The following is a 51,195-nucleotide window of genomic DNA, read 5'->3' as shown; positions in this document are numbered from 1 at the left end:
TATGGCATCGGCCAGTTGGCGCATGAGCGGCAGGATCACCTGGTCGCGGCCTTCGCGCAGCATCAGGGCGTGGGACAGGTTGTTGATGTCCTCGCTGGTGCAGGCGAAGTGGATGAACTCGCTGACCTTGGCCAGTTCCGGCAGCGTGGCGGCCTGCTCCTTGAGCAGGTATTCCACGGCCTTCACGTCGTGGTTGGTGGTGCGTTCGATTTCCTTGATGCGCTCGGCATGCTCGAACTGGAAGTCTTCGGCGAGCTTGTCCAGCAGGGCGTTGGCTTCGGCGGAGAAGGGCGCCACTTCCGGAACGCCGGCGTGGGCGGCGAGGCGCTGCAGCCAGCGCACTTCGACCTGGACGCGGAAGCGGATCAGGCCGTATTCACTGAAGATCGGACGCAGGGCGCTGGTTTTGCCGGCGTAGCGGCCATCGACGGGGGAAACCGCAGTGAGCGAAGAGAGCTGCATGGAGGGGGTCTCGGGCAGGTCGGTCAACGAAAAGGGCGCACATGATACATGAAAACCGACTCGGTCGCCGCGCTCGACCGGTCGCCTTCCGGCGACCGGTTGTTGGGGTCACCCTCGCAGCAGGGGGTAGAGCTCGGCGAGCAGCTTGCGACGGCTGAACAGCAATTGCCAGCGGTGGCCGCCAAGCTGGCGCCAGAGGCGGGCTGAGCGGATGCCGGCGAGCAGCAGGGCGCGGATCCTGGCGGCGTTGGTGGGCTGTTGCAGGTAGCGCATGTCGCCATGCACCTGGATGCGCTGGCGGAAGGTGCTGAGGGTGTCCTGGTAGAGCGAGGCACAGGAGGCGACGACATTGTCGTGGGACGGGCCGAAGTGCTGGACCTGCTGCTGGATCTGGTCGAGGCGGCTGCCGATCTGGTCGAGCATGTCGTCGCGCTTGGCCAGCTGGCGTTCGAGGGTGAGCAGCGACAGGGCGTAGCGCAGGGGCTCGCGCTGTAGGCTGGCAGGCTCGCGTTCGAGTGCGCTGACCAGGGCCTTGTAGCCGTCGCGCAGGTTGATGTCGTCGCCGCCGTACACGTCCAGTGTGCTTTTCGGATCGCGTACCAGCAGGCTGCCGATCATGCAGGCGAGGGGGGCTTCGCTGATCTGCCCGGTCTTGGCGATGCGGTCGACCAGGGCAGCGGCTTCGAAGACGCCGCCAAGGGCGATGAGCTGTTCGTTCAGCGGGGCCATCAGCTGCGTTCCTCGCTGTACCAGGGCTCGGCACTTTCGATCACGCCGCCGCCGAGGCACACCTCGCCGTCGTAGAAGACCACGGACTGGCCGGGGGTGACGGCGCGCTGGGGCTCGGCGAAGACGGCGCGGTAGCCGTCGGCTGTCTTCTCCAGGGTGCAGACCTGGTCAGCCTGGCGGTAGCGCACCTTGGCGGTGAGCGGGCGCGGGGCGTCCAGTTCGATGGGGTTGACCCAGAAGATCTCGGAGGCGAGCAGGGCGCGGGAGAACAGCCACGGGTGTTCATTGCCCTGACCGACCACGAGGACGTTGCGGGCGACGTCCTTGGCGAGGACGTACCAGGGCTCGTCGCTGGCGTCCTTCATGCCGCCGATGCCCAGGCCCTGGCGCTGGCCGATGGTGTGGTACATGAGGCCGTGGTGGCGGCCGATGACTTCGCCATCGGTGGTCTCGATGTCACCCGGTTGGGCTGGGAGGTATTGCTTGAGGAAATCGCTGAAACGGCGTTCACCGATGAAGCAGATGCCGGTGGAGTCCTTCTTCTTGGCGGTGGCCAGACCGTGTTTCTCGGCGATGGCGCGGACTTCCGGCTTTTCCAGTTCGCCGACGGGGAACAGGGTGCGGGCGATCTCCTTGCCGCCGACGGCGTGCAGGAAGTAGCTCTGATCCTTGTTCGGGTCCAGGCCTTTGAGCAGTTCGGTGCGGCCGTCGATATCGCGGCGGCGCACGTAGTGGCCGGTGGCGATGAGGTCGGCGCCGAGCATCAGGGCGTAGTCGAGGAAGGCTTTGAACTTGATCTCGCGGTTGCAGAGGATGTCCGGGTTGGGGGTGCGGCCAGCCTTGTATTCGGCGAGGAAGTGCTCGAACACGTTGTCCCAGTACTCGGCGGCGAAGTTGGCGGTGTGCAGCTTGATGCCGATGCGGTCGCAGACGGCCTGGGCGTCGGCCAGGTCTTCCTTGGCGGTGCAGTACTCGGTGCCGTCGTCCTCGTCCCAGTTCTTCATGAACAGGCCTTCCACCTGGTAGCCCTGTTCCATCAGCAGGAGGGCGGAAACCGAGGAGTCTACGCCGCCGGACATGCCGACGATGACGCGGGTGTTGGCTTTATCGGACATAGGGATCTGTTGCTGCTGCAAAAAGAACGGGATTCTACCAGTTGCGGCGAATGGGGGCGATCAGGCCGGGTCGCGGATCAGGGCCAGGGGAAAGCGCTCACCTGTCAGGTAGTCGTCGACGCAGCGCAGGACGAGGCGGCTGCGCCAGCGGTCCTGCTGGGCTGCCAGCTCGTCACGGGTGAGCCAGCGCGGGCCGATGATGCCGTCGTCCAGTGCCAGGTCGGGGCGATGGCGCAGGGGGCGGGCGGCGAAGCAGACGCGCTGGTAGGTCACGCCATTGCTGGGGGCGGTGTACAGGTAGATGCCGGTGACGGCGGTGAGTTCGACCTCCCAGCCGGTCTCTTCGAGGGTTTCCCGCAGGGCGGCCTGGGGTAGCGTCTCGTCGGCTTCGAGGTGGCCGGCGGGCTGGTTCAGGACGGCCCGGCCGTCGGCTTCTTCCTCGACCAGGAGGAAGCGACCCTGGTCTTCGACCACGGTGGCGACGGTGATGTGGGGTTGCCAGGTCATGGTGTGGCTCCTTCTGAGGGGGCGACATGTTCGCAGGGCTGCGCCGGAAAAAGAAACCCCGGGACATGCCCGGGGTTCTGGTACTGCAGGTCGTTTAGGCGACCAGTCCGTCAATGACCGCATTGAAGGTGGCGCTGGGGCGCATCACTTGGCTGGTCAGGTCGGGGTTGGAGCGGTAGTAGCCACCGATTTCGGCAGGCTTGCCCTGTACGCCGTTGAGTTCGGCGACGATGGCGGCTTCCTGCTCGGTCAGGGCCTTGGCAACCGGGGCGAAGTGGGCCTTGAGTTCGGCGTCTTCGTCCTGGGCGGCCAGGGCCTGGGCCCAGTAGAGCGCCAGGTAGAAGTGGCTGCCACGGTTGTCGATCTCGCCGACCTTGCGGGACGGGGACTTGTTGTTGTCCAGCAGTTTGCCGGTGGCTTCGTCGAGGGTCTTGCCCAGCAGCTTGGCCTTGGCGTTGCCGGTCTTGATGCCGGTCTCTTCGAGGGAGACGGCCAGGGCCAGGAACTCGCCGAGGGAATCCCAGCGCAGGTAGTTCTCTTCCACCAGTTGCTGCACGTGCTTGGGCGCGGAACCGCCAGCGCCGGTTTCGTACATGCCACCGCCTGCCATCAGCGGGACGATGGAGAGCATCTTGGCCGAGGTGCCCAGTTCCATGATGGGGAACAGGTCGGTCAGGTAGTCACGCAGGACGTTGCCGGTCACCGAGATGGTATCCAGGCCGCGGATCATGCGTTCCATGGAGACGCGGATGGCTTCGTTGTAGCCCATCATGCGGATGTCCAGTCCGGTCAGGTCGTGGTCCTTGAGGTACAGCTCGACCTTCTTCTGCAGTTCGCGGTCGTGGGCGCGCTCCGGGTCCAGCCAGAAGATGGCCGGGGTGTTGGACTGGCGGGCACGGGTGACGGCCAGCTTGACCCAGTCGCGGATCGGGGCGTCCTTGGTCTGGCAGGCGCGCCAGATGTCGCCGGCTTCCACTTCGTGCTGCATCAGGACGGTGCCGTCGGCGGCGACGACGCGCATGGTGCCGTCGGCGGTCATCTCGAAGGTCTTGTCGTGGGAGCCGTATTCCTCGGCCTTCTGCGCCATCAGGCCAACGTTCGGTACGCTGCCCATGGTGGTGGGGTCGAACGCGCCGTTGGTTTTGCAGAAGTTGATCATTTCCTGGTAGATGCGGGCGTAGGTGCTTTCCGGCATCACGGCCTTGGTGTCTTTCTGCTTGCCGTCCTTGCCCCACATCTGGCCGGAGTTGCGGATCATGGCCGGCATGGAGGCGTCGACGATCACGTCACTGGGGATGTGCAGGTTGGTGATGCCCTTGACGGAGTCGACCATCGCCATTTCGGGGCGGTGGCTGTAGACCTCGTGGATGTCGTGCAGGATCTCTTCCTGCTGGGAGGCGGGCAGGGCTTTGATCTTGTCGTAGACGCTGCTGATGCCGTTGTTCGGGTTGACGCCCAGTTCCTTGAACAGGTCGCCGTATTTGTCGAAGACGTCCTTGTAGTAAACGCTGACGGCGTGGCCGAACACGATCGGGTGGGAGACCTTCATCATGGTGGCCTTGACGTGCAGGGACCACATGACGCCGGTTTCTTTGCAGTCTTGCAGGGTCTGTTCGAAGAAAGCGCGCAGTTTCTTGCAGCTCATGAACATGCTGTCGAGCACTTCGCCGTCCTGAAGGGCCAGCTTTTTCTTGAGCTCGACCTGGCCGTCCTTGCCGACGAATTCGATGCGAACGTCACCGGCCTTGGCCATGGTGATGGACTGCTCGCTGGAGAAGAAGTCGCCGCCACGCATGTAGTCGGCGTGGGAGCGGGAGGCCATGCTCCACTTGCCCATGGAGTGAGGGTGCTTGCGGGCGTAGGCCTTGACGGCTGCCGGGGCGCGGCGGTCGGAGTTGCCTTCGCGCAGGACCGGGTTCACGGCGCTGCCCAGCACCTTGGTGTAGCGCGCGCGGATTTCCTTCTCTTCTTCGCTCTGCGGATCTTCAGGGAAATTGGGGACGTTGTAGCCCAGTGCCTGGAGTTCGGCGATGGCGCCCTTCAGCTGCGGTACCGATGCGGAGATGTTCGGCAGCTTGATGATGTTGGCGTCGGCGGCGGTCGCAAGGGTCGCCAGGTAGGCCAGGTCATCCTCGATGCGCTTGTCGGCGGGGAGGGTGTCGGCGAAGGTGGCGAGGATGCGTCCGGCGAGGGAGATGTCGCGGGTCTCCACGTCGATGCCGGCGGAGGCGGCGAATCCCTTGACGATGGGGAGGAGGGAGTAGGTGGCGAGCGCTGGGGCTTCGTCGGTGAAGGTGTAGGTAATCTTCGGACGGTTGGGCATTAACGTTTGACTCTCTTCTATGCTGGACGCGCACAGACTCTCGTAGCGCACCGGTAGATGCAGTCGCTCAAACGGATCTGATGTTGAGCAGTGCCGAGAATTGCCGCGGAGGGGTAATGGAGCGCCAGTAGAGCGTTGCTCGGCCCGATCATGATGGTGGTCTGGCCGCTTCAGGGTCAGTTGAGCCTGGTCCCAGACTGCTCGACCCAGGTGACCATGAGGTCACGGCGCGCAGTGTACCATTCCTTTCGGTTGGCTGGCTCTGGCACGATGTTTCGACTAAGGAAGATATGGTCGATGACCGCCCGTTTGGAGTAGGCTCACGGGCCGCAAGAGCATTCTCAAACCACAATATGGAGCTCAGCATGGGATACCAAAAGATCCAGGTTCCGGCAGTCGGTGACAAAATCACCGTTAACGCGGATATGTCCCTGAACGTACCGAATACCCCCATCATTCCCTTCATCGAGGGCGATGGCATTGGTGTCGACATCAGCCCTGTAATGATCAAGGTCGTGGACGCTGCCGTGTCCAAGGCTTATGGCGGTGAGCGCAAGATCGCCTGGATGGAGGTCTATGCCGGCGAGAAGGCCACCCAGGTCTACGATCAGGACACCTGGCTGCCCAAGGAAACCCTGGAGGCCGTGCGCGACTACGTCGTATCCATCAAGGGCCCGCTGACCACGCCGGTGGGCGGTGGCATCCGCTCCCTCAACGTGGCCCTGCGCCAGGAGCTGGATCTTTACGTTTGCCTGCGCCCCGTGCGCTGGTTCGAAGGCGTGCCGAGCCCGGTCAAGAAGCCCGGCGACGTGGACATGGTGATCTTCCGCGAGAACTCCGAGGACATCTATGCGGGTGTCGAATGGAAGGCGGGTAGCCCTGAGGCCGAGAAGGTCATCAAGTTCCTCACCGAGCAAATGGGCGTCAAGAAGATCCGCTTCACCGAGAACTGCGGTATCGGCATCAAGCCTGTTTCCGAGGAAGGCACCAAGCGCCTGGTTCGCAAGGCCCTGCAGTACGCAGTGGACAATGACCGCAGCTCTGTGACCCTGGTGCACAAGGGCAACATCATGAAGTTCACCGAAGGTGCCTTCAAAGAGTGGGGCTACGAGATTGCGCGCCAGGAGTTCGGTGCCGAACTGCTGGATGGTGGGCCGTGGATGCAGTTCAAGAATCCTCGCACCGGCAAGGACATCGTGGTGAAGGACGTCATCGCCGACGCCATGCTGCAGCAGATCCTGCTGCGCCCGGCCGAGTACGACGTGATCGCGACCCTCAACCTCAACGGCGACTACCTGTCCGATGCCCTGGCGGCTGAGGTTGGGGGGATCGGTATTGCTCCGGGCGCCAACCTGTCCGATTCGGTGGCGATGTTCGAGGCGACCCACGGCACTGCACCGAAATACGCTGGCCTGGACAAGGTGAATCCGGGCTCGGTGATTCTTTCCGCCGAAATGATGCTCCGCCACATGGGTTGGGGCGAGGCTGCGGACCTGATCATCAAGGGTGTGAACGGTGCCATTGCGGCGAAGACCGTCACCTACGACTTCGAGCGTCTGATGGACGGTGCCAAGCTGCAGTCCTGTTCCGAATTTGGTGACGCCATCATCACGCACATGTAATTGTTAAGGCGTGCAACAAAAAAAAGGCCGGTCAAGTTGACCGGCCTTTTTGTTTTTCAGCTTTCAGAGTCAGGCTTCGACGGCGCTGCCTTTGGCAATAGCAACTGCAGCGGTGCCATGGGTATCGCTGGTCGCCGTGACAGGGCTGATATTCACGGCATGCAGACCCTTCGGGCCCTGGATAATGTCGAAGCTTACCGGTTGGCCAGCTTTGAGGGTCTTGTAGCCCTCCATCTGGATCGCCGAGTAATGGGCGAACAGGTCCTCATCTCGGCCTTCAGCGAGGATAAATCCATACCCCTTGGCGTTGTTGAACCACTTGACCTTACCGCTAACCATGCTGATATCCCTCTGCAAAGGACTCCATCACTGGAGTATCATCCACTACGACCCCGCGCCATGCCCGACCGGGCGGACGAAGGTGCGGAACCCTTGATACCCGTAGGTGGGTATCCCTTGTTTGTAACACCCTTTTGCCTTTAGTCAAGGCGATGCGGCGACCGGCTGAGAGGCGGGTCAAACTCCATGGGGCGTTCCTTTCCATCGGCCAAGAAGCTTTTTCCAGCATGCATGCAAGCAGCCAGATTCGACTAACATTCAATCAGGATCGACCCGAGCACATTGGTGGTGGTGATGCCGGCTTGGTGCTCCAGGAAGCCAAGCCGGCTCTGAAAGCGCCATCCATGTACAAGGTTGTGATGTTCAATGATGACTACACGCCGATGGACTTCGTGGTCGAGGTGCTGGAAACCATCTTCAATCTGGATCGTGAAGTGGCGACGCGGGTCATGCTGACCGTCCATACCGAAGGGCGGGCTGTGTGTGGTGTGTATACGCGCGATATTGCTGAGACCAAGGCTATGCAGGTGAATCAATACGCGAGAGAGAGTCAGCATCCGCTGCTCTGTGAGATCGAGAAGGACGGTTAATCCGGCCACTTGGGTATGAGGTGAAGCTATGTTGAACCGCGAGCTCGAAGTCACCCTCAATCTTGCCTTCAAGGAAGCACGCGCAAAACGTCATGAGTTCATGACGGTCGAGCACTTGCTGCTGGCCCTGTTGGACAACGATGCTGCTTCCGCCGTCCTCCGCGCCTGCGGCGCTAATTTGGATAAGCTCCGGCGTGACCTTCAGGAGTTCATCGACTCCACCACGCCGCTGATTCCGCAGCATGATGAGGATCGTGAAACCCAGCCGACGCTTGGCTTTCAGCGTGTCCTGCAGCGTGCGGTCTTCCATGTACAGAGTTCTGGCAAGCGTGAAGTCACCGGGGCCAACGTGCTGGTCGCTATCTTCAGTGAGCAGGAGAGCCAGGCTGTCTTCCTGCTCAAGCAGCAGAGCGTCGCCCGTATCGATGTAGTCAACTACATTGCCCATGGTATCTCCAAGGTGCCTGGGCATGGCGAGCAGCACGAAAGCGAGCAGGAAATGCAGGATGAGGAAGGTGGAGAGTCTTCTTCGGCAGGTCATCCGCTCGACGCTTATGCCAGTAACCTGAATGAGCTTGCTCGCCAAGGGCGCATTGATCCGCTTGTAGGGCGCGAGCAAGAGGTCGAGCGCGTTGCGCAGATATTGGCGCGTCGTCGCAAGAACAACCCGTTGCTGGTCGGTGAGGCTGGTGTTGGCAAGACCGCCATCGCCGAGGGGCTTGCCAAGCGAATCGTGGACAGCCAGGTGCCGGAATTGCTGGCTGATAGTGTCGTCTACTCATTGGATCTCGGTGCGTTGCTGGCCGGGACGAAGTACCGTGGCGACTTCGAGAAGCGCTTCAAGGCGCTGCTGAACGAGCTGCGCAAGCGCCCCCATGCAATCCTGTTCATCGATGAGATTCACACCATCATTGGTGCAGGGGCAGCATCCGGAGGGGTGATGGATGCATCCAATCTTCTCAAGCCTCTTCTGTCTTCTGGTGAGATTCGCTGCATCGGCTCGACGACCTTCCAGGAGTTCCGCGGCATTTTCGAGAAGGATCGGGCGCTAGCTCGGCGCTTCCAGAAAGTTGATGTGGTCGAGCCTTCCGTCGAGGACACCATTGGCATCCTTAAAGGGCTCAAGCCGCGCTTCGAGCAGCACCACCACATCGAGTACAGCGATGAGGCGCTGCGCGCTGCGGCAGAGCTGGCGGCTCGTTACATCAACGATCGGCACATGCCTGACAAGGCCATTGATGTGATCGATGAGGCGGGCGCCTACCAGCGCCTTCAGCCGGAAGAGAAGCGCGTGGCTCGGATCGAAGTGGCTCAGGTGGAAGATATCGTCGCGAAGATCGCACGCATTCCGCCCAAGCATGTCACCAGTTCCGACAAGGAGCTGCTGCGCAATCTCGAGCGTGACCTCAAGCTCACCGTCTTCGGTCAGGATGCTGCCATCGATTCGCTGTCAACGGCCATCAAGCTCTCCCGTGCCGGTTTGAAGTCCCCGGACAAGCCGGTCGGTTCCTTCCTGTTCGCCGGTCCTACCGGTGTGGGCAAGACCGAGGTCGCGCGCCAGCTGGCGAAAGCGCTGGGGATCGAACTTGTGCGCTTCGACATGTCCGAATACATGGAGCGGCACACCGTCTCGCGTCTCATCGGTGCGCCTCCCGGCTACGTCGGGTTCGATCAGGGCGGGTTGTTGACCGAGGCCATCACCAAGATGCCCCACTGTGTGCTCCTGCTGGATGAGATCGAGAAGGCGCATCCCGAGGTCTTCAACCTGCTGCTGCAGGTCATGGACCACGGCACTCTCACGGACAACAACGGGCGCAAGGCTGATTTCCGCAACGTGATCGTGATCATGACCACCAACGCGGGCGCCGAGACTGCTGCGCGAGCGTCCATCGGTTTCACCCAGCAGGACCACTCGTCCGATGCGATGGAGGTGATCAAGAAGAGCTTTACGCCCGAGTTCCGCAATCGCCTGGACACCATCATTCAGTTCGGTCGGCTGTCGATGGAGACCATCAAGAGCGTGGTCGACAAATTCCTCACCGAATTGCAGGCCCAGTTGGAGGACAAGCGTGTCCAGCTGGTTGTCAGTGACGAGGCGCGGGAATGGCTCGGGGAGCGCGGCTATGACGTGCAGATGGGGGCTCGCCCCATGGCTCGTCTGATCCAGGACAAGATCAAGCGCCCGTTGGCAGAAGAAATCCTGTTTGGTGAGTTGGCCGATCACGGCGGCGTGGTGCACGTCGATGTGAAGGGTGATGAGCTGGCCTTCGAGTTCGAGACGACGGCCGAGATGGCCTGATAGTCAGGCAAACGAAAAAGCCCGGCGATTGCCGGGCTTTTTTCTGGATCTGATCAGCGAGCGCGGTAGGTGATGCGGCCTTTGCTCAGATCATAGGGAGTCAGCTCGACGCGAACTTTGTCACCGGTCAGGATGCGGATGTAGTTCTTGCGCATCTTGCCGGAAATGTGCGCGGTGACGACGTGCCCGTTTTCCAACTCCACGCGGAACATGGTGTTGGGTAGGGTGTCGACGACAGTGCCTTCCATTTCGAAGCTGTCTTCTTTCGACATGCAGTAGAGCCCTCGGAATCAAAGAATGGCCGGGTGCAATCGGCGCCTGGCAAAAACGGCGTGCATTGTGCCCGAAAATGCCACCGCTCGCCAAGGGCTTCAGGTCAGAGTGACCCAGCGCTGATTCACGAAGAGCTCGATTGGACGGTACTGGGTCTTGTAATTCATCTTGCGGCAGTTCTTGATCCAGTATCCGAGATAGACCGCCTCAAGGCCCAGGCGGAGGGTTTCGCCGATCTGCCAGAGGATCGCGAAGCGGCCCAGGCTGCGCCGTTCTTCCGAGGGGTCATAGAAGGTGTAAACGGCGGAAAGACCGTTTGGCAGGACGTCGGTGACGGCTACAGCGATGAGGCGTCCCTGCAGGCGGAACTCGAAGAAGCGGCAGAATGAAAGATCGCGGACCAGGAAGGTCGAGAACTGGTCGCGGCTCGGAGGGTACATGTCACCGTCGGCATGGCGTTCCTCGATGTAGCGCACGTAGAGCGCGTAGTACTCCTCCGTGAAGGAGGGTTTCACTCCGCGTACTTCGATGTCCGCGTTCCGCTTGAGGATGCGGCGCTGCTGGCGATCGGGGCTGAACGGTGCGGCAGGAATGCGGGCAGGAATGCAGGCAGTGCAGCGTTGGCAGTGGGGGCGGTACAGGTGGTCTCCGCTGCGGCGGAAACCCATTTCCGAAAGTTCGGCATAGACGTCCACATCCATGGGCTGGCTGGGGTCGAGGAACAGCGTGGTGGCCTGCTCCCCGGGCAGATAGCTGCATGGGTGTGGCTGAGTGGCATAGAACTTCAAACGGGCCAGCTCGGTCATGGCGGAACCTCGGAAAAGCCTTCCGCAAGTGTATGTCAGGGTTGGCGACTCGCCTAGGCAGCGGTCCAGTTGGCGGTGTTCGGCTGGTCGAGGTACAGCTGAAGGTAGCGGGCGTACTCGCTGCGGGGGATGGCGTAGGCGCCCAGACTCTGGAGGTGCGAGGTGGGCATCTGGCAATCGATCAATACGAACCCCCATTTGACGAGGTGGGTGGCCAGCGTGGCGAAGCCGACCTTCGAAGCATTGTCTGCCCGGCTGAACATGGACTCGCCAAAGAACAGCTTGCCAATGGCCAGGCCATAGAGGCCGCCCACCAGTTCACCGTTCAGCCTGACTTCCACCGAGTGGGCAAAGCCCCTCTGGTGCAGCTCGATATAGGCCTGTTGCATGGCGTCGGTGATCCATGTTCCGTCGGCATAGCTGCGAGGGCCTGCGCACCCCTGGATCACGGCTGCGAAGTCCGTGTCGAAGCTCACTTGGAACCTGCCCTGGCGAAGGATTTTCGCCAGGCTGCGTGATACGTGAACTTCGTGGGGGGATAGGACGGTGCGTGGGTCGGGCGACCACCAGAGTGGTGGCTGCCCCTCCTGGAACCAGGGGAAGCAACCGTGGCGATAGGCAGCGAGGAGGCGCTCAGCGCTCAGGTCGCCGCCTGCTGCGAGCAAGCCGTTGGGCTCACGCAGTGCGCGCTCCAGGGGAGGGAAGTCACAGGTGTCGCGATTGAGCCAGGTCAGCATGGAAGGGGAGGGCGGCATGGCCGCCCGGCCTCGTCGTCAGTGGCTGTCGTCGAGGAACTTCTCGGCGTCCAGGGCTGCCATGCAGCCTGCGCCGGCCGAGGTGATTGCCTGGCGATAGACGTGGTCGGCTACGTCGCCGGCGGCAAAGACGCCCTCGATGCTGGTCGCCGTGGCATTGCCCTCTGAGCCACCACGGATCACCAGGTAGCCGTCGCGCATTTCCAGTTGGCCCTGGAAAAGATCAGTGTTCGGTTTGTGGCCGATAGCAATGAATACGCCTGCCAACTGCAGTTCCTGGGTCGTGCCGTCTTTCGTGCTCTTCAGGCGTACGCCGGTAACGCCAGTCTTGTCGCCCAGGACTTCATCCAGGGTCTGGTTCCAGTGCAGGCGGACGTTGCCGTTGGCTGCCTTCTCGAAGAGCTTGTCCTGCAGGATTTTCTCCGAGCGCAGCTTGTCGCGGCGATGGATCAGGTGTACTTCCTTGGCGATGTTGGACAGGTAGAGCGCCTCTTCGACGGCGGTATTGCCGCCGCCAACCACGCAAACAACCTGGTTGCGATAGAAGAAGCCGTCGCAGGTGGCGCAGGCCGAAACCCCCTTGCCGGCAAAGGCTTCCTCGGACGGAAGGCCAAGATACTGGGCGGACGCGCCCGTAGCGATGATCAGTGCGTCGCAGCTGTAGATGCCACTGTCGCCCTTGAGGATGAAGGGGCGTTGCTGCAACTCAGCGGTGTGGATGTGGTCGTAGAGGATCTCGGTGTCGAAGCGCTCGGCATGTTTCTGCATGCGCTCCATCAGTGCGGGGCCGGTAAGCCCTTCGACGTCGCCGGGCCAGTTGTCCACCTCAGTGGTGGTGGTCAGTTGCCCGCCGGGCTGGATGCCGGTGATGACGGTAGGCTTGAGGTTGGCGCGTGCAGCATACACGGCGGCGGTATAACCGGCTGGGCCGGAGCCCAGGATAATCAGACGTGAATGCTTGACGTCGCTCATAAAAAGGCCTCATAAGTCTTTGTCACAAAAGAGAATGCATGCTCCAATTGAGCACTGCGCAAGACGCTGCGGGCTATGCTACACCGAAGCAGGAAGCGTCAGCAAAACGCACCCGCAGCGCCGTGTGCGCTGTGGCGTCCGAGCGTTAAACCCGTACAATGGGCATCCTTTTCGCCCCTGATCGAATCTTGGACGCGCCAATGGCGCAGGAAACCAGGCGTTTGAAGAATTCCACCCCCTCTGCCCAGATTCCAGTCTGGCGACAGCAATTGCACTCCCGCTTGAAAGAGGGAGCGCTGATTGCTCTGGGCGCCCTGTGCCTCTATCTCTGGATGGCGCTCCTCACCTACGACTCCGCCGATCCGGGCTGGACCCACACCAGCAACGTCGAGCAGGTCCAGAATGCTGCCGGTCGCCTGGGTGCCTGGTCTGCTGACATCCTGTTCATGGCGCTGGGCTACTTCGCTTATGTCTTCCCGTTGCTGTTGGGGATCAAGACACTGCAGGTCTTCCGCCATCGTCACCAGCCCATCGACTGGAGCGGCTGGTTGTTCTCCTGGCGGCTGATCGGTCTGGTCTTCCTGGTGCTGGCCGGCGCCGCGCTGGCTGATATCCACTTCCAGGACAGCGTTGGCATGCCGGCTTCTGCCGGTGGCGCGCTGGGTGAGAGCCTGGCTCATCTCTCGGTCAATGCGTTGAACGTGCAGGGCAGTACGCTGCTGTTCTTCGCCCTGTTTCTGTTCGGCCTCACCGTGTTCACCGACCTGTCCTGGTTCAAAGTGATGGACCTGACCGGCAAGATCACCCTCGATCTGGTGGAGTTGATCCAGAGCCTGATCACCCGTTGGTGGAACGCCCGTATGGAGCGCAAGCAACTGGTGGCCAAGCTCCGTGAGGTCGATGACCGTGTCACCGAGGTCGCGGCTCCGGTCGTCAAGGACACCCGCGAGCAGGCCAAGGTCAAGGAGCGGCTGATCGAGCGTGAGGAGTCCCTTGCCAAGCACATGACCGAGCGGGAAAGCCGTCCGGCGCCCACCATCGCGCCGCCGCCACCGCCCAAACCTGCCGAACCCAGCAAACGCGTCCAGAAGGAAAAGCAGGTCCCGCTGTTCATCGACAGTGCCGTGGAGGGAACCTTGCCGCCCATCTCCCTGCTCGACGCTGCCGAGAAGAAGCAGAAGAGCTTCTCGCCGGAGTCGCTCGAGGCCATGTCGCGCCTGCTGGAGATCAAGCTGAAGGAGTTCGGCGTCGAGGTCATGGTGGAGTCCGTTCACCCGGGCCCGGTGATCACCCGCTTCGAAATCCAGCCGGCGGCCGGTGTCAAGGTCAGCCGCATTTCCAACCTGGCGAAAGACCTGGCGCGATCCCTGGCGGTCATCAGCGTGCGCGTGGTCGAGGTCATTCCCGGCAAGACCACCGTCGGTATCGAGATCCCCAACGAAGACCGGCAGATCGTGCGCTTCTCCGAAGTGCTGTCGTCCACCGAATACGACGACGCCAAGTCGCCGGTCACACTGGCCCTGGGGCATGACATCGGCGGTCGGCCGGTCATCGCCGACCTCGCCAAGATGCCTCACCTGCTGGTGGCCGGTACTACCGGCTCCGGTAAGTCGGTGGGCGTGAACGCCATGATCCTGTCGATTCTCTTCAAGTCCACGCCGGAGCAGGCGCGGATGATCATGATCGACCCCAAGATGCTCGAACTCTCCATCTACGAGGGAATCCCGCACCTGCTCTGTCCTGTGGTGACAGACATGAAGGAGGCGGCCAATGCCCTGCGCTGGAGCGTTGCCGAGATGGAGCGCCGCTACAAGCTGATGGCCGCGATGGGCGTGCGTAACCTGGCGGGCTTCAACCGCAAGGTGAAGGACGCTGAAGAGGCCGGAACACCGCTGCCCGACCCGCTTTATCGTCGCGAGAGCATGGAAGATGAAGCACCCCTGCTGAAGCAGTTGCCCACCATCGTCGTGGTCGTCGACGAATTCGCCGACATGATGATGATCGTCGGCAAGAAGGTTGAAGAGCTCATCGCCCGTATCGCCCAGAAGGCGCGGGCAGCGGGCATCCACCTGATCCTCGCCACCCAGCGTCCGTCGGTGGATGTGATCACCGGCCTGATCAAGGCGAACATCCCCACCCGCATGGCGTTCCAGGTCTCCAGCAAGATCGACTCCCGCACCATCCTCGACCAGGGCGGTGCCGAGCAGCTGCTGGGCCACGGCGACATGCTCTACCTGCCGCCGGGCACCGGCCTGCCTATCCGTGTCCATGGCGCCTTCGTCTCCGACGACGAAGTGCACCGTGTGGTGGAAGCCTGGAAGCTGCGCGGCGCACCCGACTACATCGAAGACATCCTCGCCGGCGTGGAGGAGGGCGGTGGTGCCTCCGGGAGCTTCGAAGGTGGTGAGGGCGGTAGCGAGGGCAGCGAGGATGACCCGCTGTATGACGAAGCTGTACGTTTCGTCACCGAAAGCCGTCGTGCCTCCATCTCGGCAGTCCAGCGCAAGCTGAAGATCGGCTACAACCGCGCTGCCCGGATGATCGAAGCCATGGAGATGGCCGGCGTGGTCACTCCGATGAACTCCAACGGCTCGCGCGACGTGGTCGCTCCCGCGCCGATCCGCGATTAACCCTGAACGGTTCACTCAAGAGGATTCCCATGCGCCTGATCCGCATGCTGCTCGTCGCTGCCCTCGGCTTTGTCGCCTCCCAGGTGCAGGCAGACGACCAGGTGGCCATTTCCCGCCTGACCGAGATGCTCAACAAGGCCCAGACCATCACTGGCCGCTTTTCCCAGCTGACCCTGGACGGCTCTGGCACCCAGCTGCAGGAAACCTCCGGCGAACTCGCGCTCAAGCGTCCCGGTCTGTTCCGCTGGCACACCGATGAGCCCATGGAGCAGCTGCTCGTCTCCAATGGCGAGAAGGTCTGGCTGTATGACCCGGACCTGCAGCAGGTCACCATCCAGACCCTGGACCAGCGCCTGACCCACACCCCGGCCCTGCTGCTGTCCGGTGACGTTTCGAAGATCAGCGAGAACTTCGAGATCACCCACAAGGAAGGCGGTGACGTGGTCGACTTCATCCTCAAGCCCAAGGCCAAGGACACCCTGTTCGACACCCTGCGCCTGTCCTTCCGCAACGGCGTGATCAACGACATGCAACTGATCGACAGCGTCGGCCAGCGCACCAACATCCTGTTTCTCGGGGTGAAGATGAACCAGAAACTCGATGCCGCACAGTTCGACTTCAAGGTCCCCGAAGGCGCCGACGTCATCCAGGAATAACGGAGCCCACCGCCTCCCATGGACCTGTTCCGCAGCGAACCCCTCGCCCAGCCACTGGCCGCGCGCCTGCGCGCCACCACGCTGGACGAGTACGTCGGGCAGGAGCACCTCCTGGCGCCGGGCAAGCCCCTGCGGGAGGCCCTGGAGCAGGGCGCGCTTCACTCGATGATCTTCTGGGGGCCGCCCGGGGTGGGCAAGACCACCCTGGCCAAGCTCCTGGCCCAGGTCAGCGATGCGCATTTCGAGACCATCTCCGCCGTGCTCTCGGGCGTGAAGGAGATTCGCCAGTCCGTCGAGATGGCCCGCCAGCAGGCCGCTCAATATGGTCGGCGCACCATCCTTTTCGTCGATGAAGTGCACCGCTTCAACAAGTCCCAGCAGGATGCGTTCCTTCCCTACGTGGAAGACGGCACGCTGATCTTCATCGGCGCCACCACCGAGAACCCCTCCTTCGAGCTGAACAACGCGCTGTTGTCCCGTGCTCGGGTCTACGTGCTCAAGAGCCTCGACGAGCCGGCGATGCGCCGCCTCGTCGGGCGGGCGCTCAATGAGGAGAAGGGGCTGGGCAAACGCAAGCTGAGCCTCTCGGATGAAGCCTTCTCCATTCTCGTCGCGGCGGCGGATGGCGATGGTCGCAGGCTGCTCAACCTGCTGGAGAACGCTGCTGACCTCGCCGAAGATGGCAGCGAGATCGCCCCCGAATTGCTGCAGAACCTGCTGGGCGACAGTCGCCGGCGGTTCGACAAGGGTGGCGAAGCCTTCTACGACCAGATTTCCGCCCTGCACAAATCCGTGCGCGGCTCCAGTCCCGATGGTGCGCTCTATTGGTACGCGCGGATGATCGATGGCGGTTGCGATCCGCTCTACATCGCCCGCCGTGTGGTGCGCATGGCCAGCGAGGACATTGGCAACGCCGATCCTCGAGCGCTCAGCCTGTGCCTCGCCGCCTGGGATGTGCAGGAGCGCCTCGGCAGCCCCGAAGGCGAGTTGGCCGTGGCCCAGGCCATCGTCTACCTGGCTTGCGCACCCAAGAGCAACGCGGTCTACACGGCCTTCAAGGCTGCCATGCGAGACGTGGCCGAGAACGGTTCTCGCGAGGTGCCGCTGCACCTGCGCAACGCGCCGACCAAGCTGATGAAGCAGCTCGGCTATGGCGACGAATACCGCTACGCCCACGACGAGCCCGACGCCTATGCCGCCGGGGAAGACTACTTCCCCGAAGACCTCGAACCGCGTCGTTACTACGAGCCGGTGCCCCGTGGTCTGGAACTCAAGATCCGCGACAAGCTCGAGCACCTCGCTACGCTCGATGCTCGTAGCCCTAGGAAGAGACGCCCATGACGCCACTGCCTTTGCTGCTCTCCGTCTCCCTGGGCGGCGTTGCCGGCACCCTGCTGCGCTTCACTGCGGCCAATTGGGTTTCGGCGCACTGGCCTCGGCACTTCTACCTCGGTACTCTTGCCGTCAATATCGTCGGCTGCCTGCTCATCGGCATCCTCTACGGCCTGTTCCTGCAGCGGCCGGAGGTGCCGATCGAGCTTCGTGCAGGCTTGATCGTCGGATTTCTCGGCGGCCTGACGACGTTTTCTTCGTTTTCCCTCGACACGTTGCGCCTGCTGGAGAGCGGCCAGGTTCCCCTGGCCCTCGGCTATGCGGCAATCAGCGTGCTGGGTGGTCTGCTTGCGACCTGGGCAGGCCTGACTTTGACCAAATTCTGATAGACGGGAACCTCACATGCTCGACTCCAAACTGGTACGCACCCAGACCCAGGACGTGGCCCAGCGCCTCGCCTCCCGTGGCTTCCAACTGGACGTGGCGCGCCTCGAATCCCTGGAAAATCAGCGCAAGGCCGTGCAGACCCGCACCGAGCAGTTGCAGGCCGAGCGCAATGCCCGCTCCAAGTCCATCGGTCAGGCCAAGCAGCGCGGTGAGGACATTGCACCGTTGCTGGCCGATGTGGACCGCATGGGCGGCGAGCTGGAAGAGGGCAAGCGTGAACTCGATCGCATCCAGGCCGAACTGGATGGCCTGCTTCTGACCATCCCCAACATCCCCCACGAGTCCGTTCCGGTGGGCGCGGATGAAGAGGGCAACGTCGAGGTTCGTCGCTGGGGCACCCCGCGAAGCTTCGATTTCGAGATCAAGGACCACGTCGCCCTGGGCGAGCAGCATGGCTGGCTGGACTTCGAAACCGCCGCCAAGCTCTCCGGTGCCCGCTTCGCCCTGCTGCGCGGCCCTATCGCTCGCCTGCACCGTGCCCTGGCTCAGTTCATGATCAACCTGCACACCGGTGATCATGGCTATGAAGAGGCCTACACCCCCTACCTGGTCCAGGCACCCGCGCTACAGGGCACTGGCCAACTGCCGAAGTTCGAGGAAGACCTGTTCAAGATCAGCCGCGAGAACGAGGCCGACTTCTACCTCATCCCCACTGCCGAAGTGTCCCTGACCAACATCGTGGCGGGCGAGATTCTCGACGCCAAGCAACTGCCGCTGAAGTTCGTCGCCCACACCCCGTGCTTCCGCAGCGAGGCGGGCGCATCCGGTCGAGACACCCGCGGCATGATCCGCCAGCACCAGTTCGACAAGGTCGAGATGGTGCAGATCGTCGAGCCGTCCAAGTCCTTCGAGGCCCTGGAGTCCATGACAGGCAACGCCGAGCGCGTGTTGCAACTGCTGGAGCTGCCGTACCGCGTGCTCGCCCTGTGCACCGGTGACATGGGCTTCTCCGCCACCAAGACCTACGACCTCGAAGTCTGGGTGCCGAGCCAGGACAAGTACCGCGAGATTTCCTCCTGCTCCAACTGCGGTGACTTCCAGGCCCGCCGCATGCAGGCGCGCTACCGCAACCCGGAAACCGGCAAGCCGGAGCTGGTCCACACCCTCAACGGCTCCGGCCTGGCCGTAGGCCGGACCCTGGTGGCCGTGCTGGAGAACTACCAGCAGGCGGACGGCAGCATTCGCGTGCCCGAGGTGCTCAAGCCCTACATGGGCGGCATCGACAGCATCGGCTGATTGCCTGCGCCCGCACCGGCGCCTGTCAGCCTGTCCAGCCCGCGTCTCGGCCTCTGCCGACGCGGGCTGTTTCTTCCCGATTCACCCAGGGCTTATCCATGGATTTCCTACCGCTGTTCCATAACCTCCAGGGTCGTCACGTGCTTGTCGTCGGGGGCGGAGAGATCGCCCTGCGCAAGGCGCGCCTGCTGGCGGACGCCGGCGCCTGCCTGCGGGTGGTGGCGCCGGAGATCGACAGCCAACTGGTGGCATTGGTCGAGCAGTCCCATGGGCTGGTGCATCGCCGAGGGTACGCCTCGGGTGATCTGGAGGGTGCGGTACTGGCCATTGCCGCCACCGATGACGAGCCGCTCAACGCGCAGATTTCCCGCGATGCCCAGGCGCGTGGCGTGCCGGTCAACGTGGTGGATGCGCCGGCCCTGTGCAGCGTGATCTTCCCTGCCATCGTCGACCGCTCGCCGCTGATCGTCGCGGTGTCCAGTGCGGGGGATGCGCCCGTCCTGGCCCGGCTGATCCGCGCCAAGATCGAGACCTGGATCCCGTCTGCCTATGGCCAGTTGGCCGGCCTGGCCAAGCGCTTCCGCCAGCAGGTCAAGAAACTGTTCCCCGACGTGCAGCAGCGCCGGGTGTTCTGGGAGGACGTCTTCCAGGGGCCGATCGCCGAGCGCGTGCTCTCTGGGCAGCCTGCCGAAGCCGAGCGAATGCTTGCCGAGCGGGTCGCGGGCGGTGCGCCCAAGCCTCTGGGCGAGGTGTACCTGGTGGGGGCTGGCCCGGGCGATCCGGACCTGCTCACCTTCCGCGCCCTGCGGCTGATGCAGCAGGCGGATGTGGTGCTCTACGACCGCCTGGTGGCCGAGCCCATCATCGAGATGTGCCGGCGTGACGCCGAGCGGATCTACGTGGGCAAGCGCCGTGCGGACCACGCCGTCCCCCAGGACCAGATCAACCGCCTGCTCATCGACCTGGCCAAGCAGGGCAAGCGGGTGCTGCGGCTGAAAGGCGGCGACCCGTTCATCTTCGGCCGGGGTGGCGAGGAGATCGGCGAACTCGCGGCCCATGGCATCCCCTTCCAGGTGGTGCCGGGCATCACCGCTGCCTCCGGTTGCGCCGCTTACGCCGGCATCCCGCTGACCCATCGTGACCATGCCCAGTCGGTGCGCTTCGTCACCGGGCACCTGAAGGACGGCAGCAGCGACCTGCCCTGGGCTGACCTGACTTCGCCCGGCCAGACGCTGGTGTTCTACATGGGGTTGGTGGGGCTGCCCATCATCTGCGAGCAGTTGGTGCGCCATGGCCGCTCAGCGGATACACCGGCTGCGCTTGTGCAGCAGGGCACCACCCGCAACCAGCGGGTGTTCACCGGCACCTTGGGCAGTCTGCCGCAACTGGTGGCCGAGCACGACGTCCACGCGCCGACGCTGGTGATCGTCGGCGAGGTGGTCAAACTGCGTGATCAGCTTGCCTGGTTCGAAGGCGCTCAGGCGGACTGAGCGATGCCGCGCCCCGGCAGGTGATCGCGGGCGTGGGTACTCAGCGGCTCGAGTTCGGGACCGAGGGGGATGATCCCGGTCGGATTGATGGTCCGGTGGCTTGCGTAGTAGTGGCCCTTGATATGGGTGAGGTCCACCGTCTCCGCAATCCCCGGCCATTGGTACAGCTCCCGCAACCAGCCTGAAAGATTGGGATAGTCCGCCAGGCGCTTGAGGTTGCACTTGAAGTGCCCGTGGTAGACCGCGTCGAAGCGGATAAGGGTGGTGAACAGCCGCCAATCGGCCTCGGTGAGGTGCTGGTCCGCCAGGTAGCGGGACTCAGCCAGTCGCGCCTCCAGGGCATCCAGCTCCCCGAACAGCGTCGTCACCGCCTCTTCATAGGCCGTCTGGGTAGTGGCGAAGCCGGCCCGGTAGACACCGTTGTTCACCGCCGAGTAGATGCGCTCGTTCCAGGCGTCGATATCGGCCCGCAGCGGGGCAGGGTAGAGGTCGAGCGTGTTGCCGGTCAGTTCATCGAAGGCGCTGTTGAACATCCGGATGATCTCGGATGACTCGTTGCTGACGATCCGCTGCTGCTGCGTGTCCCAGAGTACCGGCACGGTCACTCGGCCGCTGTAGGTCGGGTCTTCCCGGGTATAGAGCTGGTGCAGGAAATCCAGGCCATGGAGCGCGTCGCCGGTTGAGCCCTGTGCCCGTTCGAAGGTCCAGCCGTTTTCCCGCATCAGCCAGCTCACCACCGATACGCCGACCAGCGATTCCAGCCCTTTCAGGCGACGCACGATCAGGGTGCGGTGGGCCCAAGGGCACGCCAGGGATACGTAGAGGTGGTAGCGCCCGGACTCCGCCTTGAAGCCGCCGACACCACTCGGGCCTGGCTCGCCGTCACGGGTGATCCAGTTGCGGCGCCGGGCGTCCTCGCGCTTGAAGCGCCCATCGCCGGACGTGTCGTACCAGGTGTCGTGCCATGTGCCGTCGACCAGCAATCCCATTGTCCTGACCTCGTTGAAATGCGAGGCGCCAGTCTAGAGGCGATGAGGCGGGCAGAGGGATGAAGAATCCGGGTTCAGGTTATCGACGGTATCGATGGATTGCGCTGCGCCCACAGTCGCTCGGCCTCGGCAAATGCTGCGTCCCGGTCGTGGTCCAGGCCGCGCAGGGCGAGCGCCATGGTGGCCGTGACAGCCAACTGGCCGTAGCTGTCGTCCCGGCTTCCGTGCCATAGGCCCAGCAACTGGTCGACGGCCAGGCGCTCAGGCTTCACATGGCGCAGTGCGGAAAGCGCCGGCCATTCCTCGTCCCATACCTCGCTATCGCGGGTACCGAACAGGGTGCAGGCGCTGTCGGGGTTGACCTCGATCTCGCCACCTTCGCCCTTGATCACCACCGAGGTGTCGCCCAGCAGGCGGCTCGCCTCGCGATGCACGGCCTGGTAGCCCGGGTGGAAGATGCTCTGCAGGCCGCAGCGGGCCTGGAGCGGGTTCAGCACGCGCGCGAGTGAGTGGATGGGCGAGCGCAGCCCGAGCACGTTGCGCAGGTCGATCATCCGTTGCAGGCGCGGCGCCCAGGCCCCCAGGGAAATGAAGGCGATGTTGTGACGGGCCAGTGCGGCTTCGACAGCCGACCAGTCTGCGCAGTCGGGAATGCCCAGGCACTCCAGGTACTGTTCCGTATAGACCCGCCCGGCCGTGTGCAGGCCGCCACCGTGCAGCAGGATGCGGTACCCACCCTGGGCCAGGGCCTTGGCCGCCAGGAGGAACCAGGGGTGATGGCGTTTCTTGCCCGCATAGCTGGGCCAATCCAGGTCGATTGGCAGGCGAGGGGCGTCATTGCGTGCGCGGAAGGCTTCGGTGAAACCCGCCAGTTCTTCGGCGCTTTCCTCCTTGTGCCGCAGCAGCATCAGGAAGGCGCCGAGCTGGGCCTCTTCCACTTCGCCGTCCAGCAGCATGCCCATGGCATCGCGAGCTTCATCCCGGGTCAGGCCACGGGCGCCGCGTTTACCTTTGCCGAGGATGCGGACGAACTGGGCGAACGGGTGTTCGGTCGGGGCTGCGGGCGTCATAGGCAATTCGTCGGTCGGGGCAGGCCGGCGAGCTTGGCGGCAAGCTTGGCAGGAGCGCCCTTGAAGAGGTGATTGAGGTGCAGGCTGTTGCCCTTTTCCGGGCCCAGCTTCTGGGCGACGTACTTGATCAGCGGGCGATTGGCCGGTGACAACTGGAACTCGTCGTAGAAGGCGCGCAACAGCTCGAGGATTTCCCAATGGGCTGGTGTCAGTACCAGTTCCTCCCTGCGGGCCAGCGCTTCGGCGACGGCCGGGCTCCAGTCGGAGAGGTTTTCCAGGTAGCCGTCCTTGTCCAGTGCAAGGCTGCGGCCGTCATGCTCCAGGGTGTTCATAGCCAGCTGTTCACCTTGTCGTAGTCCAGGCACAGCGCCACGAAGCGCGGGTAGTCCAAAGCTGTGCAGTGGCTGGGAAGGTCGGTTGGAGCACGGGCCAGGATGTCTTCCTCCAAGGCGAACAGCGCCACTTGGGCAGGGAGCTGGTCCAGCTTCAGCCTGGGGGCGGAGCCTTGGCGCAGGGCCTGGACCGCCTCGCCCGTCAGCAGCAGGGCATCGCCCGGGCTGAGCACGCGCAGGCAACTGGCAAAGCGGCTGTCGCCGAACGGTGAGTGGGAAAGGATATGCAGCGTACTCATCAGAGGGTCACCACCAGGTCATGGCGTGCGATGAGGGCGCGCAGCGCCTCGTCGTCCAGTGGCTGGGCAGGCAGAGCCAGGTGCGAAGCATCCAGTCCGCGTTCCTGCAGGCTGTAGGTGCAGGCGAACAGATCCTCGATCCCGAACAGCGGCAAGGCCTGCAGGTTGGCGCTGAGGTCTTTCTGCTGAATATGGTGGGGCGCCTGGTCAGGCGTTAGTTGGAAGACGCCGTCATCCATGAACAGCATGGCCAGCGGCAGATCGAAGGCACCACCGGCCAGCGCGATATCCAGCGCCTCGCGGGCGCTGGGGCCAGAGCCTGGCGCGCGACGGCTGATGATGAGCATGGACTTGGCCATCAGTCCCCCCCGAAGCAGACCAGCCGGTCTGCCAGTTGAGCGGCTTCGTGCAACTGCCCGAGGCCCGAAAGTGACCACTCATCCGCCAGGTTGGCCGCCTCTCGGCCGTACCGCGCCGCCTCCTCGGCATTCAGCACGCCCCGGCGCAACGCAGCGGCGATGCACACCACGCCGTCCAGTTGATGAGCCGCGACCAGCGCCTGCCATTCCCGCGCCGTATCGGTTTCATCCTGTGGTGCGACGATGTTGGCCGAGGCGCTGTGCACGCCGTCCTGGTAGAGGAACAGCCGCACCACTTCATGTCCGGCCGCGAGCACGGCGTCGGTGAAGCGCAGCGCCCGGCGAGAGGCTGGCGAGTGGGGCGGGGAGAAGAGGGCGATAGCGAATTTCATGGAGCAGATCGTCTTGAATGCAGGACGCCATGATAAGGCTTGGGCCGTCGTTTTGCAGGCAAGAAAAAGCCCGCCGAAGCGGGCTTTCCTTGAGGCTGCTGGATCAGTCGTCGCCGCTCATCACACCAATGATTTGCAGCAGGCTGACGAACAGGTTGTAGATCGACACGTACAGGCTGATGGTTGCCATGATGTAGTTGCGCTCGCCGCCGTGGATGATCGCACTGGTCTGGAACAGGATGCAGACCGAGGAGAACACCACGAAGCCAGCGCTGATCGCCAATTGCAGGCCGCTGATGTCGAAGAAGAAGCTGGCCAGCATGGCGCCGATCAGGACGAAGAACCCGGCGGTGATGAAACCGCCCAGGAAGCTCATGTCCTTGCGGGTGGTCAGCACATAGGCCGACAGGCCGAAGAACACCAGCGCCGTCATGGCGAACGCCGAGGCCACCACTTCACCGCCGTTGGGCATGCCCAGGTAGCGGTTGAGGATGGGGCCGAGGGTGTAGCCCATGAAGCCGGTCAGGGCGAAGGTGGACAGCAGGCCCCAGGCGGAATTGCGCAGCTTCACGGTCAGGAAGAACAGACCGTAGAACCCCAGCAGCACCACGAAGATGCTCGGGTAGCCGACGCGCATTTGCTGCGCGACATAGGCGACCAGGCCGCTGAAGGCCAGGGTCAGCGCCAGAAGGCCATAGGTGTTGCGCAGCACCCGGCTGACTTCGAGGTCGCCGGCCTGCGCCTGGCTGATTGCGTAATCGTGATCGCTCATTTGCATGACTCCTGCAAGGTTGTATGGTCCGTGACCGCAGTCGGGCGAAATGATAACAGAGCACACGAACGTCCCACGTGACAGAGTTTGACAGCGTGTTGCGTTCGGGTACTATTGCCGCCCGCAAATGCGGAAGTGTGGCCGAGTGGTTGAAGGCAGCGGTCTTGAAAACCGCCGACGGGAAACTGTCCGTGAGTTCGAATCTCACCGCTTCCGCCATATTCAAAGCCCTGATTTATCAGGGCTTTTTCATTTTCTGGCGCCGGCTGACGCTCGCCGGCAGGCTGTGAGAATCAGGGCGAGTCCCAGAATAAACGGGGTGCAGTCCCAAAACTCACAGCTATTTTGCCGGCTTGGCGATCGCTCCTCGCCTGACGTAGACGGTCTTCGTGATCTCCTCTTCAGTGTGTCCCAGGAGGCGGCTGGCCTCCTTCAGGTCGTTGATTTCGGTCGCGGCCTTCGGCCTGATGTCCTTGAACTGGAATTCACGGATCAGCGCCCCCAACTCCGGGTCACCGGCTTCGATCGCAGCTTTCTGAGCGGCCTCCCGTGCCGCCTCCCACCGGTCCCTCAACATGCTCGGGCTAACGTGCCGCCCTCTGTCGCTGAGGATCAGGTACGGGCTGCCGAAGCCTTCATTGCGCGCCAGGATTCGGGCCACCAGCACGCCCAGACTTGTCAGCACCCCGTCGATCTTCATCAACACGCGCACCTTGTGGCCCGTCTTCCCTTGCTTGACCTCGAAGTAGTCGCCGTCGATGTCGGTTTTCCGCATCATGATGACGTCTGCCGGGCGCTGTCCGGTGAGATAGGCGAGGTCCATAGCGTCCCGGAGCTCGGGAACAGCCCTGGCATACACCGCATCCCACACCGCGTCCTTGGCGTAGTAGTCCCGAGGTTTCTCCCTGTTCTTGCGCACCCCGCGGCAGGGGTTCTCCTTCGTCGTGAGCCCCCATTCCCGGGCGATGTTGAACACATGCGATAGCGTCGCGATCTCCCTGTTGGCGCGGACTTTTGCTGATCGGCCGTCTCGGTACTGGGCGATCATCGCCGGGGTCAGCGCGTCGATCGGAGCCTCATCGAATACGATCCGGAGCTGCTTGATCTCCTTCTTGTTGTCCTCTTGGGTGCGGGGCGCCTTCTTCGGCACGATATCCCGGAGGTAGCGATCGAAGATCGCACCCATGATCCGCAGATCCTTGGGCTTCTCCGTGGCCTCGAACTCGGCCCACTTGATGCGGGCCATGTCCAGGTCGTTGCCAAGGAACACGTCTTTGCCGTCTGAGCCGCGGTAGTAGTAGGCGACCCAGACGTCTCCGTTCTTCCGCTTGCGCCGCCGGACATAGAGGTTCGGCGGCAGCTTGCGGTTCTCTCTGTTGCGGGGGCGCATTTCAATTCATCCGTGTGAAGTCGGGAGTCCAGGCGGGCGTCGGCAGGGGCGGCGGCTGCAGTCCATTGACGACCTGGACCAGACCGAGCTTCATGCGCGCGTACTGGCGCCCCACCAGGGGGCGTCCGCCACGGCTCTCGACGAAATGCCAGTGGCGTTCTCGAAGCCAGCGGCGCTGCCAGCCGCGGGCCTTGTAGCCGGTAATCTCGGCCAACTCTTCGTCGGACAGGATTTCGCTTTCCATGGGAGGTCCTCCCCGCCGGCGTGACCGGCAGGTTGTAATGGAAGTGGTGTCAGCTGTGAGTCTTGATCGGCGCTAGGTTGGGCTGTGTGATGGTCTTGGCGGCGATCGTTCGGATACCGCACTGGACGGCGCAGGCACGCTCCAGAGTTGCGCCGGCGGAGTCGATCCAACCAGGGAGCAGGGCGATGGTGTCGCAGCCCAGCAGCGCCTGGATGTCCACCTTCATGCAGATGTGGCGGGGTGTACCGGGTGGGTTCAGCTCGGCTGGGTTCTCGACCTGGTAGCCCAGGGCGCGCAGGCGAGCGGCCTCGGCGTTGAAAGCCGGACGGTTCTCGTCGGGCAGGCCGGACATCGGGCCTGAGAGGTAGATGCGCTTCATTACGGCAACACCTCCTCGGCGATCTGCAGGGCATGTTCGATAGAGGTCGCCTTGATGCGGGTCCAACCATTCCCCCAGCCCCTGGTCAGCCCTCCCTGATCGACGAAGACTTCGCCGTGCTTCGCAAACACTTTCCTACCGGCATTGCGGTGAACGAAGTACGTCTCGTTGTCGATGGGATCCTCGGCTCGGTCGTGCTCGATTGCCTTGTCGAGCGGGGCAGAGCGCCAGTCCGGCCAGGTGCGAGCCTCGTTCCTCGTCTGCTTGGCGACCAAGGCGTCGATGATCTGCGCGGGCGTGGCACCGGAGCGCCAGGCGCCGTCCAGGGCCAGGATGACGACATCGATCCATTCGGACAGGTCGCCCGGGCTGGCCTCGATCTCCTTGAGTTCCTTGCGGATGTGGTCGACCACGCCTTCGGTGCGGCTGCCGGGGCCGAAAGTGCGCTCGCTGAATTCGCGCTGGCGCTGCAGGTGGGCGGCGAAGTCGAAGGTATCCAGGCGGCCACGGGCGCGGCCCATCTGGTAGGCCTTGTCCTGGAACTCGATAAGGCGATCGTTGGCAGCGTCGAAAAGGGCGTCCATGTAGGAGGAGTGCAGCTTCTCGATGGCGTCCTGATCTTCGGGGTGGTTTTGCGTGGACACGGTTGTTCCCTCCGGCGCAGTGCGCAGAGTCAGGTGATGGGGGTAGGGGATCGGTGTTACTGCGCCGGCGCAGGGGCCGGTGGACGGCAGCGGAGGCAGGTGCAGGTGCCAACCCGCAAGCCGGTGGTGCGGCAGTAGATCGGGGCGTTCATTGGTGCTGGCCGCCTCGCCGTACTTCGCTGCGGAGAGATCCGCAGTAGTTAGCCTGGCGGAACTCGGTGCAGGTCACGATGGTATCGGTTCCATCCTGCCGGTAGACCGGCATGGTGCTGAAGGGCAGCGCGCTGCAGTCGTTGTGGCATTCCGTGCAGTTCTGGCAGCGCGCCCGGCGGGGGTAGTATGTGATTCCGGACTTAGTCACAGCTGCCGCCCTCGCTGTCGACGCCCTCGGTCAGCCCCTTCGCTTCCATGTGGGCCTGCGCTTCTGCAGCGGTGACCGGCTCGAACATGGGGTGGTGCCGGCCATCGTCCGTCACGACCTCAAACTGGTGCGTCTGGAAGAGACCCCCGAGGGTCCAGTTGCAGCCCCTGCCGAGGCCCTTCATCGCCGAGGGGCTGCCGGCGCCGGTGAAGCGGCCCACGCAGGAGAAGGCCAGGTAGGGCTCGACAGCGGCGAGATTGTTGCCCGCACCGGCTGCAAGCAAATCGGCAGCGGACTGGACCGTGCTGCACATCGGGCAGCGGAATGCCGTGTGTTCACGCGGAACACCCTGCGCCTTCATCAGGGCGCGGTACTCGTCCAGGGTTGCGGTTTTCATACATCGTTCTCCGGAATAGGTCCGCCCCGGACGTTCTGCCCGGTGTGACGGATTGGCATGGGATAGAAGGTGTCGCGGAGCGCGGCCTGGCGTGGCCGGCATTGCTGCAGGAGTCGGGAGCCTTCAGGGCGTTGGGGCGAGGTTGTTCAGTAGCCCTCGGAGCACTGGGTGCAGCTCCAGGTAGTCGAGATATGGATCGATGATCTCGTTGCACGGGTTGTGGATGACGTAGCACATGCCGCCGATGATTCGTCCGTGAAAATTCGGAGCCCGGCAAAGCAGTCGGGCTAAGTGGTTGTAGAGCACCTGCAGGTGCTCAGGATCATCAGCGTCGAAGTCGCTGTATCCCAGGAACTCGAAGAGGTTGTCAGGAGCGTCAATGGGGCAGGGGCCACCCCAGCGCCGGTCAATTACGTCGAGCAGCTGCAGCAGTTCGCCTGCGGCTTCAATGTCGCTCTCGCTTGCCTTGGCCATTTTCATGGCTGCACCTCGCTACCATCCTTCGCCTGCTGCGGTAGCAGGTCGAACAAGTCATAGTCGCATCGATAGGCCCAGCTCTCGGCCCAGTAGTTGCCCTCTTCGTCGAGGCCGTCCTCATCTATCTGGTCGGGGCGCAGCTGGAGATCCGTCTTCTCGCAGGTGTGCGTGATCTCTCCGGCGAAGACGTTCTCCACCTCATCGTCCCAGCCATCATCGGCGCGGTAGCTGGCGATGATGGTGGGGATTGCAGTGGCGCGGTCCTCGGGGCTCCGGAAGTAGATGAAGTCGTAGCCAGAGGGGTCGTAGATGAAGAAGCGGAATTCGGGGGTGGGGCAGGCCGAGGCCTGAACCCCGGCAATTTCGCGAATGTCAGGCGTGCGGCTCATTTTTCACTCCGAAAAGAGGTCAGCCCCTGGGCGCTTGGCCCGCGGCGTCGGCAGTTGGTGGCGGGGGAAGTACTCGCGGCGTGCGCGCAACCAGGACTTGTAGGGCCAGCCGGAGCGCTTCTGCCACGGGTAGCTGTCGTCTATTGCCCGGGCCCTGGCCATGGCATCCAAGCCATCTGCCAGGGCCTGCTGGTGCACCTGGTGCATGTGCTGCCAGGCTCTGTCGTACCAGCTCATTGCGGCGAGTCCTGCGAGGCGACGCTCAACCCTACGGCCACCGGCCGCACCCAGATCGGCATGCTGCTGAGCATGAACGTCTCGCCCAGCTCGGCCAGCAGCAGGGTGGTGCCCATGACGTGGGCGATTGCCTCGGCTGCCGCCGGCGGTACGGCGTTGCCGATGCGCTCGCGCCAGTCGCTGTCGCTGAGCCCGTCCAGCTCCAACTGCTCTTCGGGGTCCACCAAGCTCTGCAGGGCGGCCAGCTCCAGGGTAGTGAAGGGGCGGTGCCAGGTGCCGTCGAGCGACTGGATGATGCAGGTCAGGCGCTCGTCCGCCGCCGGCATACGCGGATCGGCAACGCTCCAGCGGCCATTGTCGTAGCGCGCGCTGGCGGAGACGGCGCCGGCCGATTGGTCGAAGCCCACCACACCGTAGTGGCCACCTGTGAGGTAGGCATCCCCCTTGGTGCGATGCAGTGCGCGCGGGTCAGCGATCGACAGCGCACCGCTGGCCACCTGCTGGGAGCCGGTGACGGTACCGGCGGTGCCAGTCCACGGCACCACGTTCAGCTTCCGGCTCGACGCGCCGGGGTGCCAGTTGTGGTACCGGGGATCGGCCACCGCTTGGCCGCCCGAGCTGGGGCCGTGTCCGCTGGTGACCGTGCCCGCGTGCTGGTCCATGCTGACGACGCGGAAAACGTTGTTGTGGCGCACCCCGGTCGGGCGCGGATCTGCGACAGCGAACGCACCCTGACCGGTTGTGCTGGCCGCGATGACGGTGCCGGCGTGATCGTTCCACTCGGTGACCGGGTACTTCCCGAAGCTCTGGCCGCGCGGGTCGGCCACCGCGAACTTCCCTTGTCCGGGCGACTTCTGCCCGGTGATGGTGCCGGAGGTCTCGCGCCAGTCCAGAACGCCGTACTGCTGGCCGTAGTTCCAGCGGGCCGACGCCTCGTAGCGGGGGTCTGCAACGGAAAAGGCCCCATTGGTAGGGCTGCTGCGGCCGGCAATGGTGCCCATGCTGTCATCCCAGCCATGCACGCCCATGTAGCCGCTGCGGTAGGCCGGCACGATCACCAGGTCGCGCAGGTAGCCGTCCTCGATCGCCAGCTCGTTGAGGCTGCGCCAGTCGCTGCCGGCGCGCACCAGAGCAAGGCGCACCCAGGTCTTCCACTGGAGCGACGGAACGCGATGCATCGGCCCGGCCGCGGTGATGTCCCCCGCCAGGGGCATGCGGCCGAGGATGTCGCCCACGGCGCGGAGGGTCTTTCTCTCCGGCTCGTAGAGGAAGGGCGGGACCTTCTCGATGTGGCGCGCCACCAGCAGGAAGCGCTTGCGAGACTGCGCCAGGCCGCCCAACTCGCCGCAGTCGTGGGTGGTCTCGGCCACGGCGTAGCCGAACCCGCCCAGCAGGCTGTTGATCTGGTCCAGCAGGTGCCGGCCACGGGTGGCCAGGCGCGGGACGTTCTCGAACACGATCAGCGGCACCGGATCATCCGCCCAGGCCTCGCCCATCAGCCAGATGCAGCGCAGGGTTAGCTCGTTGAGAGCCTGGTACTTCGGCGTCAGGCTCATTTTCTCCGACAACAAGCCAGAGGCGCCCTTGCAGGGGCTGGAGATGAAGACCGCGTCAGGGCGGCGGCCACGCGCGGCCCGGCGGATATCGTCTGGCGTCGCTTCGCGCCAGCCGGCCGGCGGCTCCTTCCCGTGGAACCGCACGTACTGATCGCGAGTGAAGAGGTCCATCAGCGTCCCGGGCACGCCGGCCAGCCGCTCGAAGTCGCGCAGGCCTGCCGGGTCGACGTCGATGCCGCCCAGGCATTCCCATTCCGCCTGCAGGTTGCCGACGACAGGCTTGGCGCGGTTGAAGCCCTTGGCGCCGCCGCCCAGGCCGCAGCAGAAGTGGAAGTGGTAGAGGGTGCGCTTGATCATGCGACAGGTTCCTGTTCGTCAGCGTCCAGCGAGCGGCCGTCGTAGCAGCCGCCGCACTGGGGAGGGTTGGGGAAGTCCTGCTGGCGCAGGATGAATTTCGTGGGGTCTTCGGCTTCTTCCACCAGTTGGAGGAACTGGCCCCAGTGCAGCTTCCGGCCGAGGCCGTTGACCGACCGCAGGTTTCCGGCGTTGATCGCCGTGCTTTCAATGGCCAGCGCCCGCGCAAGCAGGTCGGGATGCTCGCGGCGTAGTTCCAAGATCTCGGCCTTGGTGCTGGCCGGGCAGAAAAAGCAGCTGCTCTTGCCTGGCTGCGGAAGGCCGGCGGCGGCGATGGCGGCGACGCACTCCTCTCGACCCCAGCCCCATTCGAGCAGCGGATAGCGGTAGGTGTACTTGTCGTCCTCCGGGATCGCGGCGCGGTGCGGCTCGTCGACGTCGTAACCGATCAGCTTGACGACCTTCTGGCCGCCAGCCCATGCAGCCCGGGCAGGAGGCCACTTGTTCGCCCAGGCCTCCTGTGGCTCGATCTTGTACTTGTGGCTGCAGCCCTTGAAGCCGTAGGCGAGGCTCGGAAGCATCGCCAGGCGCAGGCAGTTGTCCTCCAGCGACTCCGGCCGTCCTCCCTTCTTCACGATGGTGATGGCGGGGTAGCCGTGAGCCACCAGCCAGGCAGAGAACAGGTCGCGAAACTCATAGGTCCAAGGCCTTTCGCCCTCGGTGTCAGCGGAGACGATGGCGTCCACCGGCTCACCGCGGCGCACCATCTCCACCAGGAGAGCGGTGCTGTTGGTTCCCATGCCGTAGGCGGCAACGATTGGGGCTCGCAAGGTCATGCGGCGGGCTCCTTATGCAGGGCACGGCAAAGCCGCACCGTAGTGGCGCTTTGAAATGAAGTGGGGTAGGTTCGGTATGCCGGCACTTGGCCGGATCAGAGGAGGCAAGCAATGGATGCACACGTCTTTATCGACAACTCAAACGTGTTTGGAGGCGCTCAGCGCGCAGCCGAGCTACTTGAGCCCGGCGTAGTTCGAAAGGCAGTTCGGGTCTACTACCGCAACCTGTTTCGGTTAATTGAAAACGGGTTCAACCCCGTGACTAGGGTTCTGGCTGGATCGCTTCCACCAGGAAACGAAGCTCTGTGGGAGCACGCCCGAAGCAAGGGATATGACCCCGATCTGCTGCACCGGGTTGATAGAGATGATGGGCGACTTGCCGAGCAAGGGGTGGATGAAATCGTCCACCTGAAAATCGCCAACGTCCTTCTTGATTATGAAGCCCCTCAAGCGCTGATTCTTGTGACAGGGGATGGCAACGAGTCGGATTATGGGACGAGCTTTCTGCAGCAGGTGAAGCGTGCGCTTAAGCGCGGGTGGGTGGTCCACGTGTGGTCTTGGGCGGGCCAGCAGTCCGGGAAGTACGCAAGGCTTGCTGAGGAGACCAACGGTGTGCTCGTTGTTCATCAGTTCGATCCGTACTACCGGTCGCTGACCTTCCTGCAGGAGGGCGACTACCAAATCGCTGGCATGCCAGTACATGTTGCTCCCCGGGTCGTTGCTGAACTGGGGATCTAGCACATGAGGCCGCCTAGAGGCGGCCATCTCACCTTCCAGCGTCAGGCTTGCAGCCTGATTCTGTTGCGTGCCACAAACTGCTCGAAGGTCACCGGCCCCATGCGCAGGCGCCGGCGGATCTGCTCAGGTGCGAGGCGAGCGTTGAACAGGGCCTGTGCGCGCTCGGCCTGCTGGCGCTCGTGCTGTTCGGCGGCGCGCCGGGGGTGCTTGATCGGGTCCATGTCAGCCGTCCTTCGCTTTGCGCAGCTGTGACTTCAGCTGTTCCGGCACATTGCGGATCGTCAGCACGTCGCGTGCCTGGTCGAACTCCACCGACGAGCCCAGCAGGCGCGCCTCGAAGCTGATCGACAGGCCCTCAGCTCGGCCGGTGAAGCGCTTGAACTGGTTCAGGGTGCGCTTGTCCGGCGGGATCTCGGGCGACAGGCCGTAGTCCCGGTTACGGATGAACTCGAAGAAGGCCCGGGGCTGGTCCTCGTCGATCAGACCAGACAGCTCCTCCAGGGTGATCGCGCTCCCCAGCTTGGCCTGGGTGGTGGCGTAGTCCACCAGGGTCTTGGTCTTCTCGCGGGCCTGTTCTTCGGCCAGGTCTCCCTGCTCGACGAAGTCGCTGAAGGCCTTGAGCAGGGTGCGGGTCTCGCCGGGGGCGTCGACGCCTTCCTGGCAGCCGATGAAGTCGCGGAAGTAGTCGGTGACCTTGCGCCCGGTCTTCGCCTTGATGAAGGAGATGTACTGGCGGGACTTCGGGTTGTTGCGCCACTCCGACAGGTTGATCCGCGCTGCCATGTGGAGCTGGCTCAGGTCCAGGTAGCGCACGGGTACCGCCTGCAGCGATGCGTCGATGGCCACGGCCTCGGTGTAGCGGAGCACCGCCACCTGCAGGTAGTCGGTCATGCCCTGCTGGTAGTGGGCGATGAAGAGGTGGCCGCCGGTGGCCAGGTTCGCCTCTTCCAGCAGGCGCTGGAGGTGCTCGGCCGCGTCGCGGCTGAATTCGGTGAAGTCACGGCCACCGACCAGGTACTCCTTCAGCCATCCGCTCAGCGGGTAGGCGCCGGACTCCTCATGGAATAGACCCCAGGCCTTGCCGGGTTTGGCGTTGTAGGCCTCGTTCAGGTCGGTGAGCAGGTTGCTGGCGGCTTCAGTCGGGCCCAGCGGGGTATCGGCCAGGTGCAGCACGGAGGGGCTGCCGTCGGGCTTCTTGTCGATGTGGTGGATGATGCCGTTGATGATGGGCATGGTCTGCTCCTGGCTCAGATGCCGGTGGGCACTTCCTCACCGCCCAGGGCGTCGAGGAGGGCGGGTATGAATTCGCGGAGGGTCAGCATCATCAGCGTGAAGCTGGCTATCTGCTGGGACAGGGCGTCGGCGTCCTTGCCCGCGTCGTCGAGTGCCTTCTCCTGCAGGAGGTCGTCGAAGCGGAGCTTGCGGATGACCAGGCCCTCATCGAGGACGAAGGACAGCTTGTCCTTCCAGGCGAGGGAGAGGCGGGTGACGCTCTTGCCGGAGGAGATGTGCAGCTGGATCTCGTCGCTGGTCAGGTCCTGGTGCTTGACGTTGATGCTGCCGACCTCGTCGGTGTCGCGCAGCAGCGCATCGTCGCTGAGCCAGAAGTCGGTCCCGGCCTTCTGGTTGCGCACCCAGTCGGTGAGGGTGGCGGTGGCCGCCACCTTCACGGACACCGGGCGGACGGGAAGGGAGCCGAGTGCCTCGCGCAGCGTCGAGAGCAGGTCCTCGGCCCGCTTCGGGCTGGTGTGGTCCACCAGGACCAGGCCCTCGGCCGGCGCGATCGCCGCGTAGGTGGCCGACTTGCGCGTGAAGGCACGAGGCAGCAGGGTCTGGACGATCTCGTCCTTCAGCAGGTCGCGTTCCTTTTTGTAGACCTTGCGCTGCTGGCTTTCCTCGATCGCGTCGACCTTCTTGCGCAGCTCCTCGTTGATCACGGAGGCGGGCAGGATGCGCTCTTCCCGCCGGACGCAGATCAGCAGGAAGCCGGCACTGGCTTGGACCAGGGCGTCGGTGCCCTTTCCCAGGGGCGGCGCGAAGCCGAAGGTCGTCCACTCCTGGCTTTCACAGGCGCGCGCCGGCTTGTTGGCCAGGGCGGCCTCCAGGGCCTGGGGGTCGAAAGGGATGTCTTGGGTGAGGCGGTAGATCAGCAGGTTGCGAAACCACATTGGATGGGTCTCCCGGGGTCGTCAGAAGGGGATGTCGTCGTCGAAGCTGTCGTAGTCCGGCGCCGGTTGCTGCGGGTGGTGGGTCGTTGGCCGGGTCTGTTCACGCGGCGGGCGCCGCGTCTCGCTGCCCTCCGGCCGGCTGCCGAGCAGCTGCATCTGGCCGGTGATGTCCACGACGACTTCGGTGGTGTAGCGGTCCTGGCCGTCCTGCCCCTGCCACTTGCGGGTGCGCAGGGCGCCTTCGACATAGACCTGGGAGCCCTTGCGCAGGTATTCGCCAGCGATCTCGGCGAGGCGGCCGAAGAACACCACGCGGTGCCACTCGGTGCGCTCCTTCTGCTGGCCGGTCTGCTTGTCCTTCCACACGTCGCCGGTGGCGAGGTTGAGGGTGGTGACAGCGTTGCCGTTCGGCATGTAGCGAACTTCCGGGTCGCCGCCGACGTTGCCGACGAGGATCACCTTGTTGACACCGCGTGCCATGGCCTACGCCTCCACCGGTTGGGCGGGAGCCTCTGCCTGCGGGGCATCGTCCACCAGGTGCGGCTGGTGCGGCGCCTCGCTGGGCGATTTCCAGTCGGGAAAACCGGTGGTTTCGGTGTCGAAGGTGTAGAGCAGCTTGAGTGCGGTCATGGTTTTTCTCGGCATGAGGAGGCCGTCAGCGGCACCGTGTGGCGCCGCTTAGGGCCATGGTTTGGAGGGAGGAGGGTGGGTCAGGCGGCTTTCGCCGGGATCTTCTCGACGGTGACGCCGGCCAGTTGGAGGCTGGGGCCTTTGTCGTTGGCCAGGCTATCGAGTGCGGCCTGGTCGATGATCAGCAGATCTTCGGTGCCGTAGCCGGCAGCGATCGCGGCGATCAGCGCGGACTTATCGGTGACGCGGGCGCGCCAGCTGGATGCGGTGGTGAAGCCCTTGCAGGGAGGGGACTCCTGCAGCTGCTCGATCTTCTCGACGTCCTCGGCCGGCGCCGTGGCCTCGCGCGCGGCCGCCAGCTCCCGACGTTGCTGCTCCAGTTCCTGGCGCTGGCGCTCAAGCTCGGCGCGTTGCTCGTCCATTTTGCGCTGGAGCTCTGCCTGTTGTGCCTCCAGCTCCTCACGCTGCTTTTCCGAGGCCTCGAAAGCGAGGCGGTCGGTCAGCATCTGGGTCAGTTCATCCAGGGCAGCCTGCTGCTCAGCGGTTGCCTCCTTGGTCAGGTCAAAGAAGTCGTGCGAAGTGTCGATCTCTCCGCAGCGGTCGATCATGTCGCTGATCTCGGCGCTGGACTTGCCACGGACCAGGCCAGGCATCGATTTGATGGCGTCCACTTTCACCTGCAGGCGGGCGACACGTTCCTGGCGCTCGCGCTCTACGCGATCATCTACTGCCTTCTTGGCTGCCTTCATCGGGTCTTCCAGCTGCACAAGCTCGGCAGTGATGCGCTTCGCCTCGGCGTCGATGATCTGGCCGGCCTGGAGGTAGGGCGCCTTCTCGCGCTTACGAGCCTCCTCCAGCTTGGTGCGCAAGCCCGTCAGCTCCTTGATGCCGGTGCGAATGAATTCGTAGCCCTCGGTGGTGTTGGCATCGGGAAGGACGAAGTACTTTTCACGCAGGGCCGCCAAAGCGGCGGCAGTGGTGCTGTATTCAGCGACTTCGACAGTGCCTGTCGCCAGGTCAACGTTGTTGAGGATGGTCATGACGGTTCTCCCAATCAGGCCGGAGTAGTGGGGGCGAGGTTGAGCCGGTGCTCTTCGGCAACCTCGTTGATGCGTGCTTCGATGTCAGCGGGGTCGAACTTGACGACCAATGCCTTGGCGCGTGCCTTTTCGGCAATCTGCTTGCGCATGAGGTCAAGGGCCCTGGGATTCGGGGCTCTCTTCAGCGCTTCGAGCTGGGAGCGGAGCCAGGTTTTGAACTCCTCCTTGACCTCGTCCATTGCCGACTCGGGATCGCCTGCGTCTTCCAGGCGCTTCTTCAGTTCCAGACCTTCCAGGTAGGTCTGGTCATCGAACATGCCCAGATGCACGTCTGCGCTGAATCCGGCGAGAGACAGGCACTTCTTCATGGCGTCGGTGACGCTCTTTTTGGGCGCGTCGAAGTCGGTGTAGGGGCCGTACTGGCTTTTGCGCACGAAAGGTGTGTGCCCGTACTGGGTGATGTAGTTCTTCTTGCCGCCCCGGAGGTACCAGAACTTCAGCAGGATCGTGTGCATCAGTTCGTGGCCGATAACAGCTCCTTCCTTGTTGAGGATCGGCGCACCCTGGTCCATGCGATCAACCAGGATGTCGAAGCCCCAGCCCTTACCGACCGGCCCGAATACCTCTGTAGCGCGCATTGCGATGTAGGTGCCGTTAATGCTGGTGACCGTGCGACCGTCCAGATTCGCGGTCTTGGTGTACTTCGTGTCGGTCGTCTGGACCGACTCCCAGAGCGCCATGTTGGGGTTCTGCTTGCTCTGTGCCATGGGATGCTCCTATCGGCTCGATTGCGCCGCCGGCGCACTGGTGGGGGCGATGCGGTCTGCCAGGCCGTTGAGGAACAGCCAGCCGACGATTGCGAGGATGGCGACGAAGGCGCCACGCCAGATGGCGAAGCGCCGCTCGCGTTGAGGGCTGTTCATTTGAGGTTCCTTCTGCAGATGTCGCCGGCCTTCTTGCAGGTCTCGATGTCAAACCAGCCGAAGTGGCACTCGTTGGGGTCGATCCCCATCTTCCGGGCAAGCCAGAGGTAGGCGCTGGACCGCGTGAACCCCATCTGCTCCTTGATCCGGTGGAAGAGTTGCTTGTTGGTGACCCTTGCCTCGCGCAGGTCGCGGTTGGCCAGCGTGCCAAGGGGGATATCGGTTTCTGGGTGCAGGCCCACCATCGCGCCGCAGGGAGCGCAGTGGTAGGCGTAAGGCCAGTCGCCAAACGGGCGGCCGTAGATTGCTTCGTTGGCAACCAGCTCGACGGGGCCGTCGCAGTACGGGCACTGCGTCGGGGCTGGCAGCGGGTTGCGAACCCGGCGCAATGCTCGGCGGCTGATGTAGGGGAGGGGAGGCTTGGGGACCAGCTTTCCCCGGGTTCGAGCCCTCGGGTCATTTGCCATTGCCCACCTCCTTCAGCTGCAGCCCGGCTGCCGCCATGTCGCCTTGGGTGCGGATGCCCATCAGGGCCAGCGCTTCGATGGCGGCGCGCAGGGAGAGGAAGCGGATGTTTTTCATGCCGCGTCCTCCACGCCGTCCACCTGGCGGACCTTGTTGCGGATCGGCTCGCCCTTCCAGCCCTCCTGGCGGGCCCAGGCCGTGACCTCTGCCACCGCGACGCTCTGGCTGGGCGCCTCCAGGGTGGCGCTGTAGACGGGCTGGCGAGAGGCCTTCGAGTAGATCAGGTCGACTTGGTATTTCATGCCGCTTCTCCATGGGTCAGTTGCTGGGCCTGTTCGGCGATGAACCGGGCACGGTGCTTTTCGATGTGGTCCACGATCCCGGCCAGGGCCGAGTGCAGGGCCGGTGCTTCGGGCTTGATGCCGGCCATCAGGCGGAGCCAGGCGGCGTCGCCGGTCTCGATCACGGCGCGCAGCAGCGACAGGGTCTGTTCGCTCGGTAGCGAGTCGTCGCAGTGGGCCGCGAAGGCGTCCACCGCGTCGGGCTCGCGGTGCTCCAGTTGGTCGAAAACGTGCTGTTCGGCTGCTGCCTGTGCGGTGCTGATACGCATGTCGCTCTCCTGTGCTCGCCTGCAGTGGGCAGCACTCGACCGACCCGCTGTCTGCCGTTGGGCGCGGGGGCGAGTGCTCTCGACTGGGGGCGGATGTGAAAAGCCCCGCTGGTGCGGGGCTCTGGTTGGCGGGCGCCGGCCGATCAGCTGGCCAGCTTCACCTCTTCGCGGATGCGGTCCGCGATCTCCTTGCGGTGTACTGCCACACTGGGCGGTGCGGTGATGCCAATGCGCACCTGGTTGCCCTTGATGCCGGTCACGGTGATCTTGATGTCGTTACCGATTTCGATGGTTTCGCCTACGCGACGGGTGAGAAGCAGCATGTCGATTTCCTTTCGTTGTGGTGGGAGGTGCCCTGCTACCGGCAGGGCGGCGGGTTGCTCGGTGCCGTGGTGTGGCTGCATGGGTTGGGTGATCTGGCCGGTGCTGTAACTCCGGCATACCAGTTTCACGGGAGGCGCCTCAGTCAATCCGCTGGCCAGACTTAGCAGGGGAGTTCCGCCCCTACATCTCCCTCCGCGCTGACGCATCAGCCTGCGCATTCAGATCACCCACCAATGCAGCCCGGGGCCGAAACCCCGGGTTTGCGTTGTTCGTTTCTCCGCGTTCGCCTACTGGGCTTCTACAACCCGCGGTCTTGCTTCTGGCTGTCAGGGGAACCGTGGCGCCGGCATGCCGAGCGCTGCAGTCGTTTTTCGTAGCGCTGTTACCCGCCACCTGCGCTTGGGCGATGATTTCTTTCCTCACTGCAAGCGCTTTCGACGCCTGTCCACATATCGAGCACAGATCTCCGTTCTGAGGAGCCTCGGCAGAGGTGTTAGCAGTGCAGACCCTCGGCGCGCGCATCCAGATGCTGCGCGGCAGCGTTGAGCCTGGCCGGCTACCAGAGGCCGGCGTGGGGTTCCAGGTTGTTAAAGAGCATCCGAGATAGGTGTCGCAGCTCTCGGTGCGGTAATAATTATCTGCGGTCATATTTTATGTCAAGACTGGCGGTAATAAAAATTAGCGCCCACGTCATGGAGGGGGTGAGGGAGGTGTTGGTTAGGGGCGCATCTTTGCGATGGTGGCTAGGGCGGTGTCGCGCTCTTCTTGGAAGAAGAACCCGGCAAAGCTGTATGCGTCCTGCCAGTTAGGGTGGGCTTCACTGAAGAGGGAAAGGAACTTGAGAAGGGTATCGAGCGTGTTGGGTGGCGTTGATGCTCGGCTGATCAAGCCGTCGATGTACATCGCGCTGATTGTTCGTTGTAGCGTGTCCAGCATCTTCTCGAAGGCGGCTGCACCCTTATCGCGCCCGAAAAGAGACTTCTTGCCCAGGCTGCTTGTTGTGTCAGCTAGAGCTGGGACCAGGTAGGTCAACGCCTTGTAGGTGTTGGGGGTCTGGAGCTTCAATTGCTCTTCTATGCGTGCATTCCCTGCCATGTGATCACCTTCTTCCCAATAAATGGCTGCGCTTGTGGCGAACCGTCGACCACCAGAACACCCAGCCGATTATGCGCAGTTGGATCTGCTTGATTTCATCGGCGGAGTATTCCTCGTCCGTGTATTCGCTGCTGTTGAAGCTCCGAATCCGCACCCCTCCGCCGGGGAGGCGATACAGAAACTTTACCCGGAGCATTCCATCGTGCTCCAAGGCATAGATTTCTCCGTCGACTATCTGCGTTGCGGTGGTGTCAATGCCTACTGTGGAGCCATCCATGATCAATGGCTCCATGCTATTGCCAGTCAGTTGTGCGCATATTGCTGCTGCAGGGTCGACGCCTGCCGCTCGTAAGGTGGCGTAGGAAAAGCGCAGCTTCCTACCTTCTGTTTGACGAAAGGCGGTCCTTCCAGATCCAGCAGACAATTCGACTTCCTTGTAAAACGGCAGCTCTACTTCGTCATCGTCCAGCGGTGTGTCGCTATCCCATGGCTCCAATGGGCCAACTATCACGGCGTCCGTCTGGGGAGGCTTTGGAGGCGGCGCAGCAGAGGTCGTCTTGGCAAGCTTCTCGATCTCTCTGGCCAGTCGTGGGCTGAAGCTCTCAACTGGCTCCTGTAAATACCTGGCGAACACGGCGGCAGCCTCTACGTTGAGGGCATTTTTTCCCAGCAAGTAGTGGTTGGCGGCGCTTTGCGAGTTGGCTTTCAGTCCTTCAATGGCGATCAGTTCCTGGGTGATACCGAGGGACTTCTTCTTCGCCTTGTACAGGGCGTTGAGGGCTTCGCACTCCTGGCGTTCCTCGTCGGTAAGTTGGCGCTTTTTCGATGGTCGATTCATAGCTTGCAGCCTATTACCAACGGTCATTCATTTCTAATACCGCAGGTCTTGCCTAAATAAAGACCGCAAGTAATAATCCTTGGGTAAGTCAACCTGGAGCGAGCAATGAAGCGCATCTCTATCCAAGAGTTTGTCGCCGAGAAGGGGCAGACCGAATCCGCCGCCCTGATCGGCGTGACCCAAGGGGCTATCAGCAAGGCTCTGCGTAAGCGGCGGGATATCTACGTGATCTGCTTGGACGATGGAACCTATGCCGCCGAGGAAGTCAGGCCGTTTCCATCTCAGAACGCCAAGTCTCAGGCCGCATAAGGAGCCAGGCGATGTATCCAAACCGGAAACACCTCAACGACGTGGAGATCAAGATCCGCGTCAACGAAGAAACAGCCGAGCGGCTGAGGGTCTGGGCCAGTTTCCGCAAGACCCAGCGCGCGGCGTTCTGCCGTGACCTCATCGAAATCCAGCTGGACCAGTTGGAAGCCGAGCTTACCGACGAGCAGAAGCGGGGCTGAAGGCCCGAAGGAGGCCCTGTGCCGGATCTTGATCTGCTGCTGGACCAGATGACGCTCGCTCGCCTGGAGCGCGAGGCGCTGCGCCGGGGCATGACTGCCGAGGCGCTGGCTGGCCAGCTTCTGGATACCGAAGTTGCCACGCGATCGCGGCCCCGTGCGGGTGGTGTCGGGGCGACCCCCTTCTACCGCCGCAAGAGCCAGGACTAGTCGGGGAGCCGCAGCCGTGGCCACCCAATCCAGGGAGCAAACCGACATGCAGACACATGCTGGCCCATCGCGGCCGGGCAGGAATACCAATCCTCGGCTTGAGCGCCAGCTTGCTCAGGTCAGAGAGTTTATAACGCGCGACCAAGATCGCCTGGCGGAATCCTCGAAGCCCTCTGTGAGGCTTTCACTCCGGTCATGGAGGGCCCACGAAGAAGATCTCCTCCAGACATCACGGCTCGCTAGGGAAGCGCCTCAGAAAGAACCGCCGGGAGGTTGTTCATGAGCCCGGTCATTACCCTTCAACCCAACACCGTCGGGCGCGACTATGTGGTGGGCGACATCCATGGCTGTTTCGGTCTGTTGCGTCGATTGCTGGCACAAGTGGCGTTCGATGAGTCGCGTGATCGCCTGATCAGTACGGGCGACCTCGTGGACCGTGGCCCGGAGAGTGAACTGGCATTGGAGTGGCTGGCCAAGCCCTGGTTCTTTGCCGTGCGCGGAAACCACGAGCAGATGGTGATCGACACGGCTTCCGAGGTGATCGAAAGCGACATGCACCTCTACAACGGCGGCGCCTGGTTTCTGGGGCTTTCGCGCGCCGAGCAGCAGGACTACGCCGTCCAGTTGCGCGATCTACCATTTGCAATCGAGGTGCCCACTGGGAGAGGCCTGGTTGGAATCGTCCATGCCGAATGTCCGTTGGATGATTGGAGTCTGTTCCGCCAGTGCCTGCTCCGCACCTCGCTCATTCGCGACAAAGAGGGCCAGGCATTGCTGGCCTCGGTCCTGTGGAGCCGGCAGCGTGCAACAGCTGGGTGGCATGACGCTGTGCAAGGCGTTGCTGCGGTGGTGGTTGGGCATACCCCCCACAACATGGTCGTTCAGCTTGGCAACACCCTCTATATCGACACGGGCGCCTGCTTTGGTGGCCAGTTGTCGGCACTTTGCCTCAGCGATTGGAGCGTGCATCAGGTCAGAGCATCGGCGGGAGGTGGTGCATGAACCTCTCGGAGCTGCTGGATCGGCCGATCGCGTTTCAGCGTGCCTTTGTCTCACTCGGGGCGGGCATCACGGGGGCATTGATGCTCTCCCAGGCCGTGTACTGGTCGAATCGCGGTGATGACGCCGATGGTTGGTTCTACAAGACCATGGAGGACTGGGAGGCAGAAACAGGGCTGACCCGTTCGGAGCAGGAGGGGGCACGCAAGAAGCTGGTGAAAGCTGGCGTATTGGAAGAGATGAAGAAAGGGGTTCCGTGCCGGCTCTACTACCGGGTTCGGCTGGATGCTGTTGCTGCAATCTTGGATGTAGAAATCCCGCAACCAAGAGCGCGGAAAACCCGCAAACCAGTTTGCAGAAAACCTGCAAACAAGCCTGCGGAAAACATACAGGCAAGCTCGGGGAAAACCAGCACGCAAGCCTGCGGAAAACCTGCATTCCTTACAGAGACTACAACAGAGATTTCAACAGAGACTACAGCAGAGAATTCTGCCGGAGGGCCTATTCAGGCCCCGGCGCAGGAATTCATTCCCGCTGGGGAGCAGCCGGCGCCGCGCTGCGAGATCCCCGCTGACATGCCAGGGCCGAAGGACACCACCTGCAAGACCTTCCGGACCTGGGCCAACTACGCCATCGCCTACCGCAACCGCCACAAGACCTGGCCGGTGTGGAACGCCACTGTCGGCGGAATGCTCGGGAAGCTGGTGGATCGCCTTGGCCAGGCGGACGCCCCCAAGGTCGCCGCGTTTTTCGTCCTGCGTGTCAACGACGCCAGCGTCCTCCGTGGCTGCCACTCGCTGAAGGCCCTCCTGGGCAACGCCGAGGGCTACCACACCCAGTGGAAGACCGAGAACCCCATCACCCACACCCAGGCTCGCCAGGCTGAGCGCAGCGACTCGAACCTGTCCGCCGCTGAGCAGGCCCTGGAAATCCTACGTGCATCGAGGGCTGGCCATGCTTAACGAGCTGCAGCAGGAGCAACTGCTGGCGTCTCTGTACGCCACTGCCGAGATTCTGGACCAGCAGCTGCAGCCACGCGCTGCGGCCCTGATGGTCGCTGACCTGAAGATCTACGGCGAGAAGCCGCTGGTCGAAGCGCTGTCTGCCTTGCGTCGTACCGGTCAGAAGCTCACCCCGGAGAACGTGATCCGCCACCTGGTGACGCAGGACGGGCGGCCCGAGGCAAACGAGGCCTGGGCGATCGCCATGACCAGCTACGACGAGGCGGAGACGGTGCTGATGACGCCGGAGATCCAGCAGGCGGCAGCCTCGGCAGAGAGCGTTTTCCGTGCCGGGGACAAGATCGGCGCCCGCATGGCGTTCATCGCCACCTACGAGCGGCTGGTCACCACCGCGCGCCAGGTGGGCACGCCGTTGAAGTGGTCGCTGTCGCTGGGCCACGACGCCGAGCGGCGCGCGAGTGCGATCGAGAGCGCAGAGCGTCTCGGCCGGCTGCCGGCGCCCCAGGCTCAGGCGCTGCTCGCCCACCACGCGGTCGGCCAGATCACGGCCGAGGGCCGCGCCATCGTCGGGCTGCTGGCGGGTCCCTCTGCTGACGGCCTGCTGGCACTGACCGCCGATGAAAAGACCCGTGAGGCACTGAAGGCCGAGGCCGGGGAGGGCAAGTGCTCCCTGGACGTGCGCGAGCAGCTGCAGCGCATCCGCCAGAGCATGGCCGCCAGCCGCGGGCAGAAGGACGAGGAGCGTCGGGTCGCGAAGTTGAAGGAGCGCCGCGAACTGGCCAAGAAGCGCCGGGCCGCCCTCCAGACCATCCAGGAACTACAGGAGCAGCGTCATGCGCAATGAAGCCGCAGCGACCTCTGCCGCCCCGAAGAAACGCACCAACCGCCCCGTGTACCTCGAATTCAAGCGCATGGTTGATCCGGACACCGGCGAGGTGCGCCTTGCCCTGGTCGCTGGAAGCGACGTCGACCGGTTCCTGCTGAAGGAGCGCAGCTACCGGGCCGGCGATCGGGTGCGCGCCGAGCTGAAGCAGCCGCGCGACGAGCGCCGCCACCGGCGGGTGCACCGCCTGGGCCAGTTGGTGGCGCAGAGCATCGACAAGTTCGCCGGCATGGACGCGCACTCGGTGATCAAGAAGCTCCAGGGTGATGCCGGCGTCTGCTGCGCCGACGAGGTGTTCGACCTCGGCTCGCTGGGCCGGGTGACCCGCAGCGTGCCGGAGTCCCTGGCATTCGACGAGATGCCCGAGGAGCGCTTCGGCGAGTTCTGGCGCGGCATCAGCCGTTACCTGATCGACACCTACTGGCAGCACCTGGACGAAGACCAGGTGAACGACATGGTGCAGATGATGCCCTCGGAGGTGGCCTGATGAGGGCCTCAAAAGCCCCCCGGCCGAAGAAGTGCCGGGCCTGCGCTGAGCCTTTCATCCCCGTGAAGTCGCTGCAGGTGGCCTGCAGCATCGCCTGCGCCTTGAGCATTGCGAAGGCCAAGCAGGCGCGCGAGCGCGTTGCCCTGGAGAAGGTGGAGCGTCGCGAGCTGCGCGCGGCTCGACAGCGGCTCAAGCCCATGCGGGAGTACATGCAAGAGGCGCAGGCCGCCTTCAACAAGTTCATCCGCCTGCGCGACCGCGATCAGCCGTGCATCTGCTGCGGCAGCTACGGGCCGGACGAGCACTGGCTCACCGGGGGCAAATGGGATGCCGGCCACTTCCTGTCGCGCGGCTCGCACCCGGAGCTGCGCTTCAACGAGGACAACTGCCACAAGCAGCTGAAGAGCTGCAACGGCGGGTCCAGCAAGTACGCCCGCAAGGGCCGCACCGTTGCGGAGGGCTACCGCGCACGCCTGATCGAGAAGATCGGCCTGGAGCGCGTCGAGGCCCTGGAAGGGCCTCATGAGGCCCGCCGCTACTCGATCGAAGACCTGAAGGCGATCAAGGCCCGGTATCAGGCCTTGGCGCTGCAGTTGGAAAAGGAAGCGACCAGCGGGTGAGGAGGTGGGTATGCGTCATGAGGAGATGACGTGCGCCGCGGACATGAAGGTGCGGCTGGGCGATCAGGAGATGACCGCGCTGGCCTGGGCGGTGGCGCGGGGGTTGAAGTGGAGCACGGTCAGGCAGCGCCGGTACCGCGGTAGCAACTGGCAGGAGGCGCTGACGCCAGGGCTCCGGCGGTCGCGATTCAACGACGGAGCCCTGGCGGGGTCGCGTTAGGCCTCCGGCGAGAGGTGCAGCACAACCGGCTCGCCGTCCGGCACGTCCTGGGCGCTCACACGGAGCTGGGTGAGCAGGGCTTCGAGGCGATCCAGGGCCTCGGGGCTGACCCTGCCGCCCAGTGCAGCGATCTCGCAGCCGTCCTCGGCCAGGGAGATGCCCAGCCAGGTGCGGCTGCCGCGCTTCTCGATCTCTTCGCCGAATACCGCCATGGCCTCGGTCACTGCCATGTACTCGTCGTCGTCCACCTGGTCGATGTTCTGCCCCATCGTCGTTTCCTCGTTTTGTTGGGCCGTTGCCCGGGATGTGAAAAGGCGACGCTCTGTAACTGGAAAGTGCTTTGCAAGGGTTGCGGGCACCGCCCAGTGACATAGCGTCGGGCCATCCGAACATCGCAAGGACGCCCCAAGTGGACGACCCGAACATGCAAACAGAGCTCGCACTGCTCAACCAGGAGGTCGCCGGCCTCCACCGCGTGGTCTCCGAGATCGGCGGGAAGATGGACGTGGTCATCCAGATGCAGCTGCAGATGCAGCGCCTGCAGGACCGCAGCGACCGGCTGGATACCGAGGTACGGCGTTCCCAGGAGAGCAACGAGCGGGCAATCGCCAGCATCCGCGCCGACCTCGACTCGGCATTCCAGGTGGCCCACGGCGCGCGGGACCTGGCCACGCGCTGGCTCAACCGCTGTGTAGGCGGCTTCGCCGTCGGCGCCGTGCTGTTTGGCGCGCTGCAGTGGTTCGTGCTGCGCGAGATCACCGACTACAAGGCCGCCGCCGGCCGTGCCAGCGAGCTGGAGCGCCAGGTGCAGCGCCTGGAGTGCGCCGTCACGGGGAAGTGCAAATGAAGCTGATCCCGCAATGGCGCCGCTTCTGGCGCATGTACAGCGTGTGGTGGATCGTCGCCCTGACCCTGCTGGCAGCCACCAGCCCCTTCATCGACGAGATCCGCGCCGTCCTCGACCTGGGCCTGCTGCCCAGCATCCTCCTCACGGCCCTGGCCATGCTGGCCGGGGTGCTCCTCCGCCTCGTGGCCCAGCCGAAGGTGCGCAACGATGACGACCAGTAGGAAGCGCACGGCGCTGAGTGCCGCCGTGCTGGCCCTGGTGGCCGCTGGCGCCTCGGCGCCGCAGATCATGGACCAGTTCATCCGGGAGAAGGAGAGCGGCGACCGCTACGAGCTGAAGGCCTACCAGGATGGCGCCAAGGTCTGGACCGTGTGCGACGGGAAAACGAAAGGGGTAACCCCTTCCACCGTCATGACCCGCGAGCAGTGCGACGCCTGGCGCAAGACCGAGATCGGCCAGCGGCTGGCCTACGTGCACAGCATCATCCGGGTGCCCATGAGCGAACCCGCCTGGGCTGGTGTGGGGTCCTGGTGCTTCAACGTGGGCAACGCTGCCTGCGGAAAGTCCACCGCAGTGCGCCTGCTCAACCAGGGCAACCAGGCCGCCGGCTGCCGCGCGCTGCTGCAGTGGCGCTTCATCACCCGCGACAACAAGAAGATCGACTGCTCGACCGATCAACCGTACTGCACCGGCGTCTGGGAGCGCCGGCAGGGCGAAGCGGAGCTCTGCGGCCTATGAGCATCGACACCCTGCGTGTGGCGGCCTACGCCGTCCTGACCGTTCTCGGCCTGGCCATCGGCTGGAGTGTTCGCGGCTGGAAGGAGGGCAGCGAGGAGGCGATCCGCCTGCAGGCGCAGCTGGACCAGCAGGCACTGGCGCGCAGCGTCGTCGACCAGGTGGCCGCGTCCACCAACCAGGCCATCGCCGAGATCCGCGTCACCAACACCACGATCTACCAGAAGACTCGCCAGGAGGTCATCCGTGAGCCGATGGACCCTGCTTGCCGCCTGCCTGCTGGCTGGATGCGCAACATCAACGCCGCCCGTGCTGGTGGACCAGTCCCTGCTGCAGCCGTGCCCGGATCTTCGGCCGGTGCCGATCGCTGAGGACGGAACGGGCGACCCCGCAGAACTCACCCTGGCCGACGTGGAGATGTCGGGCCAGTACCTGGAGTGCCAGAGGCGCCACCAGGGTCTCGTCGAGGCCGTGAAGGCCACCAACAACCAGTAACGACAAGGGGGCAGACCATGTCGAACCGCCGCACCTACCTGGCGCCCGAGCTGCGCGCCGGGCACACCGTCTTCATCGTCACCCGGGCACTCGTGGACCACGCCACGGGGGAGGGCCGCTACGAGGTGGCCGAGCACCTGGTGGCCAGCAAGAGCGAGCCGCAGCCCGAGCCTGGCCCGCTCCCGTTCCGGATGCACCCGGACATGGCCCGCTGGGCAGCCAGCAAGACCGACCTGTGGCGCACCCGCCGCGATGCCAAGCGGGAGGCCGCCCGCCGCCAGGCCCTGGAAGACGCTCACTTCGCAGCCAAGAGGAAGGCCTGATGGACCGCGCCGAACTGCAGCAGGCCGCCGAGAAGGTGGCCGCCGAGATCCAGGGGCTGCCGGTGGGCCTGGTGTTCCCCGACGGCGCGCGCCGGCTCTTCCTCGAGCACGTAGAGCCGAGGATCGGCACCTACCGCCTGTACATCGCCCGCCCGTTCGGCGTGGTGCGCCCGGGAGGCATGAAGTGGCGTATCCAGCTCAACGTCCAGTTCGAGGGCAGGCAGGACCTGGTCACCGTGAACGACGGCCGCGTGCAGGCGCCGCTGGAGCAGCTGGGTGACCTGATCATCGAGGCCGCCGGCCGCCTGGCTGACCACATCGCCGCGAACAACCGCCTGCTGAAGGAGGCGCGCCGCCAGACCATCCAGGCCGTGGCCACCCGGCCCGAGGTGCTGGTGGTGCATGAAGGTGGGAGCCGCTGAGTGAACAGAGAAACGCCAATGGGAGGAGGCAATGTCTGAAGTAGGGCCTGATTGGGAGGCGATCCACGCCGAGTATCGCGCTGGCCAACTGTCGAACGTCATGCTGGGCAAGAAGTACGGTGTGACCGAGGGCGCCATCCGCAAGCGGGCGAAGGCAGAAGGCTGGCAGAAGGACCTGGCCGATGCGGTCCGCCAGCAGGTGAAGGAGAAGCTGGTACGAGACGAGGTACGAGCCCCTAACGCACGTGACCGGGAAATCGTCGAAGCGGCCGCCACGACTGGTGCTGACGTGGTACGAAGGCACCGCCGAGACATCTCCAAGGGCCAGGACATCGTCAGCATGCTGTTCGGCCAGCTGGAGGAAGCGGCCACCAACCGCGCCGAGCTGGAGGACGCAATCGAGGAAGAGACCAAGAACGACGAGACCACACGCCGGCGCACCCAACTGATGCGCCTGGTGAGCCTCGCCTCCCATGCCGGCGTGCTGCGAGACCTGTCGGCCGCCATGAAGAACCTGATCCCGCTGGAGCGCCAGGCCTACAACCTGGATGAGCAGGAGCACGAGGAGCCGTATGAGGAGCGGTTGCGTCGGTTGCTTGGGCAGGAATGAAAGAGCCCGCAATCAGCGGGCTCCGTGTTCACAGCTCCATGTCGTCGAGTGGGGCGCCATGTTCGACTATCCCATCCCACTCGAACTGGGCGATGGTTTGCCGGGCAATCTCTAGGATCGCCTTGCCGTCGTCGTCGTAGGGGTCTACAGCAGGGGCGAGCTCGAAAGAGCAGCTGCAGCTGTTGGAGTCGTAGAAGAGGCTCACCACCTTGCTCTCAAGGTTTGCCCGGGATGCGGCCACACAGAAGTTCAGCATCTCGGCCAGTTCGTTGGCCTTTCCGTGTCGCGTGCAGATGTTGATGCCGCACGCAGTCATGCTTCCTTCCGTAACTGAGTTCTTGCTGTCGTTGCAGTAGCCCATGAAACCACCTTCAGATTTTGTGGGGAGCGCATTTTATCCGTTTGGGCGGTTAGAAAAGTGCACTTGCGGCGAACGGTCAGTGACATAGCGTCGCCCCTGTCACCCACCTACGACAGGGGCCGCTCCCATGCCCAACCCTTCCGACCCCCGCCGCGCCCGAAGCATGGGCCAGGCGGCTCTCAACGCTGACGGCAAGACGTACAACGGCTACCGCCTGCTTTCCTGGCTTTCCGAGGTGCTGCACCCAGGCAAGGGCCTGAGTGAAGCCGAAGTGCGCGAGATCGACGCCGAGGTGCGGGCCAAGCGCCAGGAGGCCCGAGATGGCGCCTGATGCCCCCGAAATCCCGCTGAAGATCACCCGCGGCAAGACTGCTGAGTTCGCCTTCCTCTACGCCGACGAAGAGCAGGTCTTCCTGCCCATCGAGGCCATGCCGGTGAAGGCGCCCGCACGGCTGACCATCACCGGGCACCAGATCCCGGACGGTTGGCCGGTGCAGGTCCAGTGCGTCAAGGCTCCGGCCGAGCTGAACAACGACCCCAACGGCGACGAGCCCTACTACAAGACCAAGGTGGTGGACGCCAACACCATCGAGTTCAACCGGGTGAACGCCCACTGCTGGAAGGACTACTCCGGCAGCGGGCTGGTGGTGTTCAACCGTCCGGTGAACCTGACGGGCTGGCGGTGCCGGGCGCAGGTGCGCAGCAAGGCCGGCGCCACCGGTACACCGCTCTTCAGCTGGGACAGCGACGCGAGCCAGAACCCTGATGGTGTGGCAGTGGTGGACGTGGCCCGCGCGTGCTTCGTGCTGCGCGTCGACGCTGCTGCAGCTGCCGCGCTCACCTGGTCGAGCGCCGTCTACGACCTGGAGGCGATCGCCCCGGACGGTAGCGTCTACGCCGTGACCGCCATCAGCCCGGTCACCGTAGAGGGCGAGGTGACCGTATGACGGCCCACCTGGTGGTGCGCAGTCGACCTAGCGGCGTGCTCGTCGCCCGGGGCAGCTCCGTTGTCGTGACGGCTGCGCGCTCAGCTCCGCAGGTCCTGGCCTTGGACGCCGGGCGCCGCTTCCTGGTGCTGGCCGGCCTGCAGGGGCCCACAGGTACCCCAGGTCCGGTTGGGCCCGTAGGTCCTGCCGCGCTCAACCGCGAAACCTTCCTCACGTACCCATTCGGCGAGGGCAATGCCGTTTACTTCAACGACCTGCAGCTGGGCGAGGTGCTGTCACTGCCGCACCTGACCCCAGTAGCGCCGGGCGTACAGAGCAAGCTCTACCACCCCCAGGCCAGCCTGACCCAGTCCGGCACCGGCGCCGGGCTGGAAACCCTGGGCATGCCCATTTCCATGCGGCTGACCACTGGCTCGACCACGGCCGGCCAGGCCGCGCTGAGTCTGCATTCCCTGGAGCCCAACCAGGTCTGGCGACCTGGCGCCACCGATGGCTGGTCGGCCTTCGCAGTCGTCAGCCTGTCGGCGCTGTCCAGCACCTATGAACGCTTCGCTGCCGTGCTGACGCTGTTCACCCTGAGCGCGGGCGGTCTGTATTGCAGCTATAGCGACAACCTCAACGGAGGGCGCTGGCGACTCGCCTACCAGGATGCGGCCTACAAGACCGTTTATGTGGAC

Annotated in this window: 72 protein-coding genes, 1 tRNA gene and 1 pseudogene (1 of these 74 only partly in view); 30 read left to right on the top strand and 44 right to left on the bottom strand. The window is 63.9% G+C overall.

What is annotated here, in order from left to right; genetic code table 11:
• The 5 genes from purB to A7D27_RS10260 form a co-directional block, all read right to left on the bottom strand.
• A protein-coding gene (gene purB / locus A7D27_RS10280; protein ID WP_069564824.1) for an adenylosuccinate lyase crosses the window boundary here: on the bottom strand, positions 1–462 show its 5' end (the start). Its footprint begins 909 nt before the window's first position; only the first 462 of its 1,371 coding nucleotides appear in the window; it begins with the start codon at positions 460–462; its stop codon lies beyond the left edge, outside the window.
• Positions 463–570: 108 nt separating this feature from the next.
• Positions 571–1,191 carry a high frequency lysogenization protein HflD gene (gene hflD, locus A7D27_RS10275; RefSeq protein ID WP_069564802.1) on the bottom strand — a complete coding sequence of 207 codons (621 nt, stop codon included), beginning with the start codon at positions 1,189–1,191 and terminating at the stop codon, positions 571–573.
• The gene (gene mnmA / locus A7D27_RS10270) at positions 1,191–2,306 is read right to left on the bottom strand and encodes a tRNA 2-thiouridine(34) synthase MnmA (protein WP_069564801.1); all 1,116 of its coding nucleotides are present in this window, start codon (positions 2,304–2,306) and stop codon (positions 1,191–1,193) included. The genes hflD and mnmA overlap by 1 nt, the downstream gene beginning before the upstream one ends.
• Positions 2,307–2,366: 60 nt before the next feature.
• The gene (locus tag A7D27_RS10265) at positions 2,367–2,813 is read right to left on the bottom strand and encodes an NUDIX hydrolase (protein WP_069561082.1); all 447 of its coding nucleotides are present in this window, start codon (positions 2,811–2,813) and stop codon (positions 2,367–2,369) included.
• A gap of 94 nt (positions 2,814–2,907) precedes the next feature.
• The gene (locus A7D27_RS10260; protein WP_069564800.1) at positions 2,908–5,136 is read right to left on the bottom strand and encodes an NADP-dependent isocitrate dehydrogenase; all 2,229 of its coding nucleotides are present in this window, start codon (positions 5,134–5,136) and stop codon (positions 2,908–2,910) included.
• A gap of 365 nt (positions 5,137–5,501) precedes the next feature.
• On the opposite strand from A7D27_RS10260, the gene icd reads away from it, so the two are divergent.
• Positions 5,502–6,758: an NADP-dependent isocitrate dehydrogenase gene (gene icd, locus A7D27_RS10255; RefSeq protein ID WP_069564799.1), complete on the top strand. Its 1,257-nt coding sequence runs from the start codon at positions 5,502–5,504 to the stop codon at positions 6,756–6,758.
• A gap of 56 nt (positions 6,759–6,814) precedes the next feature.
• On the opposite strand, the pseudogene cspD reads toward icd, so the two are convergent.
• Positions 6,815–7,097: pseudogene (gene cspD, locus A7D27_RS10250) on the bottom strand (cold shock domain-containing protein CspD).
• A gap of 227 nt (positions 7,098–7,324) precedes the next feature.
• Here cspD and clpS point away from each other — a divergent pair.
• The gene (gene clpS / locus A7D27_RS10245) at positions 7,325–7,687 is read left to right on the top strand and encodes an ATP-dependent Clp protease adapter ClpS (RefSeq protein ID WP_069561079.1); all 363 of its coding nucleotides are present in this window, start codon (positions 7,325–7,327) and stop codon (positions 7,685–7,687) included.
• 28 nt (positions 7,688–7,715) lie between these two features.
• Positions 7,716–9,986 carry an ATP-dependent Clp protease ATP-binding subunit ClpA gene (gene clpA / locus A7D27_RS10240; RefSeq protein ID WP_069561078.1) on the top strand — a complete coding sequence of 757 codons (2,271 nt, stop codon included), beginning with the start codon at positions 7,716–7,718 and terminating at the stop codon, positions 9,984–9,986.
• Positions 9,987–10,039: 53 nt separating this feature from the next.
• Here clpA and infA read toward each other — a convergent pair whose 3' ends face one another.
• From infA to trxB, 4 genes are all read right to left on the bottom strand, one after another.
• Entirely contained in the window at positions 10,040–10,258 is a 219-nt protein-coding gene (gene infA / locus A7D27_RS10235) for a translation initiation factor IF-1 (RefSeq protein ID WP_002553999.1), read from the bottom strand.
• A gap of 99 nt (positions 10,259–10,357) precedes the next feature.
• Complete coding sequence (locus A7D27_RS10230) at positions 10,358–11,065, bottom strand: arginyltransferase (protein ID WP_069561077.1); 708 nt, start codon at positions 11,063–11,065, stop codon at positions 10,358–10,360.
• A 53-nt stretch (positions 11,066–11,118) separates the two neighbouring features.
• Complete coding sequence (gene aat, locus A7D27_RS10225; RefSeq protein WP_069561117.1) at positions 11,119–11,802, bottom strand: leucyl/phenylalanyl-tRNA--protein transferase; 684 nt, start codon at positions 11,800–11,802, stop codon at positions 11,119–11,121.
• Between the two features lie 36 nt (positions 11,803–11,838).
• Positions 11,839–12,792 carry a thioredoxin-disulfide reductase gene (gene trxB, locus A7D27_RS10220; RefSeq protein WP_069561076.1) on the bottom strand — a complete coding sequence of 318 codons (954 nt, stop codon included), beginning with the start codon at positions 12,790–12,792 and terminating at the stop codon, positions 11,839–11,841.
• A gap of 221 nt (positions 12,793–13,013) precedes the next feature.
• Between trxB and ftsK the strand changes: the two genes are divergently transcribed.
• The 6 genes from ftsK to cysG all read left to right on the top strand — a co-directional run bounded on the left by ftsK (position 13,014) and on the right by cysG (position 20,583).
• The gene (gene ftsK, locus A7D27_RS10215; RefSeq protein WP_083265592.1) at positions 13,014–15,422 is read left to right on the top strand and encodes a DNA translocase FtsK; all 2,409 of its coding nucleotides are present in this window, start codon (positions 13,014–13,016) and stop codon (positions 15,420–15,422) included.
• 29 nt (positions 15,423–15,451) lie between these two features.
• Entirely contained in the window at positions 15,452–16,078 is a 627-nt protein-coding gene (gene lolA, locus A7D27_RS10210; protein WP_069561074.1) for an outer membrane lipoprotein chaperone LolA, read from the top strand.
• 18 nt (positions 16,079–16,096) lie between these two features.
• Positions 16,097–17,419 carry a replication-associated recombination protein A gene (locus tag A7D27_RS10205; protein ID WP_044406337.1) on the top strand — a complete coding sequence of 441 codons (1,323 nt, stop codon included), beginning with the start codon at positions 16,097–16,099 and terminating at the stop codon, positions 17,417–17,419.
• Positions 17,416–17,796, top strand: coding sequence for a fluoride efflux transporter CrcB (gene crcB / locus A7D27_RS10200; protein WP_069561073.1), 381 nt, complete (start codon positions 17,416–17,418; stop codon positions 17,794–17,796). The genes A7D27_RS10205 and crcB overlap by 4 nt, the downstream gene beginning before the upstream one ends.
• Positions 17,797–17,812: 16 nt before the next feature.
• The gene (gene serS, locus A7D27_RS10195) at positions 17,813–19,093 is read left to right on the top strand and encodes a serine--tRNA ligase (protein WP_069564798.1); all 1,281 of its coding nucleotides are present in this window, start codon (positions 17,813–17,815) and stop codon (positions 19,091–19,093) included.
• A gap of 98 nt (positions 19,094–19,191) precedes the next feature.
• Positions 19,192–20,583 (top strand): siroheme synthase CysG, encoded by a 1,392-nt coding sequence (cysG, locus tag A7D27_RS10190; protein WP_069564797.1) that lies wholly within the window; start codon positions 19,192–19,194, stop codon positions 20,581–20,583.
• On the opposite strand, the gene A7D27_RS10185 is transcribed toward cysG, so the two are convergent.
• The 7 genes from A7D27_RS10185 to A7D27_RS10155 form a co-directional block, all read right to left on the bottom strand.
• Complete coding sequence (locus tag A7D27_RS10185; RefSeq protein ID WP_069564796.1) at positions 20,571–21,572, bottom strand: glutathione S-transferase family protein; 1,002 nt, start codon at positions 21,570–21,572, stop codon at positions 20,571–20,573. The two genes, cysG and A7D27_RS10185, sit on opposite strands and share 13 nt — an antisense overlap.
• 74 nt (positions 21,573–21,646) lie before the next feature.
• Entirely contained in the window at positions 21,647–22,642 is a 996-nt protein-coding gene (locus tag A7D27_RS10180; RefSeq protein ID WP_069564795.1) for a glycosyl transferase family protein, read from the bottom strand.
• On the bottom strand, positions 22,639–22,974 hold the full coding sequence (locus tag A7D27_RS10175; RefSeq protein WP_069564794.1) for a TusE/DsrC/DsvC family sulfur relay protein: 336 nt from the start codon (positions 22,972–22,974) through the stop codon (positions 22,639–22,641). Before A7D27_RS10175 ends, A7D27_RS10180 begins: the two co-directional genes overlap by 4 nt.
• The gene (gene tusB, locus A7D27_RS10170; RefSeq protein ID WP_069564793.1) at positions 22,971–23,273 is read right to left on the bottom strand and encodes a sulfurtransferase complex subunit TusB; all 303 of its coding nucleotides are present in this window, start codon (positions 23,271–23,273) and stop codon (positions 22,971–22,973) included. Before tusB ends, A7D27_RS10175 begins: the two co-directional genes overlap by 4 nt.
• A complete protein-coding gene (gene tusC, locus A7D27_RS10165) occupies positions 23,273–23,632 on the bottom strand; it encodes a sulfurtransferase complex subunit TusC (protein WP_069564792.1) in 360 nt (119 codons plus the stop codon). Before tusC ends, tusB begins: the two co-directional genes overlap by 1 nt.
• A complete protein-coding gene (gene tusD / locus A7D27_RS10160; RefSeq protein WP_069564791.1) occupies positions 23,632–24,024 on the bottom strand; it encodes a sulfurtransferase complex subunit TusD in 393 nt (130 codons plus the stop codon). Before tusD ends, tusC begins: the two co-directional genes overlap by 1 nt.
• 103 nt (positions 24,025–24,127) lie before the next feature.
• Positions 24,128–24,796 (bottom strand): Bax inhibitor-1/YccA family protein, encoded by a 669-nt coding sequence (locus A7D27_RS10155; RefSeq protein ID WP_069561064.1) that lies wholly within the window; start codon positions 24,794–24,796, stop codon positions 24,128–24,130.
• 131 nt (positions 24,797–24,927) lie between these two features.
• Here A7D27_RS10155 and A7D27_RS10150 point away from each other — a divergent pair.
• A tRNA-Ser gene (locus A7D27_RS10150) sits at positions 24,928–25,015 on the top strand.
• A gap of 121 nt (positions 25,016–25,136) precedes the next feature.
• Here the strand turns inward: A7D27_RS10150 and A7D27_RS10145 are convergent.
• From A7D27_RS10145 to A7D27_RS10100, 10 genes are all read right to left on the bottom strand, one after another.
• Positions 25,137–26,186 (bottom strand): tyrosine-type recombinase/integrase, encoded by a 1,050-nt coding sequence (locus A7D27_RS10145; RefSeq protein ID WP_069561063.1) that lies wholly within the window; start codon positions 26,184–26,186, stop codon positions 25,137–25,139.
• A 1-nt stretch (position 26,187) separates the two neighbouring features.
• Positions 26,188–26,430: a DUF4224 domain-containing protein gene (locus tag A7D27_RS10140; protein WP_069561062.1), complete on the bottom strand. Its 243-nt coding sequence runs from the start codon at positions 26,428–26,430 to the stop codon at positions 26,188–26,190.
• Positions 26,431–26,479: 49 nt separating this feature from the next.
• A complete protein-coding gene (locus tag A7D27_RS10135; protein ID WP_069564790.1) occupies positions 26,480–26,809 on the bottom strand; it encodes a DUF4406 domain-containing protein in 330 nt (109 codons plus the stop codon).
• Positions 26,809–27,453, bottom strand: coding sequence for a dATP/dGTP pyrophosphohydrolase domain-containing protein (locus A7D27_RS10130; RefSeq protein WP_256557155.1), 645 nt, complete (start codon positions 27,451–27,453; stop codon positions 26,809–26,811). Before A7D27_RS10130 ends, A7D27_RS10135 begins: the two co-directional genes overlap by 1 nt.
• 353 nt (positions 27,454–27,806) lie before the next feature.
• Entirely contained in the window at positions 27,807–28,211 is a 405-nt protein-coding gene (locus A7D27_RS10125; RefSeq protein ID WP_069564788.1) for a VVA0879 family protein, read from the bottom strand.
• Positions 28,212–28,334: 123 nt separating this feature from the next.
• Positions 28,335–28,691: a hypothetical protein gene (locus tag A7D27_RS10120; protein WP_069564787.1), complete on the bottom strand. Its 357-nt coding sequence runs from the start codon at positions 28,689–28,691 to the stop codon at positions 28,335–28,337.
• Positions 28,688–29,077, bottom strand: a complete 390-nt coding sequence (locus A7D27_RS10115) for a hypothetical protein (protein ID WP_083265591.1) — start codon at positions 29,075–29,077, stop codon at positions 28,688–28,690. Before A7D27_RS10115 ends, A7D27_RS10120 begins: the two co-directional genes overlap by 4 nt.
• 3 nt (positions 29,078–29,080) lie before the next feature.
• Entirely contained in the window at positions 29,081–29,314 is a 234-nt protein-coding gene (locus A7D27_RS10110; RefSeq protein ID WP_069564786.1) for a hypothetical protein, read from the bottom strand.
• Positions 29,311–31,227 (bottom strand): DNA cytosine methyltransferase, encoded by a 1,917-nt coding sequence (locus A7D27_RS10105; RefSeq protein ID WP_069564785.1) that lies wholly within the window; start codon positions 31,225–31,227, stop codon positions 29,311–29,313. Before A7D27_RS10105 ends, A7D27_RS10110 begins: the two co-directional genes overlap by 4 nt.
• Positions 31,224–32,060: a hypothetical protein gene (locus A7D27_RS10100; RefSeq protein ID WP_069564784.1), complete on the bottom strand. Its 837-nt coding sequence runs from the start codon at positions 32,058–32,060 to the stop codon at positions 31,224–31,226. Before A7D27_RS10100 ends, A7D27_RS10105 begins: the two co-directional genes overlap by 4 nt.
• 111 nt (positions 32,061–32,171) lie before the next feature.
• On the opposite strand from A7D27_RS10100, the gene A7D27_RS10095 reads away from it, so the two are divergent.
• Entirely contained in the window at positions 32,172–32,798 is a 627-nt protein-coding gene (locus A7D27_RS10095) for an NYN domain-containing protein (RefSeq protein ID WP_069564783.1), read from the top strand.
• Between the two features lie 41 nt (positions 32,799–32,839).
• Here A7D27_RS10095 and A7D27_RS10090 read toward each other — a convergent pair whose 3' ends face one another.
• From A7D27_RS10090 to A7D27_RS29075, 15 genes are all read right to left on the bottom strand, one after another.
• The gene (locus A7D27_RS10090) at positions 32,840–33,019 is read right to left on the bottom strand and encodes a hypothetical protein (protein ID WP_069564782.1); all 180 of its coding nucleotides are present in this window, start codon (positions 33,017–33,019) and stop codon (positions 32,840–32,842) included.
• A 1-nt stretch (position 33,020) separates the two neighbouring features.
• Positions 33,021–34,031: a nucleoid-associated protein YejK gene (gene yejK, locus A7D27_RS10085; RefSeq protein ID WP_069564781.1), complete on the bottom strand. Its 1,011-nt coding sequence runs from the start codon at positions 34,029–34,031 to the stop codon at positions 33,021–33,023.
• 14 nt (positions 34,032–34,045) lie between these two features.
• Entirely contained in the window at positions 34,046–34,966 is a 921-nt protein-coding gene (gene rdgC, locus A7D27_RS10080; protein ID WP_069564780.1) for a recombination-associated protein RdgC, read from the bottom strand.
• A gap of 21 nt (positions 34,967–34,987) precedes the next feature.
• Positions 34,988–35,446 carry a single-stranded DNA-binding protein gene (gene ssb / locus A7D27_RS10075; protein ID WP_069564779.1) on the bottom strand — a complete coding sequence of 153 codons (459 nt, stop codon included), beginning with the start codon at positions 35,444–35,446 and terminating at the stop codon, positions 34,988–34,990.
• A gap of 3 nt (positions 35,447–35,449) precedes the next feature.
• On the bottom strand, positions 35,450–35,596 hold the full coding sequence (locus A7D27_RS27790; RefSeq protein ID WP_177343736.1) for a hypothetical protein: 147 nt from the start codon (positions 35,594–35,596) through the stop codon (positions 35,450–35,452).
• A gap of 80 nt (positions 35,597–35,676) precedes the next feature.
• Entirely contained in the window at positions 35,677–36,636 is a 960-nt protein-coding gene (locus A7D27_RS10070; RefSeq protein ID WP_069564778.1) for a hypothetical protein, read from the bottom strand.
• 14 nt (positions 36,637–36,650) lie between these two features.
• Positions 36,651–37,403 carry a hypothetical protein gene (locus tag A7D27_RS10065; RefSeq protein WP_069564777.1) on the bottom strand — a complete coding sequence of 251 codons (753 nt, stop codon included), beginning with the start codon at positions 37,401–37,403 and terminating at the stop codon, positions 36,651–36,653.
• A 9-nt stretch (positions 37,404–37,412) separates the two neighbouring features.
• Positions 37,413–37,559 (bottom strand): hypothetical protein, encoded by a 147-nt coding sequence (locus A7D27_RS28325; protein ID WP_170832288.1) that lies wholly within the window; start codon positions 37,557–37,559, stop codon positions 37,413–37,415.
• Positions 37,556–38,026 carry a zinc-finger-containing protein gene (locus A7D27_RS10060; protein WP_083265590.1) on the bottom strand — a complete coding sequence of 157 codons (471 nt, stop codon included), beginning with the start codon at positions 38,024–38,026 and terminating at the stop codon, positions 37,556–37,558. The genes A7D27_RS28325 and A7D27_RS10060 overlap by 4 nt, the downstream gene beginning before the upstream one ends.
• Positions 38,016–38,141, bottom strand: coding sequence for a hypothetical protein (locus tag A7D27_RS28670; RefSeq protein WP_256557154.1), 126 nt, complete (start codon positions 38,139–38,141; stop codon positions 38,016–38,018). The genes A7D27_RS10060 and A7D27_RS28670 overlap by 11 nt, the downstream gene beginning before the upstream one ends.
• Positions 38,138–38,326 (bottom strand): hypothetical protein, encoded by a 189-nt coding sequence (locus tag A7D27_RS10055; protein WP_069561044.1) that lies wholly within the window; start codon positions 38,324–38,326, stop codon positions 38,138–38,140. Before A7D27_RS10055 ends, A7D27_RS28670 begins: the two co-directional genes overlap by 4 nt.
• Positions 38,323–38,634 carry a hypothetical protein gene (locus A7D27_RS10050; RefSeq protein ID WP_069564776.1) on the bottom strand — a complete coding sequence of 104 codons (312 nt, stop codon included), beginning with the start codon at positions 38,632–38,634 and terminating at the stop codon, positions 38,323–38,325. Before A7D27_RS10050 ends, A7D27_RS10055 begins: the two co-directional genes overlap by 4 nt.
• A 143-nt stretch (positions 38,635–38,777) precedes the next feature.
• Complete coding sequence (gene csrA, locus A7D27_RS10045) at positions 38,778–38,957, bottom strand: carbon storage regulator CsrA (protein ID WP_069564775.1); 180 nt, start codon at positions 38,955–38,957, stop codon at positions 38,778–38,780.
• Between the two features lie 718 nt (positions 38,958–39,675).
• Positions 39,676–40,053, bottom strand: coding sequence for a hypothetical protein (locus A7D27_RS10040; RefSeq protein ID WP_069564774.1), 378 nt, complete (start codon positions 40,051–40,053; stop codon positions 39,676–39,678).
• Positions 40,054–40,057: 4 nt separating this feature from the next.
• A complete protein-coding gene (locus A7D27_RS29075; RefSeq protein WP_069564773.1) occupies positions 40,058–40,891 on the bottom strand; it encodes a helix-turn-helix transcriptional regulator in 834 nt (277 codons plus the stop codon).
• Between the two features lie 105 nt (positions 40,892–40,996).
• Between A7D27_RS29075 and A7D27_RS10030 the strand changes: the two genes are divergently transcribed.
• The 9 genes from A7D27_RS10030 to A7D27_RS09990 all read left to right on the top strand — a co-directional run bounded on the left by A7D27_RS10030 (position 40,997) and on the right by A7D27_RS09990 (position 45,778).
• Positions 40,997–41,200: a Cro/CI family transcriptional regulator gene (locus tag A7D27_RS10030; RefSeq protein WP_069564772.1), complete on the top strand. Its 204-nt coding sequence runs from the start codon at positions 40,997–40,999 to the stop codon at positions 41,198–41,200.
• A gap of 11 nt (positions 41,201–41,211) precedes the next feature.
• On the top strand, positions 41,212–41,400 hold the full coding sequence (locus A7D27_RS10025; RefSeq protein WP_069564771.1) for a hypothetical protein: 189 nt from the start codon (positions 41,212–41,214) through the stop codon (positions 41,398–41,400).
• Positions 41,401–41,418: 18 nt separating this feature from the next.
• Complete coding sequence (locus A7D27_RS10020; RefSeq protein ID WP_069564770.1) at positions 41,419–41,607, top strand: hypothetical protein; 189 nt, start codon at positions 41,419–41,421, stop codon at positions 41,605–41,607.
• A gap of 279 nt (positions 41,608–41,886) precedes the next feature.
• Positions 41,887–42,609 (top strand): metallophosphoesterase, encoded by a 723-nt coding sequence (locus A7D27_RS10015; protein WP_069564769.1) that lies wholly within the window; start codon positions 41,887–41,889, stop codon positions 42,607–42,609.
• Positions 42,606–43,568: a hypothetical protein gene (locus A7D27_RS27100; protein ID WP_083265589.1), complete on the top strand. Its 963-nt coding sequence runs from the start codon at positions 42,606–42,608 to the stop codon at positions 43,566–43,568. The genes A7D27_RS10015 and A7D27_RS27100 overlap by 4 nt, the downstream gene beginning before the upstream one ends.
• The gene (locus A7D27_RS10005) at positions 43,561–44,412 is read left to right on the top strand and encodes a hypothetical protein (RefSeq protein WP_069561036.1); all 852 of its coding nucleotides are present in this window, start codon (positions 43,561–43,563) and stop codon (positions 44,410–44,412) included. Before A7D27_RS27100 ends, A7D27_RS10005 begins: the two co-directional genes overlap by 8 nt.
• Entirely contained in the window at positions 44,402–44,938 is a 537-nt protein-coding gene (locus A7D27_RS10000; RefSeq protein WP_069561035.1) for a hypothetical protein, read from the top strand. Before A7D27_RS10005 ends, A7D27_RS10000 begins: the two co-directional genes overlap by 11 nt.
• On the top strand, positions 44,938–45,558 hold the full coding sequence (locus A7D27_RS09995; RefSeq protein WP_069564768.1) for a recombination protein NinG: 621 nt from the start codon (positions 44,938–44,940) through the stop codon (positions 45,556–45,558). Before A7D27_RS10000 ends, A7D27_RS09995 begins: the two co-directional genes overlap by 1 nt.
• A gap of 10 nt (positions 45,559–45,568) precedes the next feature.
• On the top strand, positions 45,569–45,778 hold the full coding sequence (locus A7D27_RS09990) for a hypothetical protein (protein ID WP_069561033.1): 210 nt from the start codon (positions 45,569–45,571) through the stop codon (positions 45,776–45,778).
• Here the strand turns inward: A7D27_RS09990 and A7D27_RS09985 are convergent.
• On the bottom strand, positions 45,775–46,047 hold the full coding sequence (locus A7D27_RS09985; RefSeq protein ID WP_069561032.1) for a hypothetical protein: 273 nt from the start codon (positions 46,045–46,047) through the stop codon (positions 45,775–45,777). The genes A7D27_RS09990 and A7D27_RS09985 overlap by 4 nt on opposite strands.
• 155 nt (positions 46,048–46,202) lie before the next feature.
• Between A7D27_RS09985 and A7D27_RS09980 the strand changes: the two genes are divergently transcribed.
• The 7 genes from A7D27_RS09980 to A7D27_RS09950 all read left to right on the top strand — a co-directional run bounded on the left by A7D27_RS09980 (position 46,203) and on the right by A7D27_RS09950 (position 49,210).
• Positions 46,203–46,625 (top strand): hypothetical protein, encoded by a 423-nt coding sequence (locus A7D27_RS09980; protein WP_139131129.1) that lies wholly within the window; start codon positions 46,203–46,205, stop codon positions 46,623–46,625.
• Positions 46,622–46,846 (top strand): hypothetical protein, encoded by a 225-nt coding sequence (locus tag A7D27_RS09975; RefSeq protein ID WP_069561030.1) that lies wholly within the window; start codon positions 46,622–46,624, stop codon positions 46,844–46,846. Before A7D27_RS09980 ends, A7D27_RS09975 begins: the two co-directional genes overlap by 4 nt.
• Positions 46,833–47,363, top strand: a complete 531-nt coding sequence (locus tag A7D27_RS09970) for a lysozyme (RefSeq protein WP_069561029.1) — start codon at positions 46,833–46,835, stop codon at positions 47,361–47,363. The genes A7D27_RS09975 and A7D27_RS09970 overlap by 14 nt, the downstream gene beginning before the upstream one ends.
• Entirely contained in the window at positions 47,360–47,731 is a 372-nt protein-coding gene (locus tag A7D27_RS09965; protein WP_069564767.1) for a hypothetical protein, read from the top strand. Before A7D27_RS09970 ends, A7D27_RS09965 begins: the two co-directional genes overlap by 4 nt.
• 141 nt (positions 47,732–47,872) lie before the next feature.
• On the top strand, positions 47,873–48,178 hold the full coding sequence (locus tag A7D27_RS09960; RefSeq protein WP_069564766.1) for a hypothetical protein: 306 nt from the start codon (positions 47,873–47,875) through the stop codon (positions 48,176–48,178).
• A complete protein-coding gene (locus tag A7D27_RS09955) occupies positions 48,178–48,600 on the top strand; it encodes a hypothetical protein (protein ID WP_069564765.1) in 423 nt (140 codons plus the stop codon). Before A7D27_RS09960 ends, A7D27_RS09955 begins: the two co-directional genes overlap by 1 nt.
• 31 nt (positions 48,601–48,631) lie before the next feature.
• On the top strand, positions 48,632–49,210 hold the full coding sequence (locus tag A7D27_RS09950) for a hypothetical protein (protein ID WP_069564764.1): 579 nt from the start codon (positions 48,632–48,634) through the stop codon (positions 49,208–49,210).
• A gap of 28 nt (positions 49,211–49,238) precedes the next feature.
• Here A7D27_RS09950 and A7D27_RS09945 read toward each other — a convergent pair whose 3' ends face one another.
• Positions 49,239–49,571, bottom strand: a complete 333-nt coding sequence (locus A7D27_RS09945; protein ID WP_139131127.1) for a hypothetical protein — start codon at positions 49,569–49,571, stop codon at positions 49,239–49,241.
• A 127-nt stretch (positions 49,572–49,698) separates the two neighbouring features.
• Between A7D27_RS09945 and A7D27_RS27785 the strand changes: the two genes are divergently transcribed.
• The 3 genes from A7D27_RS27785 to A7D27_RS09935 all read left to right on the top strand — a co-directional run.
• Positions 49,699–49,902: a hypothetical protein gene (locus A7D27_RS27785; RefSeq protein WP_139131126.1), complete on the top strand. Its 204-nt coding sequence runs from the start codon at positions 49,699–49,701 to the stop codon at positions 49,900–49,902.
• Positions 49,892–50,518, top strand: a complete 627-nt coding sequence (locus A7D27_RS09940; RefSeq protein ID WP_069564763.1) for a hypothetical protein — start codon at positions 49,892–49,894, stop codon at positions 50,516–50,518. Before A7D27_RS27785 ends, A7D27_RS09940 begins: the two co-directional genes overlap by 11 nt.
• Positions 50,515–51,195, top strand: a 681-nt coding sequence (locus A7D27_RS09935) for a hypothetical protein (RefSeq protein ID WP_218188485.1), incomplete at its 3' end; no start/stop codon positions are given. The genes A7D27_RS09940 and A7D27_RS09935, both read left to right, overlap by 4 nt.

Origin of the sequence: Pseudomonas sp. 1D4, assembly GCF_001728925.1 — a bacterium.
GTDB lineage: Bacteria > Pseudomonadota > Gammaproteobacteria > Pseudomonadales > Pseudomonadaceae > Metapseudomonas > Metapseudomonas otitidis.
The sequence above is the reverse complement of the archived record's forward strand: the minus strand, read 5'-3'. Positions and strand labels throughout refer to the sequence as shown.

Coding starts and splice junctions, on each gene's coding strand:
- hflD (WP_069564802.1), bottom strand. CDS start 1,191: ATGGCCCCGCTGAACGAACAGCTCATCGCCCTTGGCGGCGTCTTCGAA.
- mnmA (WP_069564801.1), bottom strand. CDS start 2,306: ATGTCCGATAAAGCCAACACCCGCGTCATCGTCGGCATGTCCGGCGGC.
- A7D27_RS10265 (WP_069561082.1), bottom strand. CDS start 2,813: ATGACCTGGCAACCCCACATCACCGTCGCCACCGTGGTCGAAGACCAG.
- A7D27_RS10260 (WP_069564800.1), bottom strand. CDS start 5,136: ATGCCCAACCGTCCGAAGATTACCTACACCTTCACCGACGAAGCCCCA.
- icd (WP_069564799.1), top strand. CDS start 5,502: ATGGGATACCAAAAGATCCAGGTTCCGGCAGTCGGTGACAAAATCACC.
- clpS (WP_069561079.1), top strand. CDS start 7,325: ATGCATGCAAGCAGCCAGATTCGACTAACATTCAATCAGGATCGACCC.
- clpA (WP_069561078.1), top strand. CDS start 7,716: ATGTTGAACCGCGAGCTCGAAGTCACCCTCAATCTTGCCTTCAAGGAA.
- infA (WP_002553999.1), bottom strand. CDS start 10,258: ATGTCGAAAGAAGACAGCTTCGAAATGGAAGGCACTGTCGTCGACACC.
- A7D27_RS10230 (WP_069561077.1), bottom strand. CDS start 11,065: ATGACCGAGCTGGCCCGTTTGAAGTTCTATGCCACTCAGCCACACCCA.
- aat (WP_069561117.1), bottom strand. CDS start 11,802: ATGCTGACCTGGCTCAATCGCGACACCTGTGACTTCCCTCCCCTGGAG.
- trxB (WP_069561076.1), bottom strand. CDS start 12,792: ATGAGCGACGTCAAGCATTCACGTCTGATTATCCTGGGCTCCGGCCCA.
- lolA (WP_069561074.1), top strand. CDS start 15,452: ATGCGCCTGATCCGCATGCTGCTCGTCGCTGCCCTCGGCTTTGTCGCC.
- A7D27_RS10205 (WP_044406337.1), top strand. CDS start 16,097: ATGGACCTGTTCCGCAGCGAACCCCTCGCCCAGCCACTGGCCGCGCGC.
- crcB (WP_069561073.1), top strand. CDS start 17,416: ATGACGCCACTGCCTTTGCTGCTCTCCGTCTCCCTGGGCGGCGTTGCC.
- serS (WP_069564798.1), top strand. CDS start 17,813: ATGCTCGACTCCAAACTGGTACGCACCCAGACCCAGGACGTGGCCCAG.
- cysG (WP_069564797.1), top strand. CDS start 19,192: ATGGATTTCCTACCGCTGTTCCATAACCTCCAGGGTCGTCACGTGCTT.
- A7D27_RS10185 (WP_069564796.1), bottom strand. CDS start 21,572: ATGGGATTGCTGGTCGACGGCACATGGCACGACACCTGGTACGACACG.
- A7D27_RS10180 (WP_069564795.1), bottom strand. CDS start 22,642: ATGACGCCCGCAGCCCCGACCGAACACCCGTTCGCCCAGTTCGTCCGC.
- A7D27_RS10175 (WP_069564794.1), bottom strand. CDS start 22,974: ATGAACACCCTGGAGCATGACGGCCGCAGCCTTGCACTGGACAAGGAC.
- tusB (WP_069564793.1), bottom strand. CDS start 23,273: ATGAGTACGCTGCATATCCTTTCCCACTCACCGTTCGGCGACAGCCGC.
- tusC (WP_069564792.1), bottom strand. CDS start 23,632: ATGGCCAAGTCCATGCTCATCATCAGCCGTCGCGCGCCAGGCTCTGGC.
- tusD (WP_069564791.1), bottom strand. CDS start 24,024: ATGAAATTCGCTATCGCCCTCTTCTCCCCGCCCCACTCGCCAGCCTCT.
- A7D27_RS10155 (WP_069561064.1), bottom strand. CDS start 24,796: ATGAGCGATCACGATTACGCAATCAGCCAGGCGCAGGCCGGCGACCTC.
- A7D27_RS10145 (WP_069561063.1), bottom strand. CDS start 26,186: ATGCGCCCCCGCAACAGAGAGAACCGCAAGCTGCCGCCGAACCTCTAT.
- A7D27_RS10140 (WP_069561062.1), bottom strand. CDS start 26,430: ATGGAAAGCGAAATCCTGTCCGACGAAGAGTTGGCCGAGATTACCGGC.
- A7D27_RS10135 (WP_069564790.1), bottom strand. CDS start 26,809: ATGAAGCGCATCTACCTCTCAGGCCCGATGTCCGGCCTGCCCGACGAG.
- A7D27_RS10125 (WP_069564788.1), bottom strand. CDS start 28,211: ATGAAAACCGCAACCCTGGACGAGTACCGCGCCCTGATGAAGGCGCAG.
- A7D27_RS10120 (WP_069564787.1), bottom strand. CDS start 28,691: ATGAAAATGGCCAAGGCAAGCGAGAGCGACATTGAAGCCGCAGGCGAA.
- A7D27_RS10115 (WP_083265591.1), bottom strand. CDS start 29,077: ATGAGCCGCACGCCTGACATTCGCGAAATTGCCGGGGTTCAGGCCTCG.
- A7D27_RS10110 (WP_069564786.1), bottom strand. CDS start 29,314: ATGAGCTGGTACGACAGAGCCTGGCAGCACATGCACCAGGTGCACCAG.
- A7D27_RS10105 (WP_069564785.1), bottom strand. CDS start 31,227: ATGATCAAGCGCACCCTCTACCACTTCCACTTCTGCTGCGGCCTGGGC.
- A7D27_RS10100 (WP_069564784.1), bottom strand. CDS start 32,060: ATGACCTTGCGAGCCCCAATCGTTGCCGCCTACGGCATGGGAACCAAC.
- A7D27_RS10095 (WP_069564783.1), top strand. CDS start 32,172: ATGGATGCACACGTCTTTATCGACAACTCAAACGTGTTTGGAGGCGCT.
- A7D27_RS10090 (WP_069564782.1), bottom strand. CDS start 33,019: ATGGACCCGATCAAGCACCCCCGGCGCGCCGCCGAACAGCACGAGCGC.
- yejK (WP_069564781.1), bottom strand. CDS start 34,031: ATGCCCATCATCAACGGCATCATCCACCACATCGACAAGAAGCCCGAC.
- rdgC (WP_069564780.1), bottom strand. CDS start 34,966: ATGTGGTTTCGCAACCTGCTGATCTACCGCCTCACCCAAGACATCCCT.
- ssb (WP_069564779.1), bottom strand. CDS start 35,446: ATGGCACGCGGTGTCAACAAGGTGATCCTCGTCGGCAACGTCGGCGGC.
- A7D27_RS27790 (WP_177343736.1), bottom strand. CDS start 35,596: ATGACCGCACTCAAGCTGCTCTACACCTTCGACACCGAAACCACCGGT.
- A7D27_RS10070 (WP_069564778.1), bottom strand. CDS start 36,636: ATGACCATCCTCAACAACGTTGACCTGGCGACAGGCACTGTCGAAGTC.
- A7D27_RS10065 (WP_069564777.1), bottom strand. CDS start 37,403: ATGGCACAGAGCAAGCAGAACCCCAACATGGCGCTCTGGGAGTCGGTC.
- A7D27_RS28325 (WP_170832288.1), bottom strand. CDS start 37,559: ATGAACAGCCCTCAACGCGAGCGGCGCTTCGCCATCTGGCGTGGCGCC.
- A7D27_RS10060 (WP_083265590.1), bottom strand. CDS start 38,026: ATGGCAAATGACCCGAGGGCTCGAACCCGGGGAAAGCTGGTCCCCAAG.
- A7D27_RS28670 (WP_256557154.1), bottom strand. CDS start 38,141: ATGAAAAACATCCGCTTCCTCTCCCTGCGCGCCGCCATCGAAGCGCTG.
- A7D27_RS10055 (WP_069561044.1), bottom strand. CDS start 38,326: ATGAAATACCAAGTCGACCTGATCTACTCGAAGGCCTCTCGCCAGCCC.
- A7D27_RS10050 (WP_069564776.1), bottom strand. CDS start 38,634: ATGCGTATCAGCACCGCACAGGCAGCAGCCGAACAGCACGTTTTCGAC.
- csrA (WP_069564775.1), bottom strand. CDS start 38,957: ATGCTGCTTCTCACCCGTCGCGTAGGCGAAACCATCGAAATCGGTAAC.
- A7D27_RS10040 (WP_069564774.1), bottom strand. CDS start 40,053: ATGGCAGGGAATGCACGCATAGAAGAGCAATTGAAGCTCCAGACCCCC.
- A7D27_RS29075 (WP_069564773.1), bottom strand. CDS start 40,891: ATGAATCGACCATCGAAAAAGCGCCAACTTACCGACGAGGAACGCCAG.
- A7D27_RS10030 (WP_069564772.1), top strand. CDS start 40,997: ATGAAGCGCATCTCTATCCAAGAGTTTGTCGCCGAGAAGGGGCAGACC.
- A7D27_RS10025 (WP_069564771.1), top strand. CDS start 41,212: ATGTATCCAAACCGGAAACACCTCAACGACGTGGAGATCAAGATCCGC.
- A7D27_RS10015 (WP_069564769.1), top strand. CDS start 41,887: ATGAGCCCGGTCATTACCCTTCAACCCAACACCGTCGGGCGCGACTAT.
- A7D27_RS27100 (WP_083265589.1), top strand. CDS start 42,606: ATGAACCTCTCGGAGCTGCTGGATCGGCCGATCGCGTTTCAGCGTGCC.
- A7D27_RS10005 (WP_069561036.1), top strand. CDS start 43,561: ATGCTTAACGAGCTGCAGCAGGAGCAACTGCTGGCGTCTCTGTACGCC.
- A7D27_RS10000 (WP_069561035.1), top strand. CDS start 44,402: ATGCGCAATGAAGCCGCAGCGACCTCTGCCGCCCCGAAGAAACGCACC.
- A7D27_RS09995 (WP_069564768.1), top strand. CDS start 44,938: ATGAGGGCCTCAAAAGCCCCCCGGCCGAAGAAGTGCCGGGCCTGCGCT.
- A7D27_RS09990 (WP_069561033.1), top strand. CDS start 45,569: ATGCGTCATGAGGAGATGACGTGCGCCGCGGACATGAAGGTGCGGCTG.
- A7D27_RS09985 (WP_069561032.1), bottom strand. CDS start 46,047: ATGGGGCAGAACATCGACCAGGTGGACGACGACGAGTACATGGCAGTG.
- A7D27_RS09980 (WP_139131129.1), top strand. CDS start 46,203: ATGCAAACAGAGCTCGCACTGCTCAACCAGGAGGTCGCCGGCCTCCAC.
- A7D27_RS09975 (WP_069561030.1), top strand. CDS start 46,622: ATGAAGCTGATCCCGCAATGGCGCCGCTTCTGGCGCATGTACAGCGTG.
- A7D27_RS09970 (WP_069561029.1), top strand. CDS start 46,833: ATGACGACCAGTAGGAAGCGCACGGCGCTGAGTGCCGCCGTGCTGGCC.
- A7D27_RS09965 (WP_069564767.1), top strand. CDS start 47,360: ATGAGCATCGACACCCTGCGTGTGGCGGCCTACGCCGTCCTGACCGTT.
- A7D27_RS09960 (WP_069564766.1), top strand. CDS start 47,873: ATGTCGAACCGCCGCACCTACCTGGCGCCCGAGCTGCGCGCCGGGCAC.
- A7D27_RS09955 (WP_069564765.1), top strand. CDS start 48,178: ATGGACCGCGCCGAACTGCAGCAGGCCGCCGAGAAGGTGGCCGCCGAG.
- A7D27_RS09950 (WP_069564764.1), top strand. CDS start 48,632: ATGTCTGAAGTAGGGCCTGATTGGGAGGCGATCCACGCCGAGTATCGC.
- A7D27_RS09945 (WP_139131127.1), bottom strand. CDS start 49,571: ATGGGCTACTGCAACGACAGCAAGAACTCAGTTACGGAAGGAAGCATG.
- A7D27_RS27785 (WP_139131126.1), top strand. CDS start 49,699: ATGCCCAACCCTTCCGACCCCCGCCGCGCCCGAAGCATGGGCCAGGCG.
- A7D27_RS09940 (WP_069564763.1), top strand. CDS start 49,892: ATGGCGCCTGATGCCCCCGAAATCCCGCTGAAGATCACCCGCGGCAAG.